Source organism: Rhodococcus koreensis (assembly GCF_900105905.1).
Taxonomy (GTDB): domain Bacteria; phylum Actinomycetota; class Actinomycetes; order Mycobacteriales; family Mycobacteriaceae; genus Rhodococcus_F; species Rhodococcus_F koreensis.
Genome location: NZ_FNSV01000005.1, coordinates 1 through 56,098, shown reverse-complemented (window position 1 = coordinate 56,098; position 56,098 = coordinate 1). Strand labels below are relative to the sequence as shown.

The window sequence follows — 56,098 nt, the reverse complement described above, 5'->3', positions numbered from 1 at the left end:
CCGGTGGCCGATAGAAGCCCGCAAACCGGTGCGAGCCGCGACCAGTACTGTGAGACCGCCGGGTTGGGGACGCCAGTGTGCGAGCGGTGCGCGATGACGTTCGTGGCGCACGCTGTTGCGTGCCGTGGATGCCGCGCGGCCTGTGATGTCCGAGCAGGATGCAACGACACGCTGAGTCGGATCCGTGCGAGCACTGTCACCGAACGACGAACGACGAGGGGTCGTTCGAATCTTGCAGATTAACTGATGACGCCCGGGTCCGGCCCGCGCCTGCCAGAAGACACAGTGGAAGCAGGGTCATCGCGAGTGGGTGATCATTTGTTGCCGCGACATTCTTCGCGCAAGGATGCGGATCTCCCGTTGATGGACTTCAGGGACGATATGCTCGGACGAAGGTGTCGACTCCCGCGGCGACGGCTTTACGCACGGCCGCATCCGATGCGGGTTTGGTGCCGAGTGAGGTGAGATCCGGCAATTCCACCTGCGTCAGTGCCATCAGTTGTTTGGCTGCCAGGACGGGGTCCTCGATCGACAGCATGCCGGTATTGCTCAGAATCGCCAATCTCCCCGCCAACGCTTCCACGATGGATTCGTAACCGGCTTCGCGCACAGCCGCGAAGACCGACGGATCGCGGCGAATCTCTGCGTTGACCAACCGAGAGAGGGCGCTCGCGCATTCGCTGCGCTGACAGGCGGTCAACGCGAATGCCGTCCTGACGAGACTGGCTCTCCAGTTCTTGGATCTGACGTCGAGCGAGTGCACCGCAGCGAGCGAGTCGGCGTTGAGCGAGCGCGCCGAGTCGGCGACCGACTCCCGGAACAGATCTTCCTTGCCGCCGAAGTAGCTGTAGATGGTGGGCTTGGACACTCCTGCCGCGGCAGCAATTGTCTCGATGCTGGCCCGCTCGTAACCGACGTCGCCGAAGACCGGCGCCGCAGCGTCGAGGATGCTTCTGCGCTTGTCGACGCTTCTGCGCCGGACGGTCGAATCGACAGTTCCGCTGGTAACCATCTTATGAATCTTAGAGTACTGCACCAAACTAAACCGTGTAGTAAAGTCCGACGCCATGACGGTAAACCAGGTTGCCGAGTCCGACCGCTCGACGCTCGATCGGCGAACACAGATTCTGATCACCGTGTTGGGGGCCGCCGCATTCGGGGCAGTGCTCGACGGGACTGCCGTGACCGCCTCACTCGGCACGCTGACCACGTCCTTCGACTCCACCTTGCCTGTGGTCGTGTGGGTCACGACCGGGTACCTCCTCGCGGCAGCATCCGTGCTTCCGCTCGTCGGGTGGGCAGTTTGACCGCTTCGGTGGCCGCGCGGTCTTCATCACGGGCCTGATCGCCTTCGTTGCCGGGTCGGTTCTCACCGGGTTCGCGTGGTCGGTGTCGACGTTGATCCTGTTCCGCGTCCTTCAAGGACTCGGCGGCGGACTCGTCGAACCTGCCGCAATCGCGGTGGCTGCAGCGGTGGCGCCTCGTGAACACGTCGGCCGCGTCATGGGACGGTTCTCGCTCATCATCAACATCGCGCCCGTCGTCGGTCCGCTGGTAGGGACCCTTCTCGCCGACAACGGACTGTGGCGGGCCATCTTCCTCATCAACCTGCCTCTCGGGGTGCTCATCGTGCTGGCCGCGCTTCGGTGGGTGCCGGCCACCCGAACGCTCGACAAGCCGCCGGCACCAGATTTCGTCGGAATGAGTTTGCTGTCACCGGGTTTCGTGTTCCTGCTCCTCACGATCAACCGGTGGGGTGCCGGTGCGGACGCCGCGCTCGTGGTGGCCCTCGCGGTGATCGGGGTTCTGCTGTTGACCGCCTATACAGTCCATGCGCTTCGAACCGCCAAGGCTCCGGTGCTCGATCTTCGGCTGCTCCGAATTCGAGCGTTCGCCGCTGCACTTCTCACCATGTGCGCGGTGGGGTTCATCATGTTTTCGCAGCTCAGCGTGCTACCGATGCTTGCGGAAGAGGTCTTCGGGCTGCATGGCATCGGTCGAGGGATTATCACGTCCGCACTCGGCCTCGGACTGCTGATCTCGATGGTCAACGCCGGGCGACTCAGCGACAAGGTCGGCCCGAGACCCCTCGTCGTCACCGGTTCGCTCGTGACGGCCGTCGGGCTCGGAACCGTGTCGCTGGTGTGGGAGTCGCTGCCGCTCGCCGCGCTCCTGGCGTTCTACGTGGTGATCGGACTCGGATTCGGCAGCGTCGCCGCGCCGAGCTTCGCCAGCGTGTACCGCACTCTCGCACCGGAATCCGCGGCACAGGGCACTACCGCCTTGTTCATCGTCGTTCAGCTGTTCGCGTCGATCGGCGTCACCGTGATGGGGTTGCTGCTCGATCGTGGAGGCGCCGACATCTACGGGACGGTGTTCCTGATACTCGCTGTGACGGCGTTGGTGGCGGCACTTGTCGGGACTCGACTACCCGGGCGCCCGTGACAAGAGGCTCGTGTGGGCCGGTCGTCGCGTTGGTTCGCACCGGTACCGGGTTGTAGCCTCGGTGGTGGCGTTGTGGGGCATGTGGGCGATCACCCCCAGGACCGGACCGGGAGCTCCGACCCAATATCGGCGTGGTGGGTGACGTGCGCACGCGACACGGAAACGCCGAGCCCTCTCGTCGCATCTGTAGAAAACGGACGAAGAAACATCAACCCGTACTACCTGCAGGATTCGATCGATGACCTGGTCGACAGACTCGTGCCGGCCGCGTGATCGACAACGGTTACGCCTGAACCGCTCGCTGCAGGGTGAACACCTGCCGGCGACACCCACGCCGCCCGAGCATTGTGGTGGCGGTGGCCACTGACGGCACCGCGTGCTCGGCGGTCACGCCGCTGTCGAGACCGCACGAACGATCGAACGTGTTGACAGATCGCTGATCCGGTGCCTGGCATCGGGTAGTCGATCGCCGACCGCAAGGTTTGGATCTACGAATCACACCAATACCCCCCCGCCATCCGTGAGTGAAGTAATTGGTGTCGGTTCCGGTTACCCGGAGCTCACCACGACTTTCGGTGGGCCCGCTTTGCCCGCTCTCCTGGCGTGGGTCCAGTCGTGACCGTCCCACAGGATCGTGTTGTGCGGCAGAATTTTCCCGAGCACGGCGAGGACGCTGGGCGTATCCGCCGTACTGTCGATCAGGTGAGTGCCGGCAGGGAAGTCGACGAGACCGTCGGCGGTCAGCAGGTCGCGTGCCGCGTACCGGGGGATCTCCGCAGCGGGTGACGCAGATTGCCCGCCGACGACGCGGTAGGAGTACCGGTGTCCGCGCAGTGCCTGACCGAGGTCGACGTCGGGGAGGCCGGGAGACCGCAGTGTCAGGTGGGACCGCCCGGCGCCGCCGCCGGACTCGACGAGCGTGTACTCGGGTCGATCGAGTCGATGCGACCGCATGGGCGTGGTCGTGGGCAGCGACAGGTAGTCCTCGACGGCGGGCACGTATGCTGTCGGAGCGCCGTCGACGCCCTCGGCCCAGTCGAGAAGGTTGCGTGGCGAGTGTAGCGGTGACCCGGTCAGCACCGACGGTAGCGCGGTGCCCGCCGCGCCACGGAAGCCGTACGCACGCTGCGGTATCGGTAGATCCGACACTGCCGCGGCGGCGAGCCGCACGATCATGTCGTGTCGTGGGGTGCGGGTGAGGAACTGCGCGAGGAATTTGCGGCGTGCGTCCTCGACATGGCGCAGGCCCTGCCGGTCGACCCGCAGCCGGGCCTGCTGCCAGTTGCGATACGGCAGCAGCGCGTCGCGTAGCAGCACCAGTTGATGGAGCCACTCGTTGTACAGCTGCATCACGACCGCGGCGTTCGGAGATCCGGTGAGGTGTTCGGCCACTGTCGGGGTCCACAGATGCCCCTGGCAGTTGCTGCGCAGCGGCACCGCACCCGCAGGAGTCGGGGCTTGTCGTGCGATCTCGGCGATGCCCGCGCCGAGCACGCGGGCCTGCCTCGCTATCTCTTTCCTGGAATCGTCGCCGGTGGCCTCGAACGTCTCGACCGCGAGGACGGACTCGCGCCCGGACGTCGCCAGTGACGCGGCCAGGCCGTCGAGCAGATCGCACCGGGCCTGCTCGCCCGGCACCCGCGCCAGCACCGCACCGAGCAGGTGGTTCGCGGTGTCGACGAACTCCGCCGCGGTGACCGCCGCACCGGCACCCCAGTTGTTCCATCCGGTCACGACGTGAACTCCGCTCCGTAGAAGATGGGCCGGCTCGACGCGTCCAGGGTGACGCCGTCGACGGACGCGGCCGTGCCGACGACGGCGGACTGCTCGAAGAGGGGTATCGCATGGCCCTGATCGAGCACCTCCCGGGTGGCCTCGTCGGTGAGACGTTGCCGTGCCGCGGGTTCGGTGGTGCGGCCCAGGTCGGCGAGCAGTTCGTCGATCCGGCCTGGCTCGGTGCGACGGTTGGGGTTGCCGGCACTGGTACTGGGGAACACGGTGCCGAGCACCTCCGGGTCGGGCCGCGTCACCGCCCAGCACACGAAGTCGTAGTCCCCGTTGTTCTGCGCATCGACGTTCGCACCCGGGTCGAGCGGTGCCAGGCGCAGGTCCACTCCGATCCGCGCGAGTTGTTGTTGCACGACCTCGTACACCTGCGAATGGGTATCCGTGGACGCGAACACCAGACGCAGCGTCAGCGGTAGGCCGCCGCGGACGCGGACACCGCCGGGACCGGGCAGCCAGCCGGCGGCATCGAGTTCGGTGGCGGCCCGGTCGGGATCGGAGGCGAGTTCGGCGGACAGGTCGAGGTAGCCGGGCGTCACCGCGGAGAGCGCGCTGGTGGCGAACCTCTCGTGGGGGGACAGCACCGCGGCCAGCTCCGGCCGGTCGATCGCGCGACTGATTGCCCGCCGCACTGAGGGATCGGACAGCGCGGCACTCTGCTCGTTGGCGAGCAGCGTGTAGACGAGGCCGGGGCGCGCACGGGCGATCACCGGGACGCCGGCGGCGGACAGCGGTGCCTCGTCCTGGGCCTGGACGTCGGTGTCGATGTCGATCTGGCCGGTCTGCAGCGCTCCTGATCGCACACTGGACTCGGTCATGACCACGAATTCAAGGTTCTCGATGGCGGCGGCGCCGGTGTGACTCGTGGTCGCGCCTGGCCAGGTGTAGTCGGCGCGCGCGGTCAGCGTCGTCGACGAGTTCGGTGTGTGGGTGTCCACCACGTACGGCCCCGACCCGGTCAGCTTCCCGGTGCACCGTTCCTCTGGGCTCGAGTCCAGGGTGGCCGGGGCGAGCAGTCCGGTGGTGACCATGGACGTGGCCTGCAGGAACTGGGCGCTCGGCATGTCGAACACGAACTCGACGGTCCGGGAATCGGGAGTGTCGATGGCCCGCAACCCCTTGGTGTACGAGTGTCCGAACGGGGACTTCGCGCCGAGGGCGCGCAGATCCTCGAAATTGGCCGCGACGGCTGCCGCGTCGATTCGGGTGCCGTCGTCGAAGGTGGCGTCGTCGCGGAGTGTGAACCGGAACCTGGTGGCGTCGTCGGAGACCGTCCAGTCGGTGGCGATCCAGGCGGCGATCTCACCCGTCCGCGGGTCTTGATCGGTGAGATTCGCCACGAACTGCCTGCCCACGTGCAGGGATTCGGTGTACGGGGCCTGATGCGGATCGAGACACAGCGGATCGGCGGACAACGCGATCCGCAGCGACCGTGGGCCAGGCGCGTCGAAGGTGCAGGCGGCGAGACCTGAGGTGGCGACTCCGGCGGCGAGCACGGCGCAGGTGGCGCGTCCGATTCGGGAAACAGACATGGATTTTTGAAACCTTCTGGAGTGGCGGAAACTCGGTGCGCCGAACTCTTCGCGCTCGGGGCCTGCCGGTCTACGGTTGGATTTCAGTGGTTGAAAACGAGTTGCCCACATCACGGAGGTCCAGCGCATGGCCGGCACCACCCGCACCGGCGTCGCGCGGCGCCTGTTCAGCGTTCTCGAGGTGTTCGAGGGCTCCTCGACACCGCTGCGGCTGAACGAGATCGCGGCGCGGTGCGGTTTGTCTGCGGCCACGACGCTGCGGATGATCCGCGAGCTTGTCGATTGGGGTGCACTTGACCGGCTCGAGGACGGGAGCTACCGCGTCGGCATGCGGATCTGGGCGATCGGTGCACACGCGCCCTGCGTCCAGCGCATTCAACGGGAAACCACCTGGCATCTCCGCGGTCTCGCCGCCGCGAGTGGGCGTACCGTGGTGCTCGCCGCGGCGGTCGGTGGGGCCGCGGTGATCGTCGACCGGGCGCTCGGCCCGCGGCGCGACGGCACCGTCGTCGAGATCGGTGACAGGTTCCCGCTGCACGCAACTGCCGTGGGCAAAGTGTTCCTCGCTGCGGGCGACCCACCGACCGCCGTCACCGAGCGATACACCCGGTACACCTTCGACACCGCGGCGCTTCCGGCCGATCTGACGCGGATCCGCCGCAGCGGCATCGCGCGGGAACGCGAGGAGTACCGGTACGGGCGTTACGGTGTCGCCGTCGGAATCCGCGGGCCCTCAGGTCGCATGTCCGCGGCGCTCGGCATCATCGGTGGTGGTGCACCGGACGCGCGGCAGTGGCAGGTCCTGCTGCGCCAGACAGAGGACGCGGTGGCTGAGAGCATCATGCGGCCGAGTGAGGCCGTGGCGGCAAGAACGGGCGCTCCTGTAGCAGCGGCAGTCCCGTGAGTCCCAACGCCACGCGGAACGAACCGACCCACTCCGAGCTTCGGGGCGATCACCGTGACGTGGCGAAAATCGACTTAATACTCACCCCGATGGTCAAGGACCATCCTCGCCGCGCGCTCACGCACCGCTCGGCCGAATAATGCCTGGGCATGATCTGCATCCCCCTTGGGAGGGAGGTGCATCAAAACCTGACACAGGTTCACCTTTCCACCGTGACACCAAGGGTGCGGCTGCGCCGGCCACTCACTGACAGAGTCCTTCTGACACAGCCGAAACGTGGGGATGGTGGGTGTCAGCCTCCTGATGTCGTGACCGCGCGGATCCAACGGAGGAAGGGCTCGAGTTCCGGGGGTCGCCTGAATGCCGATGTCGGTGAGTTCGTAGACCACCGATGGTGGCGAGGTGGGGAATGACGGTGCGTTCGACCTATCCGTCGGCGGCGAAGGGTCCGCAAAGTCTGGGTAAGCAATGTCGCTGACTTCGTCGATTCGCGCCTGGAGTTGATGGAAACGTTGAGGGCCGGGGTCCGAGGAGACCCCACCGTGCCACAAATCGCGCATGACCTATGACCCGGTGGGGCGACGACCAAAGTACCCGCTGAACGCGAAAGTTCGAGCCATCGAATTCAGTGTGCGACTTGTCTCACACGATACTCCCACTCTCGTCCAGGCGAGTTCCGTCGTCGGCCCAGCCAGCCTGCGCCTCGGAGCAGGTGTGCCACGCCGGGTCGGGAACACAACCGTTGCCGAGGTGAATCTCCGGATGACTTGTATCGAGAACACGACCTCCCCAGTGCGTGCGTCGACCCTGTGCTGGTGCCGGACCCGGCTCGCTGCGGTGCGCGTGTTGATCTGCCCATACTTTGGCTTGTCCGTCGGGCCTCGCTACTGTGGTCGTGTCCGCGACTGCTGATGTTCGGTCACCGGGTTGGCGTCTCGAACAACGTGTCGCTGATCGCCGCTGCGGTGACCCGCGCGAGATTGGCCAGGAACGGTATCCGCTCCGGAATCATCAATTGTGTGGTTCCGCGCATCCCAAGCGCGAAGCGTGCGTGTCCTTCCGGATCGAGTACCGGGACGGCAATGATCCTGAAGCCCCATTCGGTTTGCTCGTCGTTGATCGTGTATCCCGCGGATCTGGCGGCCTCGAGTTCCGCGGACAGTGATGCCGTGCTCTGAGGTGTGCGGTCGGTTCCCAGATGGTAGGGCAGAGTGTCCAGTTCGTCGCTGGTCGTCGGTGACCAGGCGAGGAGCGCCTTGCCGAGTGCACTTGCGTGTAGCGGGAATCTGACTTCGGAAAGGTTGTGGCCATGGGCTTCTCGCCAACGGGTGAAGGCGAGGTTGATCGCATCGGTGCCGCGGCGGGTGGCAATCGAGACCGCGGTGCCGGTTTCGATTGCGAGTTGTTCGATGTGGGGTTCGGCCAGGTAGATGAGGTGGCGTCGGTAGGACAGTTGACCGTACTCGGCGAGTGCGACTCCCAGCCTGTATCGGCCGGTCTTTTCGTCCTGCTCGACGAACTCGGACTCGAGGAGGGCCCGCAGCAGGCGGTGCGTCGTACTCATTGCCAGATTCTGAGCGCGTGCGATGTCGGTGACTCCCAGTTCGACGTCGCCTTGGAAACATCGCAGCACGGCGAGGGCGCGAGATACCGTTTGCAACCCTGAATTGTCTGCGGCCATAGGTGTTCCTTTCGGCGGTTCGCGGGTGGGCGGCGGAACACGCGGGAGAGCTCGGATTCCGGACAGCGGAATCCCACCCTGGCAGATAGTCGGCGCGGCCGCAATGACTGTAGTGATTTAACCGATATTTGGAGGTCAATGTCCGGAATGCACGGTTGTTCGTCCAAGTCAATGATTCCGATCTGTGGAATGTCATGTGTTGTTCGCTGGGGTGGCGATCCTTAGTGTCGGCAATGTTCGAATCTTCAGGTCCGTGACACGCGCCGAGGTGCGTCGCCGGAATCGATGTGAAAGAAGCCCATGACTGCATCCGTGACCAGTGTTACCCACCCGGCGTTTGTAGCGGGTCGTCCCGCTACGAATACCGCTCTCCAGGAGGGGTATCGGTCGGTGGGGCGTTCCGGTCTCGTGGTGTCCGAGGTGGGCATCGGGGCGAGCACCTTCGGTCGGAGTGGAATGGTCGCTGAGACCCAGGATGCAGCCGACCGTATCGTCGGTCGTGCGCTCGATCTGGGGATCACCTACTTCGACGTCGCCGACGTCTACGGCGATCACCCCGGGCAGAGTGAAATCATGCTGGGAAAGGCGTTGGGCGGCAACCGTGATCGCGTGGTCATCGGATCGAAGTTCGGAATTGGGCTGGGCGGTCTGAACGGACCCGATTGGGGTGTTCGCGGGTCGCGTCGCTATGTGCGGCTGGCGGTGGAGTCGTCGTTGCGCCGTCTGCGGACCGACTGGATCGACCTGTACCAGATCCATGCTCCCGACCCGATCACACCCATCGAGGAGACGCTGTCCGTGCTCGACGATCTGGTGGCCGAGGGGAAGGTCCGGTACATCGGAAGCTCGAACTTCGCGGGGTGGCAGGTAACGGACGCCGAGTACGTCGCCCGGATCAACGGCTTGACCCGGTTCGTCTCGGCCACCAACGAATACAATCTGCTCTGGCGGGAGCCGGAGAAGGAGCTGCTTCCGGCCCTGGCCGCATACGGGGTGGGATTCTTCCCGTACTTCCCGCTGCAGAACGGTTTGCTGACCGGGAAGTATCGGCGGGATTTCGCTCCCGTCGGCGCCAAGATTACGAACTTGAAAAAACATCTTCTCGATGCTGCGCCGTGGGATGCCCTCGAGCGTTACACGGAATTCGCGCGGGAACGCGGTGTGACGCCCACGGCGTTGGCGTTCGGTTGGCTTCTGGCGCACGAGTCGGTATCGAGCGTGATCGCGGGCGTGACGGCGCCGGAGCAACTCGACGACAACCTCGCCGCCTCACGGTGGCGGCCGACGCCAGAGGAATTCGCCGAACTCTCGGAACTCTTCACAGGTGATCTCAGTGGCGCGCCCGGGCAGGTCACCGGGTCCGCTTCCCGCGGCTGAGTGTCCACGACCTGTTCATCTCTATACCTCGAGGTAGACACATGACTCCTGACGCCGGACACAACCGGACCCTTCACCTCGGTTACATGTATTGGTCGAACGGCACCCATCCCGCGGGCTGGCGCCTGCCGCAGGCCGTCCACGACCGCGGCTTCGATGCCCGATACATCACGGAACTCGCCCGGCTCGCGGAGGCGGGGAAGTTCGACTTCTTCTTCTTCGGCGACCGCCTCGCGACCGGGCCGGAGTACCAGTTCACCAACACCTCGGTACTCGCCCGAATCGAACCGTTCACGGCAGCGGGTTACATTGCAACGTCGACCAGCCGAATCGGCATCGTGGTCACCGCGAACCCCACCTACTACGAGCCGTTCAATTTGGCTAGGCTCACCGCCTCACTCGATCATGTGTCGGGGGGACGGGCATCGTGGAACATCGTCACCGGCGCCGATGGCCGGGCTGCGGACAACTACACCCGGCCCGAGCACGGTGATGCGACCGCGCGCTACAACCGAGCAGACGAGTTCGTCGACGTCGTTCGCCGCCTGTGGGATAGCTGGGAGGATGACGCATTCATTCGCAATGCGGAGACCGGCGAGTTCGTCGACGGCGACAAGATTCACCCGCTCAATCACCGTGGTGAGACATTTCAGATCCGGGGACCGCTGAATGTTGCGCGCCCACCGCAGGGGCACCCGGTGGTTCTGCACGCGGGCACCTCCGATCGGTCGCGTGATCTGGGTGCACGCGAGGCGGATGTGCTGTTCGCCGCTGCCGCGACGATCGATCAAGGGAAAGAATACGCCGAGGACATCCGGCGTCGTGCCGTGGAATTTGGTCGGGACCCCTCCGAGATCGCGATCCTTCCCGGGCTGACGCCGCTCGTGGCGCGCACCCGACAGAACGCGCGTGAACTCTACGACCGGCTCAATGCCCTGATCGTCCTCGACGAGGACGTCCAGTTCGGTGGACGCAGCCCCTCAGATTGGCGTGCAGATTCGTTCGCGACGCCGCGCGAGGCACAAGGACAGGGGTTGCGGAACCTCGGTGCGTTGTCGCAGCGGGTGGGGGTGGACCTGACCGGGCTGGACCTCGAGGCCCCCGTCGATGCTCCCCTCGTCGAGCGGTTCAATTCGTTGGGACGGACACTGGTGGGCGCTGCCGGAGCCAGGACAGGACGTGTGGTGGGCGGCGACAGCCCGCTGACGGTCCGCGATCTCCTGTACGCGCACATCGTGGGCGGGCACGTGGTGGTCGGCGATCCCGACGATATCGCCGACTACATCCAGACCTGGTTCGAGGCAGGTGCATCTGACGGGTTCAACATCCAATCTGCCTTCCTCACCGAACAGCTGGAGACCTTTGTCGAGCTGGTCGTGCCCGAACTCCAACGCCGCGGACTGTTCCGCACCGATTACGAGGGCCGCACATTGCGCGAACACCTGGGGCTCGAGCGACCGGTGAACCGCTGGGCGCCCGCCGGCACTACAACAGGAGGACGGTGACCGATGTCCAATCCACAGCGAGAACTTCATTTCGGACTCATGTTCTGGGCGACCGGGACACACACGGCCGGATGGCGATACCCCGGAGCGAAGTCCGACGGCGCCTTCGATATCGGGTTCATCCAGGACGTCACCCGGCTGGTCGAAGACGCGAAATTCGACTTCCTGTTCCTGGGGGACCGGCTCGCGACAGATCCGAAGCTGGCCAAGACCAACCCCGCCCAGATGTCGAGGATGGAGCCATTCACGGTCGCGGGTGCGATCGCGGCCGCGACCTCGCACATCGGGATTGCGGTGACCGCGAATCCCACCTACTACGATCCATTCACGATCGCGCGTCTGACCGCCTCACTCGATCACCTGAGCGGAGGGCGCGCGGCGTGGAATCTCGTCACCGGAGCCGACGGCGCCGCGGCGTTCAATTTCAGTCGGGACGGCCACTGGGACACCGAGAAGCGGTACGACTGGGCCGACGAGTTCGTCGATGTGGTCCGCGCACTGTGGGACAGCTGGGACGATGATGCGTTTCTCCGTGACAAGGCCGGTGGCCGGTACATCGACGAGACCAAGCTTCATGCCATCGACCACGTGGGTGAACACTTCTCGGTCCGTGGACCACTCAATGTCGCCAGGCCACCTCAGGGGCAGGTAATTCTGCTCCATGCGGGCACGTCGGACCGTTCTCGCGAGCTGGGGGCACGAGAGGCCGACGTCATCTTCGCAGGCCAGCCCAACCTCGAGGCGGCGAAGGAGTACTACGCCGATGTGAAGGGGCGCGCTGCCAGGTACGGCCGCACCGAACACGAGATTCAGATTCTGCCGGGGCTCAGCGTGGTGGTGGCGCCCACCACCGAAGAAGCCGTGAAGATCTACGACCGTCTCAACGCACTGTTGCCGCTGGATCCCGAGAACGAGACCGTGGATTCGGTGCGATTCGGTGGCCTCGGCGAGGGCCTCAAGCGCAACCTTGCCTCGGTGTCGCAGGTCCTCGGCGTTGACGTGACCGGACACGGATACCACGATTCGGTCGCCCAGGAGGTGTTCGATCGGTCGGGATCGGAGGGACGAAAGATCTTCGAGGGGATCACCGAGACCACCCGTCGGACCGTGCAGGGTGCCGCGCCGATCACCTATTTCGACCTGATCAACGGCATCACGGTGGGTACGCGCACCGTCGTGGGGAATGCAACGGAGGTGGCGGATCACATCCAGTACTGGTTCGAGGAACGGGCCGCCGACGGCTTCAACATCTTCCCGGATTTCGTGCCCGGCTCCGTTCAGGCGTTCACCGAGTTGGTGGTGCCCGAACTACAACGACGCGGTTTGTACCGCACCGAGTATGGCGGCAAAACATTCCGCGACCATCTGGGCTTGGACCGGCCCGCCAACCGAAACCGTGGACTGAGCGCGTGAGGCGTGTCAGAGCAGAGCTGAAAGGAGCATGACGGTGGCCCTCAACCAAGCCGAGATCGTCGCCCGTCCGGTGGTGACGGCTTCACCCACACCAGCGGTTTCACGCGCCGGGCGGTGGCGTGCCGCCCTGTCCCGGAAGAATGTGGCCATCCTGGCCGGCCAGCTCGCAGTCGTGGTTGTCGTATTGGCAATATTGCAGTGGTTGGTCGATTCGGGACGGGTGGGTTCGATGTATATGGCCTCGCCCACCCAGATTCTGGGTGTATTTCCGCACTTGATCACCGAGGAACACCTCTTCGGCAATCTGCTGATCACCCTGTACGAAGCTGTGGTCGGCACCGTCCTGGCCTTCGTATTCGGTGTTGGGACAGGGATTTACATGGGATTGTCACGCACCGGCGAACGCTTCCTGAACCCCTTTGTCGGTGCGGCGATGGCGGTCCCGAAGGTCACGATCATTCCGTTGCTCACGCTGTACCTGGGTGTCGGTGTCAATCACAAGATCGTCATCGTGTTCCTCTTCGGCTATTTCATGTTCGTCTTCAACACCATTGCCGGGATCAAGCAGGTGCAGGAAAGCCACTTGAAGGTGGCCCGCGCCAACGGGGCTTCGCGGCTGCAGACCATCATCAAGGTGATTCTGCCCTCTGCGTCACCGAGCATCGTTGCTGCTCTGCGGATCGAGGCCGGAACGGCCCTGGTCGCGGCCCTGTTTGCGGAAATCATCGCCTCGAAAGCAGGGCTGGGCAACATGCTCAACCGGGCCATCGGCGTCTACGACACCGCGACCCTGTTCGCGCTGGTCCTGTCCATCACGGTGTTCTCCGTCCTCATCATCGCGGCCGTGAACCTGCTGGAGAAGAAGGTCCTTCTTCGATGGAAGTACGCCTGATCCACCCATTCGACCCGTTCACAGCTCATCGCCCAGCACAGAAGGAACAAGCGTGTTCACCAAGAGACCCCTAGCCATCCTCGTCGGCGCAGTTGCATTGGCACTGGCCGCGACCGGCTGCTCCGGCACCGTCGAATCCCTGGCAGGTGATGACACCTCGTCCGGTGAGGGCCGCAGCACCCTGACACTGCAGGACAGCACGTCCTACACCCAGCTCCCGATCCGATTCGGGGTCGAGAAGGGGTTCTTCGACGAAGAAGACCTCGACGTCAGATTCACCCAGGTTCAGGACGCGGTCACCGGCGTGGCCACTGGGGAACTGACCTTCGCTTTCGGTCCCACCAGTAACTACCTGCGTGCGGCCGAAAAGGGCTCACCCATCAAGATCGTCAGCTCCGCCTTCCGAAGCAAGGGACCGTTCTTCCTCGTGGCGCGCCCAGGCATCAATTCCGTCGCCGACCTCAAGGGTAAGACAGTCGGAATCGCTCAGGCCGGGTCAAGTATGGAGACCTACACCCGCAAGATTCTGAGCGACAACGGTGTCAATCCCGACGACGTCAGCTTCATCGCCAACGGTGTGAACGAACAGGCGTACGGCACACTCACCACCGGTCAGGTGGACGCGACAATCATCCATCAGCCGTTCCCGGCCTTGGGTGAACTCGACGGAAAGTCCGTGACCCTGGCCCGTGGGTGGGACTACCTCCCGACCTACCACACCGGAGTTCTCATCGCCGGCAACGACGTCATCAACGACGATCCCGAGCTGCTGCGTCGGGGCCTGAGCGCGTATTTCAAGTCCTACACGTACGCCAAGGAACACTACGACGAGTACCTGCCGTGGCTGCAGGCGAAGCTGGGCACCATCGACCCGAAGGCAGTGGAGCTGGCGCTTCAGCAGGAAGACGACATCTGGGACAACAATCCCGCCATCGACCCGGTCGCGATCGCTGACACGCAGGACGTTGAGATCGCCGTCGGCTTCCAGGACGCCCGGTACGACGCGGACAAGTACATCGATACGCAGTTCATCCCGCAGGAGTACGTGAAGGATTTCTCCTACCCGCAGCCTGCTCGCTGAACACAGAAAAAAAGCGGCGCAACAACGTCAGTGAGGTAAGTCCGTGGCAACCTTCGAAGTACGGGGACTGGGCAAGCAGTTCCCCACCAATCCGCCGGTGTACGCGCTCGACGGAATTGACCTGACCATCGAGGAGGGCGAGTTCGTCGTCCTCCTGGGCCCGAGCGGGTGTGGCAAGAGCACTCTCCTCGAGATCCTGGCCGGCCTGCAGGACAAGACCCAGGGCGAGGTGCTGTTCGAAGGAAAACCGGTACAGGGGACCGACGACCGGATCGGTGTGGTGTTCCAGGACGCCTCGCTGTACCCATGGCGAACCGTGCAGCGCAACGTCGAGATCGGGCTCGAGTTTCGTGGAGTGGCCAAGGGTGAACGACGTGAGGCGGCCGGAAAGTACCTTACCCAAGTCGGACTCGCGGGCTTCGAGAGGAAGTACCCGCACCAACTGTCCGGTGGAATGCGTCAGCGCGCGGGTATCGCGCGAGCGCTGGCCACCGAGCCGGACGTCCTGTTGATGGACGAACCGTTCGGAGCCGTGGACCACCTGACACGAATCCAACTGCAGCGGGATCTGCTGGCGCTGTGGGAGACCCACCGCAGAACAGTCGTCTTCGTCACGCACGACGTGGGGGAGGCGGTCTACCTGGCCGACCGCGTTCTGCTGCTCTCGCCGCGGCCGGGGCGAGTATTCAGGGAGTTCGTCATCGACGAGCCCCGACCACGCCGCCGGGGCGATATCAGCCTGCTTGCGCGCGAGAGCGAAATCTACGAGGCACTCACTCGCATCGAGGAGCAGGCCGACGCGGAGGAGGTTTCGCCGTGACCTTCACCGACCGAAGGGATCAGTTCTTCATCAGCGCGGAGGAACTCGCCATCCTCGATACCGTGCGGATTCTCGATGTCCGGTTCACCCCAGACCAGGGGGCGCAGGTAGCGGAATTCGAGCGCGAGCACATTCCCGGTGCTGTGTTCGTCGACCTTCCCTCGACACTCGCCGGAGTTCAGGACGGCACGAGCGGAAGGCTTCCGCTACCCGAGGTCGAGGTTCTTCGCCAGGCGCTCGAGGGGTGGGGCATCAGCGACGGTGACGGGATCGTCGTCTATGACGACCGGCACGGAATCACGGCTGCCCGAGCATGGTGGACACTCACCTGGGCGGGATTGCGCGGTGTGCGTGTTCTCGACGGCGGGTTCTCACACTGGAAGAGGCTGGGTCTGCCGGTGGAATCGGGCACGTCACCCACTGTGCCCCGAGGCACTGCCACGGTGACACCCGGCGCGCTCCGGCACCTGGACGCAGACGAGACGCAAGCGTTCCCTCCCCCAGGAGTGTTGGTCGATGCGCGTGGCCGGGACCAGTATGAAGGTGGACAAGGCGATGACGGGCGCCCGACCGGAGGTCACATACCGGGGGCAGTGAACCTACCGACGACATCGAATCTCGACGACAACGGCTTACTGAAGCCGGCCTCGGTTCTGTCCGAACAGTACGGTGCTCTGGGGATAGACGGTTCAGCCCCTGTGGCCACCTATTGCGGTGGCGGGATCGCCGCCTCACATCAGGCTCTGGTCTTGGCGACACTCGGAGTCGATGCCGCTCTGTTCGTCGGATCGTGGTCGGCGTGGACAGCCGATCCGAGTAGACCGGTGGCCACCGGCACCAAGCACCACACCCTGCGGGGCTGAAAACCGAAACACCCTCCCTCCGAGAACGATTAGAGAAAGTGATGCCCACGTGCCTCACCACGCAGACGAACAGCGCTACGAGAAAGCGGCATTCAGGAGGTCTGGACGTACCGGGCTCCAACTCTCCCGCTTCTCCTTCGGTTTGTGGCAGAAGTTCGGCGATCAGCATCCGTACTCAACGCAACGGGACATCGTCCTGCGAGCATTTGATCTAGGAATCATCTCGTTTGACCTCGCAAACCGCTACGGACCGCCCGCCCGGGCCGCGGAGAAGAATTTCGGCCGAATCCTGCGGGAAGACCTCGGGGCATACCGCGACGAAATCGTGATCGCCTCCAAAGCCGGCAATCCCATCGGCCCGAGCCCCTACCAGTCCGGCGGTTCGCGAAAAACCCTGTTGTCGTCCCTCGATGTCAGTCTGCGTGATCTGGGTGTGGACTACGTCGACATCTTCTACTCCCACAGCCCCGACCTGGACACACCGCTCGATGAGACGGTGGACGCCCTCGCCACAGCGGTCCGTCAGGGTAAAGCGCTCTACGTCGGTATATCCAACTATCGGGCCGACCGCGCGCACCAGGCGGCGAAGTTGCTCCAGGAAGCAAGGGTCCCGCTCGCAATCCACCAGACGCGATACTCGATCTTCGACCAGCGAGCGGACGCGGAAGGGCTGCTCGATCTCGCGACAGCGGACGGCACCGGGGTGATCGCCTTCTCCCCGCTGGCACAGGGGCTTCTCACCGACAAGTACCTCGATGGCACCATCCCCGAAGATTCGCGGGCTGCTGACAGCGCCTTCCTTTCACCGGATGCCATCACCGATGTGTACCGCGAGCGGGCCGCACGACTGAACGAAATCGCTATTGCGCGTGGCCAATCGCTGGCCCAACTAGCCCTTCAATGGGTGCTGCGTCGGTCGGAGGTGACGAGTGCACTCATCGGCGCGAGCTCCGTCGGGCAACTCGAGCACAACCTGCGAGCCCTCGAGGCGGCGGAGTTGACCGCAGATGAGATCGATGCGATCAACCGGCACGCCAGCATCGAACCCGTGAACGTGGCCCGCTGAATGCTCCGCGTTGTCAGTCAAAGGTCTGGTGGTCCAGCTACGACACCCCGATCGCGTATCGCCTCGTGACAGCGGCTCGGAGGGCAGAACTGCGCCCGCCTTCCGGTGCGGATAATAGAGGGGGCTTTCCCGCATCGGTCCCACCATCGGTGGGCGCTGTGCGCGCGCTGATGATTCGAGCGCACTGTGCTGTTCGGCGTTCAACGACGTCGCGGCAACTGCTCCTGCGCGTTTCCGACCGCTGACATGAGGTCGCGACCCAAGCGTTGGTAGGTGCGTAGCCATGCCGCGTCGACGGGCTCGTGGTGCAGGTGCGCCATCAGCGTTTCGCTGTTGTTGTCCGCATCCAGCCATCGGCGCATCTCGGTGGTGCGGTCCTGCACGGCGTGCAGCCATTGATTCTGAACGGTCGAGTTCGTCATCTGGCGTCATCCTCCCATGTTGCCCACGTCCGCCTTGTTGCTCATTGTGGATGGGTGCGTTGGCTGTCAGGCGTTTCGGTGTTGGCGGGCACCGTCAGGCGTATTCGAGTGAGTCGGCCTCGTCGAGCGAGTCCCAGGCGATCTCGTAGCGCTTGCAGGTCATGTCGTCGGCGTCGGTGAGGAGCGCCTCGAACAGCGACCGGGGGTCGGCGTGCCATGACCTGGCCAGGGCCTCGATCTCCTGCGGGGAGAAGAGGCCGGACCGGGTGGCGGCGGAAACCCAGTCGTCGAAGTCGCGCTCTCGGATCCGCTCGATGGCGTCGAGGTCGACCTTCCCGTCGTCGAGGTCGAACGAGAACCTTGCCGCGACAATGTCTCGGGGCGACTGGCTGGCGATATCGGCGGTGACCCGGCCCGCGACGATGGTGTTGCGGACCAGCTGTTCTGTGGTCATGGCGACCGCACCTCCTCGAGTGGGCGCGGGTTCCGACTCACTCTGTGTATCGATTCTTGGGGAAGCCTTATGGGGTGTGTGTTTCTCAGCAGGGTAAGGCATCTCCACAACCCAAGCTGTGGCTTGCGTCACATTACTGGGCGGTAGTGATCGAACCCGCAGGACGAGCCTGTCGGATGCGGCCATGGTCCCCCTGTTCAAGTGGTGGCCGGATGGCATGCGACCCAGTGGAACTGGTCGATCGACCTAAGTGAAACTGGACGATCGACCTAATGGTGTTTGCGCTCAACATATTCCACACTGTCCCCGGAGCCGACCCGGTTCCGGGGTGCTCGGGTAGTGGTGTCGGCACGAATATTCGGGCCGCCGATGGAGAGCAGGGGACGGCAGGATGCGGACACATCGACAGATGAGGTGGACGGCCGCGGCAGTGGGTGCGGGGCTGGCCGCAGGGATTCTTTCGGCGCCGGTCGCGGCGGCGGAGGAGGTTCCGGATCTGCCCGGGGCGATTTCGGTGTGGCAGGTCCCGGACCGGGTCGGTCCCGCCCAGAGCGCGCATCCCGATGCCGCCCGGTATGCGCGGCAGCACCCGGGATCGGTTCCGTTCGGTGTCAACGACTTCACCTGTACCCCCACCGCCGTGCATCCGAGGCCGGTGGTGTTGGTGCATGGCACGGACTCGAACGCGTACTCGGACTGGGCGTCGCTCGGTCCGCGACTGGCCGGGTCGGGGTACTGCGTGTTCGCGCTCAATTACGGCGGCGAGCCCGGGGGCGACAACTACGGAACCGAGGACATGACGGTCAGCGCCGGCCAGCTGGCACAGTTCGTGGACGAGGTCCGCGACGCGACCGCCGCTGCCGAGGTCGACATCGTCGGCTACTCGCAAGGGGCGACGGTGGCCCGGTATTACGTCAACCGGCTCGGTGGTGCGGCGGCGGTCGATCAGTGGATCGGTCTGGCCTCACCGACCTACGGGGGCACCCTGTTCGGTCTCGTTCCGGTCCTCGAGCAGACGCCCGGCGGCATGCAGTGGGCGCGTGAGGCGATTCCCCCGGACTTGGTGTCACCCGCGTTGGAGCAGCAGGCCCAGGGATCGTCGTTCCTCGACGACCTCAACGGCGGCGCAGACACCGTGCCGGGGACCCGGTACACGACGATCGGCTCGCGGCTCGACGAGGTCATTCAACCGGCCACCAATATCGCGTTGCGCGACGGGTCGGCGACGAACCTGATGATCGGGGACCTGTGCCCGTCCAATCAGTCCGGGCATTTCCGGATGCCCTACGACGAGTACACCGTGGAACTGGTGATGGGTGTGCTCGATCCCGCACAGGCGGGGGCACCGCCGTGCACCGTGGTCCCGGCGGGCACGGGGGTACTGGAGATGATCCTCACCGAGAAGTTCTGATGGGGACGGTGTCAGGGCTGACGGGTCGCGGCACCACGGCGGGCGCGACGGCGCCGCTGGTGAGCGCCGGCATGAAGCGGGATGCGGAAACCTGCACGCGGGTGGTCGCTACGGGACTGTCGCTGAGGCCGCCCGGGATCGGCGTAACGGTGCGGGTGCCCGCGCGGATACAGTCACCGTGTCCTGACGAGGGGGCGCAGAGGGAGCGGGACGTGGTGCGGCGCGGTGTGCGGGTCTTGATGGCGGCGGTGCTCGGTGTCCTCTTCCTCGCAATGATGGTTCCGGTGCCGGCGAGCGCGGAACCGCTGTACCCGTGGCCGGACCCGGACCCGTTCTACCTCGCTCCCGCCGATCTCGGGGCAACGGCGCCGGGTGATGTGGTGCGGACGCGGCGGATCGACACCTGGATGTACGCCAACTCCGACGGGTGGCAGGTCGCGTTCCGGTCGACGAACTCGGCCGGCAACCCCATTCTGGCGGTCACGACGGTGCTCCTACCTAGGGGTGTGGCGAATCCGCCGTTGGTGTCGTATCAGGCGATCGTGAACTCGTTGGGAACCAAGTGCGCGCCCTCGCGGGCGTTGTTCAACCTGGAGATGCAGGAATCGCCGGGAATGTTGCTGGGTCTGCAGCGGGGGTGGGCGGTCTCGGTGCCCGATCACCTCGGCCCGACCGGTGCGTACGGTGCCGCGAAGCTCGGCGGCATGATCACCCTGGACAGTGTCCGTGCGGTGCAGCGGGTGACCGAACTGGGCCTGGCGAACAGTCCCGTCGCCCTGGCGGGCTACTCGGGTGGGGGAATGGCCAGTGCGTGGGCGGCGGCGCTCGCGCCGACCTATGCGCCGGAGCTGAGGCTGGCGGCGGTGGTGCAGGGCGGGGTGCCGGCGGATCTCGAGCAGATGGCCGAGGGGTTGGGGTTCAATCCGCATCCGGGGTTCGGGCTGGCGTTCGCGGCGGCGATAGGTCTCGAGCGGGAGTACCCGGACCGGTTGCCGGTGTCCTCGCAACTCAATGAGACCGGTCTGTGGTTGCGGGACTGGATGAGCAACGAGTGCCGGCGGTTCCTGCTGTTCCACGGTGCGTTCCGCAACGCCGGGCAGTTGGCGGCGTCGAGGAGTCTGATGGCGAGTTCGGCGGCGCGTCAGGTGTTGCGGGAGAACAGTCTCCGCTATTTCGAGGGGGTGCCGACGGCGCCGGTGTATATGTGGCACGGCACGCTCGATGGGCTCACCCCGTTCGATTCGGTGGCGGAGGTGGCGCACCGGTACTGCGCTGCGGGTGCGAGGCTGACGTTCGTGCCCTATGACATCTCCGAGCACATGACCACCGCGGTGGTGGGCTTCCCGGATGCGTACGAGTTCATCGCGGCACGGTTCCGGGGTGAGCCCGCCCCGACACGGTGCTAACCGCCGGCCCCAGGCCGCGCCGAACTGAAAGGTGCATGACGCCCCGGTTTCCGGCTCGTCGCCTGCACAGTCAGCTCTGGGTGGCGTCAGGCGTCGTTGGCACGAATCTCGTTAGTAGCCGGGTGATTACGTGACTAGCACGGATTGGGTCCAGGAGGGAGCGTCGTAAACGACCGTCTCACCGCACGGGATCTTTCGGGGCAGGCTCGAGTTGTGCCGTGTTCGGCGCCTGAAGTATCGCGCACCGTGGGGTCCGTGTCGCTCGACAAAAGGGGTTTGAACTGCCGTTTCAGGCTTACCGTGGCGGTATGAGAGGTGAGGAGGCGCGCGTGGCCCGGGACTTCGCGGAGTGGTTGTCGTCTCAGGGCTGGACGGTGCGTACCGACGAGGATGTCGTCGACATCGTTGCCGAGAAGGACGGACGTCGGCTCTACGCCGAGGTCAAGGGTGCGTCCACCGCGCCGGGGTTGGACGTCGATACCGCCATCGGGCAGCTGGTGCGGCGGATGCCGAGCGAACCGGATCGCTCGGTGTCGTTTGCGCTGGTCGTGAGGGACGAGCCGCGTTCGGTAGAAGCTGCGGTGCGGGCACCTCAGCGGATTCTCGATCTGTTGGGGATGGCGCTGTATGCGGTCGATGACGACGGTGGCGTGCGGCAGCTCTTCGGCCGCGCATGAAGACTGTCCTTGGCACGGGCCACGGCCAGCAGGGTGGCCGGTAGCATCACCACGCCCCACGATGGTGGGGGTAGTGCGGTGATGGGGCGGTAGCTCAGTCGGTTAGAGCCGTGGACTCATAATCCATTGGTCGCGGGTTCGAGCCCCGCCCGCCCCACCGCGTTCGTCGCCGGCCCCCAACAGGCCGGTGGAGGGACGGGTCAGGCCGCCCGGATCGAGAGTGTGCGAGGCAGTGACATGGCCGTGGCGGATTCCCGGTCGGTAGGTGGTGAATCTTTCGAACACGGTGCTGCAGACCAGTGACCGTGCCGAGTGGTACCTACCCCAGGTACCGGGTGGGTGTTGTGCCCGGCGTCGGTCACCTGAGCCCGTATCAGGTGGCGCTGCGTTCGGCGGATCCCACCGCATCGAGCACGGCGGCACGCGTGGAGACGTCGGGGGTGAGAGCCGTCTCGACGGTTCCGATGGTGAGACGTTGCCGCCACCTGGCCTCGTCGAACGGCGATGGGCGCGTATCGGACAGGAACTCCTCGACGGTGTGGACAAAGCGCAGGGGGTCGTCCCGGAAGGGGAAGTGACCGGCGCCCGGGAAGATCTCCAGCCGCGAATCCGGCATTGCCGCGTGCGCGGTGTGGGCGTGGCTGACGGGGATGACCGTATCCCGATCTCCCCAGATGAGTTGAACAGGAAGACTTGCCGTCAGATAGCAGCGGTCGAGCATGGTCACCGTCTGTCCGCGCCAGTCGACCACCGCCCGCAGGGTGCGTAGGTAGGCCTCGTACGCGGTGGGGTCGGGAAGTTCGGTCAAGATACGCACCAGATCCGGTGTGTCGTGCAGCGCCGCACCGGGGCGCAGGGCAGTGCCGTGCAGCCGAGTCAACACCGTTCCCGCCCAGCGCACCGCGGGCACCGCTCCGGGCAGGCGCAGCAATTTCAGTGCCTCGTTGAGGATCGGCGTCGCCGCGAGCCGCAGGAGTGGATGAACGTCGGTGGTGATACCGCCGGCGGAAACCAGAATGAGCCGATCCACCATCTGCGGGAACTGGTAGGCGAACTGCATCGCGATGCCGCCGCCGAGCGAATGTCCGATCACGGTGGCGTGGTCGATTCCCAGGGTCGCGAGTAGGTCGCGCATGCCGTTGGCGTAGGCGGCGACGGAATAGTCGGCACGGGGCTTGTCGGAGCGACCGTGGCCGAGTAGATCGGGTGCGATCACCGTGTAGTTCTCGGCGAGGTGCGGGATGATCTCGGTCCAGGTCGCCGAGTTGTCGCCGATGCCGTGCAACAGCAGCAGCGCGGGACCGTCACCGGTCATGCGGAAGGCGCGCCGGTACCCGTGGATGGTGCGGAACAGCATTTGCGGGTCGGCGTCGGGCACCGGCCGGAGCCTGCGCATGCGACTGGGGTTCATCGCACCCTCCTCGACTGTCGCGTTCTACGTCGATTCTTCGCTGCGCACCGTCGACACCGGTGACGACACGCCCCACCCGAGGGTGTCGACATCAGGAGGGTTGTTGCCTCCTCCCGTGCCCCGTAGTAGGTGCGAGAACGTTCGCTGGTTATTCGCGGTGGAGGCCGCGGCGTTACACCCCGGTCGGCGCGATTCAGGTCGAGTGTTGTTTGCTCCCGGACGGGGACCGGATCAGTCCTTGTCTGTTGTGTGGATTGGCTACCGTGGGGGTTTGTGACAGCAGGTATTCCGGTGCCGTCGGACAAGATGACGCCGAGCCCCGAGGTTGCGCTCGACTTCGCCCGGGAATGGGTCGAGTTTATCGATCCCGACAACGCCGAGCATCTCATCGCCGCGGACATGACGTGGCTGCTCTCGCACTGGACTTGCGTGTTCGGCACCCCGGCCTGCCAGGGCATCATCGCGGGCCGTCCCGACGACGGCTGCTGCTCGCACGGCGCGTTCTTCTCCGATGAGGAGGATGTCGCGAGGTTGCACGAGTCCGTGAAGCTGCTCAGACCAGGGGACTGGCAGTTCATGAAGCAGGGTCTCGGGAAGAGGGGGTACATCGAGGAAGACGAGTTCGACGGCGAGCCCGCGCTGCGTACCCGCCGCTACCAGGGCGCGTGCATCTTCCTCAATCGTCCCGGATTCGAGGGTGGCATCGGGTGCGCGCTGCACTCGATGGCGCTCGAGCGCGGCATCGAGCCGCTCGAGGTGAAGCGGGACGTGTGCTGGCAGCTGCCGATCCGGCGCACCCAGGAATGGGTGGAGCGACCCGACGGTGAGCAGATCCTGAAGACGACGATCACCGAGTACGACCGCCGCGGCTGGGGTGAGGGCGGCGCGGACCTGGACTGGTACTGCTCCGGCTCGCCGGATGCGCGCGTCGGCGCCAAGGCGGTGTGGCAGTCGTATGCGCCGGAGCTGACCGAGTTGCTCGGTGAGGCCGCGTATCGGGAGCTGGCTCGGCTGTGCAGCGACGGCAGGGTCTCGGCCTGGTCGCCGTGCATCCGGCGACCGCGGTCGCCGAGAAGAATCCCCGGTAACGGAGTGGTCCCTACGACGTCGACCCCGGTGACAGCGGCATGGGCTTCGACGGCGCCCGAGGCGGTACGGAGGTAACGAGCTGGTGCTCGCCCGAGCGGTGGGCGCCACCGTTGGCGCAGGCGCAAGCACCGGAGGCCGGTCGGTTCGTCGTCGATCGCTAGCCCCCGGCGGCGTCGAGGATGAGGTTTCGTCGGCGAGGTGCTTATGATCCGGGCGTGTAGCCGACCGGAAGGCGCAGACCGATGCCCGAGAAGAAGGATCACAGTCCGAGACCCGAACCCGGTCCGCTCGGCGCGGGCGCGCGGGTGCTGGTGCGCCGGCCGTCCGGACCGGCGCAGACCGGTCGGATCATCGAGGACTACGCCGAGCTGACCGACACCGGGGAGCGTGGGCATGCGTGGGCTCCGGTGCATCGGTGGGCTGTCGCTCTCGACGACGGGCGGCTGGTGTTCGCCGACACCGACGACCTCACTGCCGACCCGAGCATGCCAGGATCCGCCGGGTAGACCTACCCTGGGGGTGGGAGAACCAGTCAGGGACCGCCCCGGAGGGGCGACCAAAGCTGGAGGGTTCTCCCACGGTGGCAGGACGGACCGGGTGTTGAACTGATCCGGCTCCCTGGCGGTACTGAGTCCAGGAGGGCGACGGGGGCGTTCGTCGCTGGCCCTGGGCGTTGAGGGTTGCCGAGGCTGGGGGGTGTGCACTCTGACATTGCCTGGGGATGGGTGTCGGCTTGTCGGTCGGGCGCCGAGTGGGGGCGGCTCACGGTCGCGGGCGGCGGCGGTCTGGTGAGTGACACCGTCGGCCGGGAGTCGTGGGCCCGGGGACATCGGTGGCAGCCAGTGGCGGCGTGGGTTGTGTTGGGGGACAGCCAAGCGCAGCCCCCGCCAACGATGAATATCAGCTGGCAGGGGCGCTACACGGTCAACCTGCACGTTGTGACGAGCGGCGCATGAGTGATCTTCGTGAGCGACGGTGGGGAAGTCCAGGGATTGTGATCCACACCATCACATTATTTTCGTAGCTGTTGATGTGGCGGCCCGATCTCGATTGCAGTGCTTCTGCCCGACCACGGAAAAGGCCGAGGCCGAACACATCGATTGACCTGCGAAGATGGCCTGGCCGCGGAAGGGGGTCACGCGTCTCGCCGTAAAGGCGGTTCCGCCGCCGATGAGGGTTTGTCGGGCCTACCGTGAGGGGACGGTGTCCGCGACCGGCGTGGGCCCACGCGGAGGAGGGGCGATGACTGCGAAGTTCGAGCTTTTCAAGGACGCCGCCGGGAAGTTCCGGTTTCACCTGAAGGCAGCCAACGGGGAGATCATCGCGGCGAGCCAGGGGTATACCTCGAAGGCGGCGGCCCAGAACGGGATTGCGTCGATCAAGGACAATGCCGCGTCCGCTCCCACCGAGGATTTAACCTGACCCGAGGGTGTGGCCGGGTGGCGACGAGGTGTGGCCGGCGGGTTTGCGGCTTGGTCGGTCGTCGTCGGGGCGAAAAGGGGTGGCCACACGATCACGGTGATTGCGGTCGGTGACCGAAAGGTTTTGATTGGCAGGCATTCCCGATTGCTTCCAGCTGACCTTGTGCGTCGAGCGGGGTCGGTGCCGCGGTATCTCTGGCTTCTAGGCCAGGTTGTGGTGGGAATGGGTGATCTCGGCTCTGCCGTCGAGACCGGGTAGGAGGTAGTGCGGGCAGGTGAGCAGCTGCCGTGGCACGGGTATCGGCTGCCGGTCGGTGTCGAGGTAGAGCCGGTAGGCGAGCTGCCCGCGCCGGTGGCCGCCGGTGTTCGGGTCGACGGCGCCGAGGAAGTAGCCGTGTACGGCGCCGGCGGTGGAGAAGATCGTCCGCGCCCACTCGGCAGGCTCGGCGGGCGGCAGATACCGCAGTCCGCCGGTCGTCGCGTCGACGGTGTGCACGATGACCGTCACAACGAAGCCGGCCGCAGCGGGGAACCACTGCTCGGCGGCGACGTCGAACCGGGTGAGGGAGGCGTGGATCCGCAGCTCGATGTCCGTTCCGGTACGGGCCGCCGCCGCGAGGATGTGGGGAGCCGGGGAGGCATCGTCGGTGGCCAGGGACGGCAGCGCAGCGTCGGTGCCGAGGTTGCTACCGGGACCGGCGGACATGGGGCACACAGTACGGGCCGCCGACACCCGGCCGGCAGGACGACCGGTGATCCGTCCCGTCGAGGACTGATTTGCAGGTGGGGCATCTGACCAGCGGTGACAGCATGTCTCCCCGAAGCGCAGTGTTGGACCACCACAAATGCCGTGCTGCCGGAGTTCTTCTCGGCGCCATCCGGGTGGCACGATTCTGATCGCTACCGGCTCGGGGCAGGATGGGTCTGTGAGCGACCACACCGCAGCCGACCTCGAACGTGAACTCGCCATGCTCACCTCCCTGCGCGACCGCCTCCGGGCATCGGAGGGCGCAGACTTCCGGATCCCCACCACCACCGCTGTCGATCAGGTGCTCGATGAGCTCAACGGTCTCGAACCTTCACCGTGGGATCCGACCTGATCCTTCCATGCGACCGGTGAGGGCCCGCAGCCCCGAGTAGCCCGGTGCCCGATTGGCGGATGTGGCGACCTTTACGGCCTGGAACCTGCGGGTACAAGATTGCTTATAGAGGGAGGTGTGGGTGATGACGATCATGATGGACCGGGACCGGTTGTTCTCCAGCATGGCCGAGAACCGGGCACGTGAGGTGGTCGCGCATATCGGATTCCTCCGTAACCTGCGGCAACTGTACGAGGGCGGGGTCACTCAGACCCGGCTGGCGCAGGTCAATGGCGTCAGCGAGCCGGCGATCAGCCAGATGCTCCTGCGCGCCTGGATCGAGGCACCGGATGTGCGGCCGGGCACCCACGGCGGCACCGCGTATGAGGTCGCCGCTCGGTGCGCGGCAGGCGAGATCGATCCGGCGACGATGCGCGCCGAGCTGATCGGCTGGGAGTACGACACGTCGATGGCGCCGACCGCCTACCCCGACGTCGACGACGTCCGCCCCCACGCCGAGGGCGGCTTCAACCACCAGGTCGGCCGCGCGCTCACCCATGGGTTCCTCACCAATCTGGATTACGACCTGATCCTCGACGCACTGGCCGACTGCCTGTGCCGACCCACGGACTAGAGCATCGTCGTGCCTTCCTCATCTCGCTGTCCACACCCGGTGGCCGGCTGACATCTGATGGCGAGTTCGGCGGCACGGCAGAGGTTGCGGGAGAACAGCCTCCAATATTTCGCGGGGGTGCCGACGGCGCCGGTGTATATGTGGCACGGCACGCTCGATGGGCTCACTCCGTTCGATTCGGTGGCGGAGGTGGCGCACCGGTACTGCACCGCGGGAGCGAAGCTGACGGTCGTGCCCTATGACATCTCCGAGCACATGACGTGGTGAGCTTCCCAGGTGCGTACGAATTCATCGCGGCACGATTTCCGGGGCGAGCCCACCCCAATACGGTGACCGTCGACCCAGCGGAAGGTGCAGGACTGCTCGGGCAGGTGGCCCGCAAAGTCGCAGCCCGCTTCCGGGTGGCGTCAAACATTCTGAGCGCGAATGTTATTAACTGTGAGTCGATTACAGGATCTCTCTGGATTGAGTTCGTAAGGATCGCACCGTGGACAGCCCATCTCACTGGCGTCTTGCGGCGCGCAGTGAGTTGAGTTCGTGCCCGCACCCCGGGTGTCGCGCACTCATGGGCTCGCGTCGCGGGAGAAATGCCGCTGAACTGAAGGTTCTGCCTTACCTTGGCGGTATGACAGGTGAGGAGGTGCGCGTGGTCCGGGACTTCGCGGGGTGGTTGTCGTCTCAGGGCTGGACAGTGCGTACCGATACGGAGTTTGTCGACATCGTTGCAGAGAAGGAGGGCCGTCGGCTCTACGTCGAGGTCAAGGCTGCGTCCGCCGCGCCGGGGTTGGATGTCGATACCGCCATCGGGCAGCTGGTGCGGCGGATGCCGAGCGAGCCGGATCAGTCGGTGTCGTTTGCGTTGGTCGTTTTCGACGAGCCGCGATCGGTGGACGCTGCGGTGCGGGCACCTCAACGGATTCTGGATCTGTTGGGGATGGCGCTGTATGCGGTCGATGAGGACGGTGAGGTACGGCAGCTCTTCGGCCGCGTGTAAGACCGTCCCCCCCCTGGCACGATCGGGACGGTCGGCGGTGTGGATACCATCGCCAGGTTCCGCGGGAGCGGTGATGGGGCGGTAGCTCAGTCGGTTAGAGCCGTGGACTCATAATCCATTGGTCGCGGGTTCGAGCCCCGCCCGCCCCACCAGGGGCCTCCCTGCGGAGCCGCAGGGAGGCCCGTGGAAAAGCGATGTCAGGGCTGCCGCTCCGCCGATCGAGGGTGGCGATGCAGTGACAGTGGCGGACTCCGCTCAACCTGGCGATGGGCCGAGTATCTCGAGTGCGCTGACGTTCTCAGGCGCAGTCGCGGCAGAGTTGTTGTGCCGTGTCGGCGAGGCGGCTGCGGTGGTGGACCAGGAAGCAACTGGTGCAGGTGAATTCGTCCGCCTGTTTGGGGATGACGCGGACAGAGAGTTCTTCACCGGACAGGTCCGCGCCGGGCAGTTCGAAGGACTCGGCGGTGTCGGTGTCTTCGACGTCGACGACGGGGGACTGGGTGTCTTTCCGGCTGGCGGTCAGCTGTTCGAGGGAGGTGTCCGGCTCGTCGGATTCGGTGACTCGTGGTGCGTCGTAGTCGGTGGCCATGGCTGATTTTTTCCTCATGCTTTGGGTGTTCGGATCCGCCAGGTTAGAGGGTCCGGCGACACGACACACTCGCGGGGTCGGGCAGGGCGGCGGGTGCGCCGGGCGTGGCGGGCGCGCTCGGTCTCGGACATGCCACCCCAGATGCCATAAGACTCGGTGGCGGTGAGTGCATGAGCGCGGCAGTTGTCGAGCACGGGACAGTCTTGGCAGATCTGTTTGGCGGCGCGCTCTCGCCGGGCGCGGACGTTGCCGCGTTCACCGTCGGGGGAGAAGAACAGGTCGGTGTCGGTGCCGCGGCATAAGGCGCGGTGCTGCCAGTCCCGGTCGAGGGGGCGGTGGAATTGATCAGGCACAGCAGATGGATCGCTTTCGCAGTGGAGCGGTGGGCGGCTCTTCGGTCAGGGCGGAGCGCGTGGGTGTGGCTGGCGGGCCTGGGCTTGTTGCCGCGGTCTGCCGGGCGGATCGGTGCGGGTTGGCGTGGCCTCCGGAAACAACCACGTTGTCGTTCATCCGAAGGTGTTGTGCGACATGACCCCTCGACACATCGCGGTGTCACCTTTGAGCCCCGGGGGGCGGCAGTCGGTAGCGGCAGCGACCAACCTGGATCCGGGACTGTGATCGGTGCAGCACCACGTCCGCAGGGCGCGTCGGTGCATTTGATGCCTGGGCTCGACATCGGTGAAACCGGGACGAACCCGGATGATCCACACTCTGTCACCTCTCATGAGGTGGTAAAGGGTGTGCAATTGATGGTAGCGACACGGCGAATGATACCGAAGGGTATCGCTCGAAAGTAACTGGCATCACATCCACCGTCACGTTCGCCAGCGTCGCCGACCACCGTGAGGGCCGGTGCCGGACCGTGCACGGCGGCCACGGATAGCGCCCCACGACCGGCAAGGGGAGCAGGTGCGCGGAAACAATCATCGCCCGAACGCGTACCTCGTCCGGCCGACGGCCCTCCGTGCGCGCGTGGGGTGCGCCGAACGCGCCCGGGTCCCGGGGTGCGGTCGCGGCGGCGAGCGGCGGATCGGCCGAACCGGCCGTAACGGGGTCGAGTTCGATCAACACGGTGTCCGTCAGCGGGTCGGGTCGGGTCGGCGCTGTCGCGGATGCATCACCTCTCGCGCCCGCTGAGTCCCGCTATGCCCTGTTCGGCGGTCTCGAGGGCCGCGCGTCCGGGGCGTTCGCGCTGCCGTCGGGACTGCCGCGTTCGTGTGTGTGCTGATCGTGATCCTGTCCCCGGTCGGTTTGGTGCTGGGCATCATCGGGTTGATCCTCTGCGGGCGGCCCGGAGGGTGGGGATCACCGGGAAGGGTGTGGCGATCGCCGGTCTGGTACTGAGCGGGTCGGCGATCGTCGTCTCGATCGCCTGCCGCCGGCGTCGTCACGGTCCTGAACAACGACTCGGCGGTGGAGAGGGTCGAGCAGGAAGTGAACAAGGTGCGCGACCAATTCCCACCAGTGTCGAGGTCCCGCAACCCTGACACCTGGCAGGGATGCCGTTCGGCGCCCGTCGACCGGAGGAGCGGGGCAGTCGATCAGGGACCAGCTGCGTGGGTTTCTCGTCAAGTTGCGAAGCGCCGCGCCGCAGGTTTGTCGTACGGCGTCGGGTGCAGGCGCAGCGTGCAGGATTATCTCCCCGCAGCCCGTCGGAATTGTCGATGTGGGTCGGCTCCGGGCCGGGGGTGTGAACGCGCTGTGATCGGGCGTTCTCGTGATCGACGATTGCGTTCTTCTATTGCAGATCGGAGCATGCGCAGTGCGGTGTGGTGCAGGGATCGGGCACCCCGAGGTGGGCGGTGATGTCACTTTGATTTGGTTGGCGGGCGGGGGTACGCGACCCGGCGCTTTAGTGGGGTTCTCTCGGTGGTATGTCGAATTGTTTCCACTCCTGTGCCCAGCGCCGCAACCGGTTTCGGGTGAATTGTCGGTGTGCGAGGGCCGTGGAGAGTAGGACGGCGCCGGCCGCGAGTGCCCACAGCCCGCAGGCGGCGGTCACGGCCAGGGCGGTGTTTTCCCGGGTGTCGGGGATGGGGCCGGTGAGGTTGCCGTCGGCGTCCACGTCGATGGTGATGGTCTGGCCGGCCTTCGCGGGGGTGTCGGTGGGCACGGCGGCGACGTGATCCCCGTGGGGTGTGGTCCAGCGGGCGCGGGCGGTGTTCTGGGCGCCGGCGGGGCGGATCGTGTACTCGGGGGAGTCTGGGGCGAGGTAGGTGTCCTCGAGCAACACTGCCGGTACGGGGTGCACGGCGGCCCGCAGCGCCTGGGCTTGCTGTTCCAACCGGGTGTGCGTGGTGGAGCCGAACGCGGCCGCGACGGGGATCAACAGCAGGACCACGGCCGCGGCGAGCATCACCAGGGTGGCCTCAATGCGGTCGCTGGCCCGCATCAGGTGGTTGCGGCTCCACGGGCGCAGTCGCCACCACCGGACCGGCGTGGCCACCGGTACTAGTGCCGGTTCCTCCCGACGCATGCTCACCTCCCGCAGGATCTCCGCTTCCCCTCCCTTCGATTGTGCAACGGAATCGAAGGGCGGGTTGTTTCCGCGCGTTGACCGGTAGGCCGGAAAACTCGCGGAGGTGTTCACGCGGAGTGCTCCTGGATGTATTCCTCGACTGCCTCGGGCATGAGTTCGCTGGGCTTGCGGTGCTGACGCTGCGCGAGTTCGTCGAGTTTGTTGCTCAGCGGCAGTGGAAGTCGAACTTGCCGCGCGTGCCGGGCGAAGCCTCAGCCACAGACGTGTGGTGCGGCGAGAAACAATCCACCACAGACGAAGGCGCGCGATAGCCTCCACTCGTTGTTGAAACGCACGAAGGGAATTGGTCCCACCGGGTAAGGGTCCATGCCTTCGATGTGGCCCTGCCCAATCGCGTTGACCATCTCTGGGCCGACGAGTTCCATGGCGGTGAACTGGAGGTATTGGGGTGAGGGTGGGGCACCCCAGGCCCGCGCGATCGGCAGGGTCTGGTCGCTGGGACCCTCCAGAAGTCGCGCCCGGTCCTCCTCGCGTATGGAGTAGTTGGTGGTGGCGTTGTACAGGGCGGTCAGTTGCTCGGCGGTGGGCACAAGATCGGTGATCGGCGCCGGCGACGGTGCGAACTGTGTGGATTGGACGAAGACGGCCGGTTCGCGCGATTCTGTGTCCTCGGGCGAGCAGGCGCAGCTCGCGGTTGCGATCGCGACAAGAGCGCTGGCACCTATTGCAGCTTTCCTCACCCGCATGATCTGGGTATCGCCCCAAGCCGACGCAACGTGACAAGCCGGTGCCACACCAACTCCCTGGTTGCATCTCCATCATCGATCGGATGCCGGTCATCGATCGGCGTCCGGTTCACCGACGCACCCCCGGACATGTCGCGGGCATGAAGGCGGTGAGCTCGAAAAAGGCTATGCCCGGGAGGGCACCAAAGACCCCTGTGGTTGCTCGCTGCCAAGGCGCACACCTATTACGGCGACCTGAAACAGGCCAGCTGAGTCAGACTGCTGCGGTGTCTATTTGCGACCTTGAGCGGGTCCCGTCCTCTGGTGAACGTCTCGCGGGTCATCTGACGCGGACCCGCTCGGCTTGCTTGTCCGGGAGGCGAGCTGCGATTCGCTGATTGGTCACTGATCTTGATTATTCTTTGCTCGCAATGGGGTGGGGCTGTCTGGATCGGGGTTCACTCGAGGAAACCCGCAGATGCGCATTCCTACGTGATAGACATACGATCGAGAATCGCTGATCCAGATCGGAGCGACTCGGCCTGATGGATACCGCCTGCCCTGTAGCGAAGATCCCAACGTTGCTCTATCGTGCTGCGGCAGCCAAAGTTATTGACTGCCAAACTGAGTCGCACTCTATCTGCCTGACGCCTAGGTGCGTCGCGAGTGGGGACTCCAGGAAGATCGTGTCGGCATGCCCAGATCGGCAATGGGTTGGGAACAATGAAATCTCAGCTCGGAAGAATTTCCTGATTACCGGGAGTACCCGCCTGCCGTTACTGTGTGCGTTCGACATTAACCCAGCGAAGAAGGAGACACATGGCGATATCACCGAGGAGTTCTGACAGTTCGACGAAGAAGACAACCAAAGAAATTCGCGAGTGGGCGATCGGGCAGGGCCGCGAGGTGTCCTTGCGCGGCCGGATCTCGGCCGAGATCGAGCAGGCCTTCTATGACGCTCAGCCGAAGACGGTTCAGGAAAAAGCGACGCCGGTAAAGAAGACGGCCGCGACAAAGACGGCTGTGAAGAAGCCGGTCGCGGCGACGACTTCGGGAAAGCGGGCGAAGGCTCCGGGGAAGGCGGCGACGGCGAGCACGGCTGCGGCGACGAAGACAGCCGCGAAGAAGACAGCTGAGAAGAAAAAGGCTACGACGAAAACGGCCACGGAGAAGACGGCTGTGAAGATGCCGGTCGCGGCGAAGGTGCTGGCGGCGGGGGAGGTGGTGAGTAAGGCTCCGGCGAAGAATTCGTCGAGGGAGATTCGTGAGTGGGCGATCGCCGCGGGTCATGTGGTGTCTTCGCGCGGCCGAATTCCGGCCGAAATTCAGCAGGCCTTCCATGACGCTCGGGCGAAGCAGGTTCAGCCAAAGGCGGCGCCGGTAAAGAAGGCAGCTGTCAGGAACACGGCCGCGGCGACGGCTCAGGCGAAGAATACTCAGGCTGTATCGGCTCCGGCGACGAAAACGGCCGCGAAGAAGACAGCCGTAAAGAAGGCGGTCGCCGCGAAGGTGCCGGCGACGAGGGAAGCGGTGAGTAAGGCTCCGGCGAAGAATTCGTCGAGAGAGATTCGTGAGTGGGCGATCGGCGCGGGTCATGAGGTGTCCTCGCGTGGCCGAATTCCGGTCGAGATTCAGCAGGCCTTCCATGACGCTCGGGCGGAGCAGGTCCAGGCAAAGGCGGCGCCGGTAAAGAAGGCAGCCGCGAAGAAGGCAGCCGCGAAGAAGACCGCCGCGAAGAAGACCGCCGCGAAGAAGACCGCCGCGACGGTTCCGGTGAAGCCGGCGACGGTGAGCACGGCTCCCACGACGAAGACGGCCGCGAAGAAGACAGCAGCGACCAAGACGCCAGAGAAGAAAAGAGGTGGGGAGAAGTCGGCCGGGAAGAAGCCGGTCGCGGCGAAAGTGCCGGCGGCGAGGGAAGTGGTGAGTAAGGCTCCGGCGGGTAAGCCGTCGTCGAGGGAGATTCGTGAGTGGGCGCTCGGGGCGGGTCATGAGGTGTCCTCGCGTGGCCGAATTCCGTCCGAGATCGAGCGTGCTTTCCGTGACGCTCAGGTGGAGAAGCCGGTCGCGTGAGTTTCCAACATCGCTCCGGTGCACACCGTGGACATCCTGTCGCGAAGGCCATGAGCCGGTGGGGGTCATGGCCTTCGGCGCCATGCGGTGGGCGATGGTCCGTGTCAGCGGTGCCGGGGTACGGGGCGGGGTAATCGCGCACGAGGATGGCGCCGGGTTCGCGGGGCGCGGACGAGGTGACCGTCGATCACACTGGCCCCCGTTTGGGCCGCTGGTCTCGGGCATCGACGGATCGACCGCTCGAAGGTACGATAGGTACGTAGTTGTGACGATCGTACCTGGGAGGGTTGGATGAGTGCCGAAGCGTTCTCCTCGGGACCTGTTCCTGCGATCGATCCGGTGGTGGTGGCGCGGATGTCCGAGTCGATCCGTGTCGAGGGGCTCGAGCGGGCGCTGGGTACGTATTTCGCGGAGTTCCGCCTCGCCCTGGTCCAGGCAAGCGAGAAGACGCCGGATCCCGGGCCCCGCCCAGGTCGGCGCGGTCACGGCCTGGCAGCACTGGGGGCAGAGGAGGCGGGCGGGGACGTGGTCACGGCGCTCACCCAGTTTTCCGCGGCCGCCCTGTCGCAGACGGAGCGGTTGCAGCTCGCGCAGTCGCTGATCGCGTCCGTCACCGACACCCATGACACTGGGCCGCGGGCCTCGGCCCGCCGGTCGGTCCTCGACGCCGTCGAGGTGATCGACTCCAAGGAGGTCGCGACGATCCTGGCGCCGACCAGTGAGCCGATCCGCAGCGTCGCACAGAAACGGCGGAAGGCGGGGGAGTTGATCGGGTTGCCGATCGGCACCCGCCCGGACTACCGGTACCCGCTGTTCCAGTTCGACCGGGCACGCCACCAGATTTATGACCAGGTGAAGTACGCGAACCGGCGGCTCGCGGTGGCTCAGGACCCGTATGGTGCGGCGTCGTGGTGGCTGACCGCCACCGAGATCCTCGACGGCCGCAGCCCCCTCGAGGACCTCGAGGCCGGCGAGCTGACCGAGATCGCGATCGACAATGTCCTCGACGTGGCACGCCGGGGCATGTGAGCGGGTGCGAACGTACAACGGCGCACCCGCGCACACCGACATCATTGGGGCCGGCACCGAGTTGTGGCGGATCCACCGCACCGACAGCGCCTTCCCGCCGAACAGCTTCAACTCCACCGCCATCGCCCCGCTCGAGAACGCGCTGGCGATCAACACCCGCACCACGCGGGTACCGCGGCAGGGCCGGTTCGACCCGGTCCACGACGACCGCGTTTGTCCCGGCGGCTCACTGCTGGGTGGCTACCTGTACGTCGGGTTGTCGGTGGGTGCGGTGGTCGCCGAGGGAATCCTGCGCGGCACCGACATCCCCAAGACCGGAATGCTCTCCGACACGGCCCTTGCCGAAGTGTCGCTCACCCGGATGATTGTGGGTGAGGACATCACGGTCGCGGTCCTCGACACCCAGGCCGGGTTGGCGGCGATCAACCAGGACGGCTCGCTCACTGGGTGCACGTGGCGGGACTACCGCGACTCCCGCATCACCTGCACGAACATCCTGATCGGCACCCCAACCGCGGCGGGGGTGCGGTATCGGTGCCGCCACGGCCAGGACGAACGCGCCGTGAATGCTGGTCGAACGGGGCACACCACCGGACATCAGCATCGACGCCACGGGTGATCTCGCCGACCGGGGATGGGCCCGGAATCGTGTCATCGACTCTCTCCGCGACGACTTCGGTCTCGTCGTAGATATTCGGTGACCGGCGTCCGCAACCCGAAGTCCTCGTCGCCGAGCCTGGTTTTCCTCAACGGCACAGCGGGACTGCGCAGTACAACTCGAAGGTCGGTGCAGCCGGCGGGAAGACGACCACGGCCCGTGATCGTCCGGGAGTCCCTTGTGCGACCTCGGCCCTGGATGGAACTGCCTCCTCGGACGGCGCATCGTCGGGGCCATTCGGCAGGGTCGATGAGTGGCGACCGTCCCCGGCGGGTACCCCGTAGATGGTGATTAAAATGACCTCCCACGACGCGATTCGGCGTTGGATCGCTGAACAGATGTGTCTCGACCTCGAGGTCGCCGATCCGGCCGTCCTGGCCTACCTCGACGAGGTGACGGCCGTGGCGGAAGCGGGATACGTGCGGTCCCTTCTCAAACTCGAGAGTTACCGTCCCCTGGTCGGTTGACCTTTGGGCAGGTCCCCGAGCGGATGATGTGTCGAGAAATCGAGCTCCTGGCGACGGATGATCCTGGCTTTCAGTGTGAGTGGTGCGGGGTGCAATCCGCCCCGTTCCCGCGCCATTGATCATCTGGTGGAGTTTGCCCCCGACCCGAACCATCCCGGGTGGGTGAGGGGCTGCGCCGGCGGAGAAGCGGCGCAGGTTTGGTTCAGACGATTGCGGTGTCGGGGTCCACGTCCCGGTGATCGGGCTCGGCGTCGGGCCGGTTGATGTGTTCGGCGCATCGCAGAGTGATAGACCAGAACTGGTCGAGGTCGGTAAGGTCGGCGATGGGGAAACCTTTCGCAGTGGATTGGTGGTCCTGACCGACGAGGTGGGCGAGTTCGGCGAACCCGTGGTGGTATTTGATCTTGTCGTACTGGTACCAGTTCCCGTAGGCCATCAGCTGCCCGGACTTGTTGATCCACAGTTGGATCGGCGCGTACCGCAGCCCGTAGGGGTGGAAGAAGACGCCACCGCCGGGTTTGTTGCCGTACCAGAGGTCGTCGTGGGTTCCGCGCCGGTCGTCGACCTGGTCGAGGAGCGCGAAGAGTTTCTCGGCGCTTGCGCGGTCGGTGTCGGAGCCGATGCTGTCGAGGAAGGTGTCCTTCGTCCACCGGGTGGTGGTGCCGGCCGCAGCGCGGGCCTTGGCTGCGGCGATCTCGCCGCCGTAGGTGGAGGGGATCAGGATCTCGAGGTCGCCGTGCCGGGCGTAGCTCAATTGTAGGGCGGTGACCGTGATGTCGTGGCGGGTGATCTGGTTGAGGTACTCGACGAGTCGCCGGAGGTCGGCGTCGATCTGGTCGACGGCGAGGCAGAGGTGGAGGCGGCCGGCGGCGATGTTGCGGCCCAGCTGCTCGTATCCGCCCTCACCCAGGGCGTGGAGGTCGTTGCCACCGCGCCGGGCCCACTGCTCGTGGAATGCGGTGTCGCCGTCGCGCCAGATCGCGGCCGCGTAGTCGAGGACCTGGCCGATCACCATGCGTCGGCGTTCGGAGTTCGAGGCGAGCTTGCATTCGACGATCGTCAGGGCGCCATCGGGACTGACGATGCACACGTCGGCGGGCCCGGCGGAGGTCGGCAATTCGCGGACCGCGATGGCGCCCTCGGGGACGCCGGGTACTCGGTCGGGGTCCTCGGCGATGATCCGCTGGAGATGGTCCTCGTTGACGTATGCGGTCATGTCCGGGGTGGTCCACGCGCTCGTGGATCCGACACGGCGCACCAGCACGCCCAGATCGGGATCGTGGGTCATCGGCTCTCCTCACTGTGGATCGTCCATTTTCGAGTATGCGCGGAGGGGTCCGGCCAGTACGACGGATCGCTGAACGCGGTGCCACTTCTCGCCACCGGACTGAAGGTCGGACAGTCGGCCTGTCGCGCGCATCGTAAGCGGTTGAGGTCAGCTAGAAACGAATCATGAACAGGCGTAAACCAACGATTCCCGAACGAGCGAAGCTCACGCGCGCTGCCGTCGAACACATTGAGCACTACACCACGAAGGAACCCGGCGCGAGCGCGTACGCGCTGGCCTTTCGGGGCCTGGGCAAGTTCGCGTGGTTGCATGCTCAAAGCCGTGACGGCATAGCGGCTTACGCCGCGACGTGTTAGACAGCGCGGCAGGAGCCTTATGCCGGCCAGAGCCAATTCGACCTCCATAATGCGGAGCTTGGTCGGCGAGCACCGTCACTGGCGTGCGTTCACGGGTGAGCGGCTCGTCGTTCCGGGCGCCTTGCGCTGCGCAGTGTCCCTCTCCGGTCGCAGGTCTCGCTGATCCGGCGCGTGACGACACGTCGTGCACCACAACAGTCCTGCTATAGCTACGGTTCAAAACGTCGGGTATGTGATCTCGGCCGTGATGAAGCAAATGTGGACGGGGTTGGCGACCCGGAAGGTGGCGGGGTCGTCGGTGTCCTGCGATCCGATGAAGAATGCCCAGGTCTTCGTAGGGTTGCCGGTGTGGTAGTCGCTTTTCGCTTCGGCTCGCGCGTCGCGTAGGTCGCGCCGAAGGGTTCGGATGCGGCTGTCGGTCCAGTCGGTGTGGTCGACGAGAATGCGGTAGGCGCGGGTGAGCCGATGATCGGCCGCGTCGCGTCGGCCGGCGTAGAGGGTGATGACGGTACGGTCCTCGGTTTCCTCGGTTTCGTTGGGTTGCTCGAAGATGCGCAACGGTGCGTAGAAGATGCGGCGGTTTCGCTCCCGGGTGAGAGGCTCGGTGGTGTCGCGTAGGCGTTTGAATGCGAACTGGTAGTGGGTGGTATCGATGTCGGGGATGTCGATGAGCATGTCTCGCCGGTGATCGGGGTGCGCGATAAAGGTCCGGCAGAGTGGGCGGATCGTGCGGGCGATTCCGCGGGTGTGATGGTCGACTGTGCCGGAGCCGTTTCCTCTGGTGCGGCGTGAGGTCGGTCCGCTGCGGATATGGTCGGCTGTGTCGTCGCTGGTGGGATCGGTGACGGTCCGCTCGGTGAGGGGCACGAGCCGGCTGGGGTACGAGTGTCGGCCGGTGAGCGGGTTCTCGGGATCGCCGCCGTTGCCAGTGGCTTCGACGACGACGTCGGCGTAGGGGCATTCGGGTTCGTGCACCGCGTCGGGGTGAGAGCGGAAGTGCGGTGTTCGGCGTTGCAGTGGTGGGCGACCGATGACTGCGACGACTCGGGCGTCGCAACCGTCGGTCTCGCAGACGAAATGGGTGCGGACCGATTCGACCCAGTCGCGGTCGAGGTTGACCAGGTCTTCGGCCATGATGAGGCCGAACTCAGGGCTGACGGTGATGCGTGCAGTGTCCATCAGGTGGCAGTGTATTGGGCTGGTCAGACACACCAGAGGTAATAGCCTTTCGATCTGGTCGCGCGGATGTCATGTGGAGGTCGTGTCCGATAGTGCAGTGGCGCATAGCCACCGGCAGCCCCGGCCAGGACCGTCGGGCGCCGCGCCCGCCTGCCCTGGCAAGGGAGCATCACAACCCTGTGAACTGATTCGAAACCCGCACGCGGACATTCACACAGGATGTCGAAAGGTCAACCAGGCTCGGGGCGGCTGTAGTTACACCGATGGGTATCCGCGCGCCCCTTCGGGTGGGCGACAGTGACCCTCGGGTGCCTGTCCCGACGTTTGTCGGGGCCGCAGGATAGGGCCTGTCATCCCATCCCGTACCCCCTGTCGGAGGCACTTTTATGGCTCGAAACACCGGCGCCCGCATCGCGATCGGCTCCCTCGCGGCGTTGTCAATTTCCCTGGCCGCGACGACTGCCATCGTCCTCGCGGACGACCTGCGCGGCATTGCGCTTCCCGGCCGGGAGCACGGCACCACTGTGCAGGTCGTTCCCGAAAGCGCCCCGCAGCCCGGCAGGGACATCGCGGACGCGCGGACGCAAATCCCCGGCGATGTTCCCGGAATCGTCGGGTCCGATGGTGGCGTGATTGTGGGAGGAGCCGTCGGGGGTGACCCGTCCGGTGATGCCGCCGCGAACCCCGGCCCAGCCGCCGCGATCCCGGGACCGATCGTCGGCCCGCCCCCTGCGAACCCCGGCCCGGCCCCTGTGAACCCGGGCCCGGTCGTCGGCCCGGCTCCCGCGGATCCCGGTTCGCCCCCGCCGCCGCCGGTCGCGGATCCGCCGCCGGTGGCCGATCCGCCGTTTGTGGAGCCACCCGTTGTCGATCCGCCGGTCGAAGAACCGCCGGTCGCCGACCCGCCGGTCGCCGACCCGCCGGTCGCCGACCCGCCGGTCGAAGAACCACCCGTTGTCGATCCGCCACCGGTCGCGGAGCCGCCGGTGGTCCGGGATCACCGTGATGAACCTGTCGTCCGGGATCACCGTGATGAACCTGTCGTCCGGGATCACCGTGATGAACCTGTCGTCCGGGACCATCGCAACTAACCGGAGGCGTCGATGTATCGCGGCCAGCCAGGGATACACCTCGAAGGCGGCGGCCCAGAACGGGATTGCGTCGATCAAGGACAATGCAGCCTCCGCTTCCAGCGAGGATTTGACCTGACCCGAGGGCGTGGCCGAGGGGCGATGTTTGGCCGGCGGGGGTGGGGAGGGGATGCGCTTCGGAGGTCGTCGTCGTGGTGAAAGGGTGGCCGCACGACAACCGTGATTGCAGTTCGTGATCCGAAACGTATTCGTTCGCAGGCTTTCCCGATGGCCCCTGGCCGACCTTGTGTGGCCGAGTTGTGTCGGCACCGCGGTATCTGGTTTCTGCCGTGGGATCAAGCCGTGGTGGGAATGGTGATCTCGGCTCTGCCGTCGAGGCCAGGTAGTAGGTAGTGCGGGCAGGTGACCAGCTGCCGCGGCACGGATATCGGCTGCCGGTCGGTGCCGAGGTAGAGCCGGTACGCGAGCTGCCCGCGCCGGTGGCCGCCGGTGTTCGGGTCGACGGCACCGAGGAAGTAGCCGTGCGCGGCGCCGGCGGTGGAGAAGATCGCCCGCGCCCACTCGGCAGGCTCGGCGGGCGGCAGATACCGTAGCCCACCCGTCGCCGCGTCGACGATGTACACGAGGACCGTCACAACGAAGCCGGCTACAGCGGGGAACCACTGCTCGGCGGCGACGTCGAACCGGGTGATGGATGTGTGAATCCGCAGCTCGATGTCCGTTCCGGTCCGGGCCGCCGCCGCGAGGATGTGGGGAGCTGCTGAGGTGTCGTCGGTGGCCAGGGACGGCAGCGCGGCGTCGGTGTTGAGGTTGCTGCCGGGGCGTGCGGACATGGAGCGAACAGTACGGGCCGCAGACATCCGGCCGGCCGGACGACCGGTGATCCGTCCGGTCGAGGACGGGTTCGCAGGATGGGGCATCTGACCTGCGGTGACAGCATGTCCCCAGAAGCAGAGTGCTCGCCGACGAAGGCCGTGCTGCCGGCGTTCTTCTCGACGCCACCGAGGCGGCACGATTCTGATCGCTACCGGCGCGGGGCAGGATGGGTTCGTGAGCGACCGCACCGCAGCCGACCTCGAACGTGAACTCGCCATGCTCGCCTCCGTACGCGACCGCCTCCGGGCGTCGGAGGGCGCAGACTTCCGGATCCCGACCACCGCGGTCGATCAGGTGCTCGATGAGCTCAACAGTCTCGAACCATCGCTGTGGGATCCGACCTGATTGCCTCCGTGCGGATTGGCGTGGGGCCGCCGCCCATGAGTCGTAGGGTGTCTGCTCGGCGGTGTGGCGGACTTTACGGCCTGGAACTGCGGGTATAAGATAGCTTATAGAGGGAGGTGTGGGTTATGTCCATCATGATGGACCGGGACCGGTTGTTCACCAGCATGGCCGAGAACCGGGCACGTGAGGTGGTCGCGCATATCGGATTCCTCCGCAACTTGCGGCAACTGTACGAGGGCGGGGTCACCCAGACCCGGCTGGCGCAGGTCAACGGCGTCAGCCAGCCCGCGATCAGCCAGATGCTCCAGCGGGCCCGCATCGAGGCCCCGGACGTCCGTCCCGGCACCCACGGCGGCACAGCCTACGAGATCGCCGCCCGGTGCGCGGCAGGCGAGATCGATCCGGCAACGATGCGCGCCGAGCTGATCGGCTGGGAGTACGACACGCCGACGGCGCCGACCGCCTACCCGGACGTCGACGACGTCCGCCCCCACGCCGAGGGCGGCTTCAACCACCAGGTCGGCCGCGCGCTCACCCACGGTTTCCTCACCGATGAGGACTACGACCTGATCCTCGACGCACTGGCCGACTGACCTGTGCCAACCGACGAATTCGAGGATCGCCGTGCCTTCCTCGCCTCGCTGTCCAGTCCGGGCGGCCCGCTGACGATCGACGCCCCCCACGCCACGATCAACGACCGCCGGTACTTCCGCCGAATCAAGGGTGAACCGATCCCCACCCGGGCACGGTTGCGGCTGCACGAGCGGATCCTCGTGGACTGGCGCAGCTCATGTACTCAGGTCCGCCGGGACCGGGTGTCCATCCTGATGGCCGGACCGCCCGGCGCCGGCAAATCCACCGCCCAAGCCCATCTGGTGGGGAAGAACCTGCAGTCGTGGCGGCATCTGGATGCGGACGAGTTCAAACTCCGCCTCGTCGCGGCGGCAGTAGAGGACGGCTCGCTGCAGCAAATGCTGCCCGAGGAGCTTCGGGCGGCGCCGGGGCAGCCGAGCCGGTTCTATCCGAACGAGCTGTGCGCGCTGGTGCACATGGAGTCGAATCTTCTGCTCGAAACGGCCGTGGCACAGTCGTTGTCGGTGGGGGAGAACGTGATCATCGACGGCACCATGGCCTGGAAGCCGTGGGCAACGGAGCTGGTGACCCGCCTCGAGCGGGAGCGCTACACGATCCACGTCGCCGACGTCGAAGCCTCTCGGGAGCTTGCTACCGCCCGGATCGTGCACCGGTGGCAGCAGGGCCTGACCGCCGCACTGACTGCATCCGGCGACGACCCGGCGTCCCGGATGGGTGGGCGGTGGCTCCCGCTCTCGGCCGTCGACCGTCTGTTCACCGATACGCGGTTGCCCGACGGCAAACCGCTGCACGGCAAATCGGTTAGTGAGGTCAATGCCCGTGAGGTCAGCGAGGAATCGGCGGCCGTCACCCGCTACGACCTGTACAGGACGTTTGCGGTGGACCGGGGTCCGGAGCACGTCGAACGCCGGGAACGCACCGCGGGTGGACAGCTGGAACGAACGTGGGCCGCAACGGACACCGAGGCAACGGACCGCGCACCGGAGCCCGAGATCGACCATCGGTGACAGACCACAGGGCGCGCGGGGCCACCGGTCGCTCAGCTCCATCACGCAGACCCCAGGACGCGATGTGAGTGAGGAGGCCTGCGTCGAACTCACCGTTTCGTGCGGCATGATGATCACATGGCCCGATCAACATCTCTCACCTCCGCCTTGGTCAGTGTCGGTTACGAAGGACGCAGCGCGAAGGAGTTGGTCGATCGGCTGAAGCTGGAGAACGTGCAGGTCTTGGTCGACGTGCGGCTGACCCCGTTGTCACGGAAGCCGGGACTATCGAAGACAAAACTCGCAGCAGCTCTTCGCGCGGTCGGCATCGAGTATGTCCATTACAAGGCGTTGGGTAACCCGAAGGACAATCGGGACGGATTCCGGCACGGTGCGCCGGAGAGCCGCGACCGGTTCCGGGAGGTGCTCGGTACCGCGGAAGCGACGGATGCGCTCCAACATGTGGTGGAGCTCCTCGATGGGGGAGTAGTGGCATTGCTGTGCTTCGAGCGAGACCATTCGACGTGTCACCGCAACCTCGTCGTCGACGCGCTGCGTGAAACGTGCCCGGACATCGCGGTCGTACACGTCTAGAAGAGCGTCGGCTCCTCTGGTCGTGCGTACCACGTACCGAGAACGGAAAAGGTTGTCCGCCTTTGGTGCTGATTCCCGATGTAGAAATGCGTGTCCCGCTCGGCGGCGCAGAGCTCATCTTCCCATTTGGACAGGACTCGTTTCGCGGCTTCCTTTTCTCCAACGTCCCGGATCCACCGCCTCCCTGCTTGTCCGAGTTCCCAGTCGATGACCTTCTGTTTATGTCCAGGGCAGCCGATTTCGGCGCATCGGTAGTGATACCGGACTCCGAGTGGGGCCGGTTCCAGGGGTGTGAGTTCGTCCCCCATCAGGGTCGGTTGGCTGGCGCGATCGACCTTCGCCTGCTGCTTGGGATTCCAGTCTTCGCCTTGGAGCAGTTCCACCCGGGTGACGATCGGCTTTACAAGCCCCAGCGACGGGGCCGCCTGGTCCATGGTGCTCATCCGGTTGGTGGCGATGAGTGCACACGTCGTGGTCTCACCGATCAGATCGCCCACCAGCACGCGTCGGCTTGCCCATGTATCACCGTCCGATTGGACGACGCCGAGCGACTCTATCGAGTCGGCATCCGGCCGATACGACTCGACGCGAGGGTCCTTTGAGCCATGCGCGACGATGTCGACGGAGATTCTCTCGTATTTCTTGAACTGATATCCGCCGTCGCTGTAGCGGAACCGGACGGGATAGAGACGGATCCATGACGGTGACGGGGTATCAGTACGCACTCCGGCGACGCAGACGGTTTCCCCGTATTTGTCAGACGGCGACGGATACGTCTTGACGGTGACCATCACCTCCGCACGTTCTCGTCCAAGCCGTGCCACGATGCGCGTCCTCCAACCGTTCTTCGCTGATAAATGAGTTCCGATCCGGCCTCCGAAAGCCAGGTCCCCCGACTCCAGATCAGTTAATAGATACAAAAGCAGCCTGTCCCTCCGATGGGCGGGAGGCTGGCCGTGTTTTCCCGAGGATCGCGGGATGCCGCCCACGCGGGCAGCCAACAACGCCCAGTGCTGCGTCTCCAGATCGAGTCGCCGCGTGCGTCTTTTTCGTCCCATCCACACACCCCGGAGTGTTGGACCAGCCGGGCGCCGGATCTTTGATGACCTGTGACACCCGCGATGTTCAGGGTCTCGGGTTGCCCTGCGGTTTCGCGTCGTCATGGTGCGTGTCGGTGGGGCGGATACAGTCGACATCTGCGATCCTTCGCTCGATTGGGTTTACGGCTGCGGTGTGGAGGTCTGCTGATGATTCTGCGGGGTGCGTCCGTCAAGGATTCGGTGGCCGCTAACTGGCTGGGCAAGATCGCTCCTGTGTGCCGGCAGGGGGAAGTGGTCACCCTGATCGCGCGGGTCAGCAGCTTGAAACCGCTGTGCGATGGGCTGGTGGTAACCAACGTGCGGGTCATGGCGGCCTTGGTTCAGGATCTGTCCAAGCGGGGGCCGAAGGTGGCACTCGATCTCGGCGACGTCGCCCGGATCGTTGTGGCGGCCCGGGCGAGCGGAGAGTTCCTTGTTCTCACCGACCGTGCCGGGCAGGAGCATTCGTTCGGGCGCTTCGCTCACGACAGTGACATCGACCTCGTCCGCCGGCACCTGGGCGCGATGGCGCCGTGGGCGCACCTGGTTGTCGAGACCCCCGCGCAGACGCCCACCGGGCCGCCCACCGAGACAACGGTACGTAGCTTCTTGGGAACGGTCACCACGACGACGGGGTTCGGGAGCGGTCCGGAGGCGGCGTTCAATGGCCGTGAGTCCCCGACGCAACCGTCGCCTCCGCGGGTGTCTGCCGCGTCCGCGGAGGAGCCGGCCGTGCCGCCGGAGGGGTTCGTTGCGTACGGAAGCCAGCCACCGCCGGATCTGCGGCCGCGGTTCGATGGTTCGCGGCCGCCGAAGCCGGGCGACCCGGTGCCGGCGGACTGCGTCTGGGCGACCCGGAAGCACCCGGGCCCGATGCCTGGCCGTGCGACCTTCGGCAACTTCGCCAAACGGATGCGCGTCATGGGCGATCCGACTGCTCGGACCGAGGCCGAGATCGTCGCGGCGCTCGGGCGCCCACAGAGCCGTAGTGTCATCGGCGCCGACGGCAGCTACCTGTTGCAGTGGCAGCACACCTCGAACTGGTCCTACAACTCCCACTTCGCGCTCCAGTTCGACCAATACGGGGTCTGCGCAGGGATCACGCATCAGTGGCAGTCACTCTGACGGCAGGCGTACATCGACCGACGGTGACACAGCGCGTTGCGTCTTGGATGTTCTGATTCCGATTTGGCACCCGACCTGATGGTGCTCGGCATCCGCCGGCGTGCCGGAGTTGACCTCGGAGACGTGTCACTTCCCTGCGCGGGTCGTGTGGTGATGCACCTATATTGTCCGAGACTTACCCTCAATCGCCCTCGGTGGCAGTGTCATTCAGGCGAATGACATGGCAGGAACCGGTGCTGTAGGTGTCCGGTTCGTCTGCTATCAATTGCCCCTATGACAACTCCCGCGTCCTGGCAGCCTGATCCGGAGGATCCCCAGAACTCGCTGCGCTACTGGGACGGTGCGCAGTGGACCGGGCACACCCAGCCCCGCGTCCCGACGAGCGATCAGACCGCGGTGCTTCAGGCGCCGGCCAGCAGCGGGCCGAAGCGGAAGAAGTGGCCGTGGGTCGCCGGCGCGGCCGTGGTAGGTGTGATCGCGGTTGGCGCGTTCACCAACAACACTGAGCAGGCAAAACCGGCACCGGCGAGTGTCGTCGCAACCAGCACGACCGCGGCGACCAGTACGACCCGGGTGACAACGTCAGTCTCGGCCTCGGCCTCGGCCTCGGCGGCGGCGGCGACGTCGTCGTCGGTGGCTCGTGCCCCCGCCCCGTCGACGACGCCGGTAGCGGTGACCACGCCGCCGGCTTACATCCCGCCGCCCGTCACGACCCCGGCGTACGTGCCGCCACCGGTGGTGACCACGCCCGCGTATGTACCGCCGCCGCCCGCGTACACCCCGCCGGCGTCCTCGGGGCCGGCGACGGTGCATCCCGGGGCGTTCTGTTCCGGCGGGACCGGCGTCTCCAGCACCGGCAAGCCGATGGTGTGCGCGACAGCAAAGGACGGCAAGATGCGCTGGCAATCCGCCAACTAGCGCCAGGTAGTGCCGCGCGGCACCTGGGCATTCCATGATGTTCGACGGAGTTACTGGCAAGGGAACGGAGGAGGGTGAACGGTGTCGAGATTGCTCAGGACGCAGCGGTCGGAACGACGGACATGTGTCCGATCCGTGGGGTTTGATCAGGACGTGACCGCACGAGAGAGCCCTGCCGGCTGGCGGATGCCTCGTGATCCGCACCGCGCCTACGATCTTCTGCGCGGGTGTCAGAAATGACGACTCCCGGACCCGGCTGGTACTGGGATCACAGCGTTCCGGGGATGTTGCGTTGGTGGGATGGACGCGTCTGGACGTCACACACCCAGTGGGTCGCACCCCAGCACACTCCGCCAGCGGATGTACATCCCGTGGCCGTGCCTCCGGCTCAACCACTCCCGGACGCTGCGCACAGGACTGACAACAATGCACCATCGGCCGGTCGTACCGAGCAGCCCCTGAACGTGGCTCCATTGCCTGCAACGGATACCGCACCACCTGCGGACCGGATTCGTCCCACAGCTCCACAAGCGCCGACCTCAAACGGCGGGGCGACGCCACCGGTCAAGAAGAAGACCCGCGTTGCGAAAAAGGAAAACAAGACGCGCGCCACAACAGAGGTTGCGGTGTCGATCGACGAACTCGCTCTCTCTGTCCGGGGATGGGAAGTGCAGGATGTTCGCGCACGGGTATCGACAGAGGACTACGGGAAGGGAAACCACTTCCACAAGCTCGCTGTGTCCGGGGTGCTCCGTTTCAACTCGGACGATTGGACCGACTGCTTCGGCCACAGCCGCGACTATCCGCCACCGGTGGTGATCGCGATCAGATCACCCAAGCTGTCCGAGCACGAAGCGACCTTCCGCCCGGTGTTCGTGTCCACGAAAGAAGCGACTCGCCCGGTTCGGTTCTCCGAGAATGACTGGTTCGTCCACACCTACGAGGCGATCGACCACGACGACCTCACCCTCACCGTCACTGCCTACGACGGTTACGAGGGGAACGGACACATGCCCTACATTCCCGTGGGAATCGAGCCGATCCCCCTCGAAGTCGTCGACGACACAACGCGCCCAGGCACCCAATTGGCAGTGAACCAGATCCACGTTTTCACCCATGCCGATGACAACGCGACCTACGGAGGAATCCAGGCCTCTGGGCGCGTGACCGTGGGAACCATCGACGAGTTGGCGACACAGCATCGCGAGGGAAAATCGTGGATCACAGCCGAAACCCCCCTGGCCGAATTGACCCCGTTCGAGTGCCCGGTTCCGCAACTATCATTCGACTTCCTCGACGAAACAGGATTTCTCCTCGAGCAGGTACGCGTGCGCCTCGGTATTGAGGTGCCAGTGTCGGAAGACGGTCGAACTCCGGGGCGGGTGGCCTCGTGGCGGATCGATGAGGACTTCAACCCGGATGACTTCTCCGAGCCCGCGGCGAAGGTGATCATGCGGATCGAGGACAACGCATGGAGTTAATCGACGCCGTCCTCGGGCTGCAGGATGACCTCGTCGCTGAGTACCGGCAGGCTGCCGGCATGTTCGGCGAACTGGCCAGGATCGAGGCACTGCTCGCGGAAACATACAGAGACCGCGTGCAGTACGAGCTGCTGCAGAACTCCGATGATGCCGGGTCCCGCTCCGTCGAGATCGAGGTGTCGTCGTCGGGACGCGTGGTCTGGCGCAACGACGGCCGCGCGATGACCGGAGACGATGCATCTGCTCTGTGCCGCAGCGCGAGTTCGACGAAAACCCGCGGCGACACGATCGGATACCGAGGCATCGGATTCAAGTCCCTCGCCGCCGTCGCCTCCCGAATCACCGTCGCCACAGCCGGATGCGCCTTCACCTTCGATCGGCAGGCCGCCGCAGAGCTACTCACCACCGCGGGCCACCACGCCGGAATTCACGACGTTCCACTGGTCCGACTCCCTACCGCCGTCACGCGCACCCCCAATCCGTTCGGGGCCGGTGTCACATTCACCATCGATCCTCACAGCCCCAACCTTCCGGTACTCGGGCCGATCGACCCGATCGCGCTGCTCTTCCTCCGCACCATCGAGTCGGTGACCATCCACACCGACGGCCGCACACACCAGTACCGCGCCGTGCGCAACGAACAACAACTCGAACTGCACTGGGACGACCGAGTCGCGCACTTCGTCGTCCTCACCGGCACCAGCGCGACGGTGGCGCTACCCCTGAACGCGCAGGCGGTGTCGCTGTGCACCGCCCGTGGACGACTGGCCTGCTTCCTCCCACTCAACGACCGGATCGGAGCCCCACTCGTGGTCTCCGGCGATCTCCTGACAGACCCCTCCCGCACCCACGCAACGGTCGCGGACCCGAGCACCACCGCAGTCTTGCAGGACGCCGCCGCCATCCTGGCCAACGAGCTTCGCAATCCGGCATCAGCCTGGTTCGACCGGGCGTGGGAACTCATGACCATCATGGAAGATCCGCGATCGCTGCTCGCAACCGGCGGCATCTCCGCAGAGCAGAGCTTCCTGACCGCACTGCGTGAGGAACTGCGCCACGCGTCCATCCCATTCGCGGTCGCACCCTTCGCAGTTCCGGACGAAGACCTGACCATCATCTTTCCGGCCGGAGCTCCGCGCGCACTGTACGACCAGACCAACATCGGCACCGCCCGCGCACTGCGTGTCGCGTTCGGGCTACCGAACCTCGACGTTGGACCCGTCCTCGGACAGGTGGTGACTTCACTGTCCCCGGCCACCCAGTCCGCTGCTGCCCAGTACGTCACCGAGCACCTTCGAGCCCTTGGACGGTCCGCAACTCCGGTCGAACAGATGGTGCTCGACACCATCCAGAATGCGGCCCCAGCCGAACTCGGGCACTGCGCCGCCGAGAGGGCCGAACCGGCGCCACCTCGGCAGGTCGCGCTGCGCGAAGGGTTTGCAGATGTCATGCAGCGGTGGCGCACCGCCGAGGTCGCGGTGATGGACTGGCTCAACGCCCGCGGCTGGGACCTGAAGGATGTCAGTAAACAGAACCTCGGCTACGACCTGGTTGGCGTTGACAACACCGGAATCGCCGTCATGCTCGAGGTGAAGAAGGTCGACCGACCCGACGCCAGGTTCTCGATGACCAACAACGAGATGGGCGCGATCGAGGCCGAGCCCGGCCAATACCTGCTCGCGATCGTCATCGGTGACGGCCGCTACGCACGGCTGATGCTCCTCGACCCGAAAGACCGCGCACTTCCAAGGGAACGGGTCTGTCGCGCCTGGGAATGGCAATTCACCGCCTGGGCGGAGTACGGCCAGTTCGTGGACGAATAATTGCCAGGCAGGCTGGCCTCACGGTAACGCGAGAGATTCGAGGCGCCGGGGAATCGACCAGAAGCGCTGTACGATCTGAGAGCCATGGACGAGTGCACCCGCGCCACAGTGCCATTCATTCGAGCACCGCGACTGGTTGTCTTGGTGCCGACAGGCGCGAGGGGTACGGGTGTAGAGCACCCCGCCCGAACCGGCGCTGCCGTGTTGGAATCTGGACCGTCGAGCGGAACGTGCGATCAGGGATCCCCCCACATTGCGCTGAGTGAGCCACATGGATGTCATCGTCCGGATCCGCGATGTCCGAATGTACGCGATCACTGGTCGCGCTGCCCACGACCAGCGGGAACGGGCACAGCGCAACGAGTTACTGCTCTAGCCCATTCACTGGTTGGCCTCGCGCCAGTAGCCAAAGCGATGGCTCGCGGAGCGTCCACGATAATCGGAACGGAATGGTGCTGAGCCATCGGAACGTGCCGGTGTCGTGTAGCTCTACTAGCCGTGGAATTCGCTTCCCATCACCGGTTTCGCACTGCGGCAGCGGCTCCGGACTGGGAGCCGCTGGCGTTGGAATTGATGCTGTTCACCCTACTGGTCGGGGGATAAATCGGTCGGCCAAGTCGGAACTCGGCGGAGCTAGGCTAGGTAGACCAGGATCTGACTGGACGCGAAGAGTCCCCAAGCAATCAGAATTAGGGCAAGTAGCCACCGTCCCCACCCAGTCATCTTAGTGCGCAAATAAGTTCCAACGGACATCGCGGCCGCAATCGTGATGCTCACGATCATGATAGTAAAACCGGGGGCCTTATCCACGTCGACCACTAAAAGCAACCCCAGCGGAACGAACTGGAGGATTGCAGCACCCACCTCGAACCACGGTGATCGCTGCCGGATCCACTCGACGGCAGCAGCGGAGCGTCCACGACTTGTGGCGCGCGTGAGTCGATCGATCTTGTCGACCTCGGCGCGGATCGCAGCATCAAGTTTCCGCACTTCGGTCGCCATATCCTCTGCTGCCTCCTCGATGAGGAGCGCGCGGATCTCGGCTAGCTCCCGCAGGTTCTCGTGCGGTGTCTTGCGTGCCGTGCGAACTGCGACCGTGCCGGCAATAACCGCTGCGAGAATGACCCCTGTAGGTACGGCGATCGATTGCCACCAGGGGGTGACGGCATCGGCGGTTTGGGCGATAGTCACGTGCGCATCATGTCAAACGTCGCCGCCGGCGATCGGGCATGGGGCGCTGAGTACCCGACCAGGATTGTGTCCGCTCGGTGCACGGCAGCGCTAATTGCTGGCCGCGGACCGTGACGGTGCGGCCCGTCTGGCCCTCCGCACTGTCGCGATCTAAGCTCGGGCGTCATCCTAGGGGCGTGCGAGCAGGCTCGCACCATCGCCGATCGCGAGACGAGATGGCCCGCAGTGGCGGCAGTCCGGTGATTTGGCTGGTTCGTGTTCGACTACCTCGTCGGTAAGTGGGTGGTGGGAGACCCAGTGGTCAGCGCTTATGGTCGGGTCTGCGAGGCCGCCGATGGTCATGAGCCAGTCGTCTACGGCGCGCGATGCTGCGACGGCGTTGAGTGTGATCACGCTCGGTGCGTGAACGTTCTCGTCGTCGACGTAACGTTGCCGGCGGCGCTGGATCGCGCTGGTCGCTTCCTCGGTGAGCCGCGACGCGGGGATCAAGCCGTTGCATTGCAGGCACCCGCTGCCCGGACTGCTCATTTTGGAGACGGAAAAGATGTCGGCAACCGCACTGTCGATGACAGTGACTTTGGAGCCGACCTGTGTGTTCGGAATGAGGTACTGGTGGGTGACGGAATTGACTAACCGGCGGGCGAGCGCGGAGTCAGCGGCGAGGAAGATGTGATCGCAGTCGGTCAGCAGTACGGCGACGTCGGCGTCGACTACTGAGCGCGGAACCGCGGTGATGCGCACCGTCTTGGAGGCCTGGCGTGCGACCCTCGCAGCGATCTTCACCTTGGGCGTTGCCAGGCGGGCACCGAGTCGTTGCATCCACCCTGGGCGGCCCTCGTCCTGGAGCAGTGACCAGGCGTCGGATCGGCGGGCACCGACGACGCGTGGCAGGTTCGTCGGGTCGATTCGATCGGGGTCGATGAACACGAGTTCTCCGACCCCGAGTCGGGCGAGGTACTCGGCGATGAGTGAGCCGATACCACCCAGGCCGACGACGGCGACCTTGGAGCCGGCCAGGATCGCCTGACCGCGATCACCGAAGATGCGGGCCTGACGGTCGTACGTCGGGTCCGCCGCTCGGGCAGGTACCGGTTCTGGGGTGAGGGTCAGCTGGGGCCGTCCTGCAACGCGCAGGTGTGTGATGGTGTGACGATTCCCGTCGCTGGTCCAGATATCGCCAGCGACAGCATTGCTCGCGAACACCAGAGCCCCAACGGGGACACCGTCGTTGATGTCCAGCAGGGCAGGGTATCCGCGTTCGTGGGAAGCCACGTCCGTTCGCGAAAAGCCGACGCGGTCCCGTCCGCCGTGATTGTGCACGGCGAGGTAAGCGAGGCCTTCCTCCGCGCACGTGTCAATGTTGTCGGCGACGAACCTAGCTGTCAGCTTTCGGTAGCCGCGGTTTCCCTCGATGTAGTCGATGCCATCGACCGCTGTCACTACATCGTGAACGAGGAGCCGTGTACCGCGGGAGCTTCGGGCGATTCCGCACCGCAAGATTGCGCCATGTTCGTCCCCGTCACCGGGGAACAGGTGCCCGTACAGGAGCGCCCACTGTTCCCCGGTGATCACGACCGACCATGTGCCGTTCACTGTTCGCTCAGCCATTTGAGTACCTTCAGGACCTTCGTCGTGGCCGTGTCAACTGCGGGATTGAGACGGTTACTGCGACGCGACAGCTGTGTCCCGGGTTCACCGCGCGGACCCCAGGTCACTGACTGGAAGCCTTCCCCGTGGCCGTCGCCGTCCTTGCGGCGCAGGTCGGGACGTACGAACAGCGGGTACACGTCGGCTTCCGGGTACGGGAAGGTGATCTGGAATGCGATCCAGGAGGTCTCCTGCTCGTAGACCGCCCCGAGCTGGATGGATTCGATGGTGACCCATGCTCCGCCTGCCCCGTCGCTTTCGAAAGTGACGGTGGCGTCCGCGAACGTCTGCTGGAGTTCCTCGATCGCTTCCGCGATGGCCTCGGTGGTCGTCGTGGTGGTCACGAGTTGTCGTCCCCATCGTTGGCGCGGAACTCGTCGTCGTTGCGGACACGAATGTGCTCGTCGTCGCCGACCGGCTTGAACTTCGGGCCGTTCTTGCGGGCGAGGAGGAAGTCGATCTGGATGGGTACGCCCTGATCGATCGCGGACTTCTTGATCGATGCGCCAGTCTGTCGGACGCCGTCGAGGACGACGGGACGGCGATTGACGGTGACGCGGATCTCCTTCTTGGGAAGGGGATTGGTGAAGAACCGGTCTCCGCTGATGATGGTGACGAGCTCGCCGGTGTCGATTGGATCGTCGAGGTCGTCCGGGATGTCCTTCCAGATCCCGTGGTCGTCGGGAATCGCGGGGGTGGGCAGGGCACGGAGTTGGGTCTCGGTGAGCACCGCCGTGCGAACTTCATAGGGAGCCTTGTCGATGTAGATGGTGCGGGGCCGGTCGGTGAAGAACCGCATGCCGGGCTCGATAGCCACCGTCTCTGTGGGTGCGATGGGATAGTCCTGCGCGTCGGCGACGTCGAGCCACAGGTTCTCGGGCGACGGGGCGATGAGCGTGCGCAGCTGGACGCCGTTGAGGCGCCGCTCCTTCACGTCGATCGGTTCACTGTCGATGTAGATTCGGGTGTTTTCTATAGGGGCCACGGTGGGCTCCTCTCTATCGCTTGTTGTCAGTTTCTGGTCTGCCCATTTGGACCGACCAGTATTGTTGCACTTGATTTCCCAGCTTCCGCACTCACGAGTCCGGAACTGGACCGGCGGGGTAGGCCGACAGCGCCGGCCTACCCACCCCGCCTGTCGTCAGCGGTTTCTCGGTGACGGTGTTCTTCGGGCTCCGCCGGGTGGCCTCTGCCGTGACATACCGTCCGCTGACGGCGCTGCGATGGTGTGTGCCGGTGTCGCGGTTGCTCGCCGACGACTCGTGAACCGAGGTCTTCGGGTGGCGGGCGGCGGATGCCTTGCTGAGGTACCGACCGGTGATCGCGCTGCGGTAGGGCATGATGCCTCCCTTGGTGATGGCCGATCCGGCGGATCGGCTTCACCAAGGTCTGACGTCACATCGCGAGAATTGTCCGGAGGGGACGGTTGAACCGGTCGGGCGCAGTCGCGACAGACGGCGCGATGGTGTGTGCCGGTGTCGCGGTTGGTCGCCGACGACTCGTGAACCGAGGTCTTCGGGTGGCGGGCGGCGGATGCCTTGCTGAGGTACCGACCGGTGATCGCGCTGCGGTAGGGCATGATGCCTCCCTTGGTGATGGCCGATCCGGCGGATCGGCTTCACCAAGGTCTGACGTCACATCGCGAGAATTGTCCGGAGGGGACGGTTGAACCGGTCAGGCGCAGTCGCGACAGACAGCGCTGCCCTCATCGAATCGAGAATGGTGCAGCTGGAGGAAACACGTCGGGCAAACCCGGTTCTTCGTAGTGCGGGCGACATCGCACCCGCAATGGCCGTTGCGGCATTGCGGTTCCTTGCAGAGCTGGCAGCGTTCGGTGATCGTGAAGAGATCGTCACACGTTTCGCAGGTCCACCAACGCCCGCCGCCACTTCGGGCTGTGCCGGGTCGGGGGAGCGCGAGGGGGGTCCAGGCTGCGTTGTCGGTCACAAGGATGGCGACCAGGTATTCGTCGTCGAACCACCTCGCTTGCCCGAAAACCGAGTCGCTGGTGCCGCCGTTCCGGTAAAGAACGTGGGTGTTGTCGCGGGTGGCACCGGCCCCGGGGTTCCGGAGTGCAGCGGCGATCAAGTCCGTCCGGGATTGATCGGATCCCTTCGCCGGCGGGATGAAACTCTTGGATGCGGCGAAAAGAACTGTGCCACTTCGGTCGAGGAGTACAACGGCACCAGAACCGTGAAGCTGCCTTGCAGCCCACACACAACACGCTTCTCGTGACGCTGAAGAGGACGACGTGAACAAGTCGACCACGTCCTGGGCGATCGGGCCCCGAGGGTTGATCTTGTGCAAGAGATCTACGTCCGGCAGGAGAACTTGGGCGGCGAAAGCGTCGCAGGCCTCCTCCTCGAAGCGGCCTGGGTCGCTGTGAAGGAAGACCGTGTTTCCCAGATCCAGTTCCGTTTGTTGAAGGTGATGACCGAGCTCGTGCAGGGCAGTGAACTTGCTGCGCCGATAGGACTTGGACTCGGTCACCACGAGCGTCGGGGGATTAGGCTGGTAGCTCCCGGCGACTGAGCATCCGTCAGCTCCCGGGGTCTCCTCGACGAGCATCACTGTGAGCTCATCCCATCGATCCAGTTCCGCGACCGAATCGGACCGTAGCCGCTCCAACGCACCGGGATGCATGCGCTCAACGACGTTCATCATCGCCCGAGCCTGCGTTTGAGCTTCGGAGATGTACATCCTCGGCATCAGGGATTCCCCTGCCTATTCTTAGAGGAGCGAAATTGCGCCAGACGGGCCGACCAGTCCGGCTTCTGAGAGCCTGTTTGTCGGGCTGCTAAGGCGAACATCTCGTAGCTCGCACGCAACCGCGCGGTCGATTCGTCGGTGTCGTCCTGCCGAGCTCGTTCTTGCCAGACGGTTCGCCATCGCGGATGGTCCACTTCGCTGACGAATTCGACAGGCAATGGTTGTACTGTCTCGGCAACCAGATCCCGATCGGCGCCAGTAACAGCGACTACCACATCCACCACCTCGGGGGTCATTGGTCTAGTGCCGCGCAGCAGGCTCATCACTTCAGGCTGCCCCAGGCCCAGAGGGCTCAATGCCGATAGCAGAGCTCCCAAGTGGGCGCCCTTCCCTAGGACGGCCGCCAAGGTCCGAACAGGTGCTTGCTCTTCCAC

The 56,098-nt window shown here is 65.4% G+C and carries 57 protein-coding genes, 2 tRNA genes and 5 pseudogenes; 38 read left to right on the top strand and 26 right to left on the bottom strand.

Translation table 11 applies throughout. From position 1 onward, the window contains the following. Positions 1-370: 370 nt before the first annotated feature. The gene (locus BLV94_RS04505; protein ID WP_072948178.1) at positions 371-1,012 is read right to left on the bottom strand and encodes a TetR/AcrR family transcriptional regulator; all 642 of its coding nucleotides are present in this window, start codon (positions 1,010-1,012) and stop codon (positions 371-373) included. 55 nt (positions 1,013-1,067) lie between these two features. On the opposite strand from BLV94_RS04505, the gene BLV94_RS47720 reads away from it, so the two are divergent. Continuing rightward, positions 1,068-1,307: a hypothetical protein gene (locus BLV94_RS47720; RefSeq protein WP_083395466.1), complete on the top strand. Its 240-nt coding sequence runs from the start codon at positions 1,068-1,070 to the stop codon at positions 1,305-1,307. Then, complete coding sequence (locus BLV94_RS04500) at positions 1,231-2,445, top strand: MFS transporter (RefSeq protein WP_083395465.1); 1,215 nt, start codon at positions 1,231-1,233, stop codon at positions 2,443-2,445. The genes BLV94_RS47720 and BLV94_RS04500 overlap by 77 nt, the downstream gene beginning before the upstream one ends. Before the next feature lie 549 nt (positions 2,446-2,994). Here BLV94_RS04500 and BLV94_RS04495 read toward each other — a convergent pair. Both BLV94_RS04495 and BLV94_RS04490 read right to left on the bottom strand, forming a co-directional pair. Continuing rightward, the gene (locus BLV94_RS04495) at positions 2,995-4,179 is read right to left on the bottom strand and encodes a hypothetical protein (RefSeq protein WP_072948180.1); all 1,185 of its coding nucleotides are present in this window, start codon (positions 4,177-4,179) and stop codon (positions 2,995-2,997) included. Continuing rightward, positions 4,176-5,762, bottom strand: coding sequence for an ABC transporter substrate-binding protein (locus tag BLV94_RS04490; protein WP_072948183.1), 1,587 nt, complete (start codon positions 5,760-5,762; stop codon positions 4,176-4,178). Before BLV94_RS04490 ends, BLV94_RS04495 begins: the two co-directional genes overlap by 4 nt. Before the next feature lie 127 nt (positions 5,763-5,889). Between BLV94_RS04490 and BLV94_RS04485 the strand changes: the two genes are divergently transcribed. Next, positions 5,890-6,666, top strand: a complete 777-nt coding sequence (locus BLV94_RS04485; protein WP_072948185.1) for an IclR family transcriptional regulator — start codon at positions 5,890-5,892, stop codon at positions 6,664-6,666. Positions 6,667-7,585: 919 nt separating this feature from the next. Here BLV94_RS04485 and BLV94_RS04480 read toward each other — a convergent pair. After that, positions 7,586-8,347: an IclR family transcriptional regulator gene (locus BLV94_RS04480; protein WP_072948187.1), complete on the bottom strand. Its 762-nt coding sequence runs from the start codon at positions 8,345-8,347 to the stop codon at positions 7,586-7,588. A 300-nt stretch (positions 8,348-8,647) separates the two neighbouring features. Here BLV94_RS04480 and BLV94_RS04475 point away from each other — a divergent pair, with 300 nt between their 5' ends. From BLV94_RS04475 to BLV94_RS04440, 8 genes are read left to right on the top strand one after another with little or no spacing between them, the layout of a single operon-like run. Beyond that, the gene (locus tag BLV94_RS04475; RefSeq protein WP_083395463.1) at positions 8,648-9,724 is read left to right on the top strand and encodes an aldo/keto reductase; all 1,077 of its coding nucleotides are present in this window, start codon (positions 8,648-8,650) and stop codon (positions 9,722-9,724) included. A 41-nt stretch (positions 9,725-9,765) separates the two neighbouring features. After that, positions 9,766-11,229 carry an NtaA/DmoA family FMN-dependent monooxygenase gene (locus BLV94_RS04470; RefSeq protein ID WP_072948192.1) on the top strand — a complete coding sequence of 488 codons (1,464 nt, stop codon included), beginning with the start codon at positions 9,766-9,768 and terminating at the stop codon, positions 11,227-11,229. A 3-nt stretch (positions 11,230-11,232) separates the two neighbouring features. Continuing rightward, positions 11,233-12,642: an NtaA/DmoA family FMN-dependent monooxygenase gene (locus BLV94_RS04465; protein ID WP_072948195.1), complete on the top strand. Its 1,410-nt coding sequence runs from the start codon at positions 11,233-11,235 to the stop codon at positions 12,640-12,642. Positions 12,643-12,676: 34 nt separating this feature from the next. After that, a complete protein-coding gene (locus BLV94_RS04460; protein ID WP_083395890.1) occupies positions 12,677-13,534 on the top strand; it encodes an ABC transporter permease in 858 nt (285 codons plus the stop codon). Positions 13,535-13,586: 52 nt separating this feature from the next. Then, entirely contained in the window at positions 13,587-14,615 is a 1,029-nt protein-coding gene (locus BLV94_RS04455; protein ID WP_167372121.1) for an ABC transporter substrate-binding protein, read from the top strand. Positions 14,616-14,658: 43 nt separating this feature from the next. Further along, positions 14,659-15,435: an ABC transporter ATP-binding protein gene (locus BLV94_RS04450; RefSeq protein WP_072948197.1), complete on the top strand. Its 777-nt coding sequence runs from the start codon at positions 14,659-14,661 to the stop codon at positions 15,433-15,435. Continuing rightward, positions 15,432-16,298: a sulfurtransferase gene (locus BLV94_RS04445; protein WP_072948198.1), complete on the top strand. Its 867-nt coding sequence runs from the start codon at positions 15,432-15,434 to the stop codon at positions 16,296-16,298. Before BLV94_RS04450 ends, BLV94_RS04445 begins: the two co-directional genes overlap by 4 nt. A gap of 28 nt (positions 16,299-16,326) precedes the next feature. After that, positions 16,327-17,364 carry an aldo/keto reductase gene (locus BLV94_RS04440; RefSeq protein WP_371851603.1) on the top strand — a complete coding sequence of 346 codons (1,038 nt, stop codon included), beginning with the start codon at positions 16,327-16,329 and terminating at the stop codon, positions 17,362-17,364. Positions 17,365-17,564: 200 nt separating this feature from the next. Here the strand turns inward: BLV94_RS04440 and BLV94_RS04435 are convergent, their stop codons facing one another. Together BLV94_RS04435 and BLV94_RS04430 are read right to left on the bottom strand one after the other, a co-directional pair. Next, a complete protein-coding gene (locus BLV94_RS04435) occupies positions 17,565-17,786 on the bottom strand; it encodes a hypothetical protein (protein WP_072948202.1) in 222 nt (73 codons plus the stop codon). A gap of 94 nt (positions 17,787-17,880) precedes the next feature. After that, positions 17,881-18,240: a hypothetical protein gene (locus tag BLV94_RS04430; protein WP_072948204.1), complete on the bottom strand. Its 360-nt coding sequence runs from the start codon at positions 18,238-18,240 to the stop codon at positions 17,881-17,883. Positions 18,241-18,649: 409 nt separating this feature from the next. Between BLV94_RS04430 and BLV94_RS04425 the strand changes: the two genes are divergently transcribed. The 4 genes from BLV94_RS04425 (at position 18,650) to BLV94_RS04410 (ending at position 21,891) form a co-directional block, all read left to right on the top strand. Then, the gene (locus tag BLV94_RS04425; protein ID WP_244163497.1) at positions 18,650-19,651 is read left to right on the top strand and encodes a lipase family alpha/beta hydrolase; all 1,002 of its coding nucleotides are present in this window, start codon (positions 18,650-18,652) and stop codon (positions 19,649-19,651) included. 239 nt (positions 19,652-19,890) lie between these two features. After that, positions 19,891-21,057 carry a lipase family protein gene (locus tag BLV94_RS04420; RefSeq protein ID WP_072948277.1) on the top strand — a complete coding sequence of 389 codons (1,167 nt, stop codon included), beginning with the start codon at positions 19,891-19,893 and terminating at the stop codon, positions 21,055-21,057. 329 nt (positions 21,058-21,386) lie between these two features. Beyond that, on the top strand, positions 21,387-21,734 hold the full coding sequence (locus BLV94_RS04415; protein WP_072948207.1) for a hypothetical protein: 348 nt from the start codon (positions 21,387-21,389) through the stop codon (positions 21,732-21,734). 83 nt (positions 21,735-21,817) lie between these two features. Then, positions 21,818-21,891, top strand: a tRNA-Ile gene (locus BLV94_RS04410). 216 nt (positions 21,892-22,107) lie between these two features. Here BLV94_RS04410 and BLV94_RS04405 read toward each other — a convergent pair. Next, complete coding sequence (locus tag BLV94_RS04405) at positions 22,108-23,145, bottom strand: alpha/beta fold hydrolase (RefSeq protein WP_072948209.1); 1,038 nt, start codon at positions 23,143-23,145, stop codon at positions 22,108-22,110. Positions 23,146-23,451: 306 nt separating this feature from the next. Between BLV94_RS04405 and BLV94_RS04400 the strand changes: the two are divergent. From BLV94_RS04400 to BLV94_RS04385, 3 genes and pseudogenes are all read left to right on the top strand, one after another. Next, positions 23,452-24,233: pseudogene (locus BLV94_RS04400) on the top strand (DUF3109 family protein). Positions 24,234-24,476: 243 nt separating this feature from the next. After that, a complete protein-coding gene (locus BLV94_RS04395; RefSeq protein WP_072948212.1) occupies positions 24,477-24,740 on the top strand; it encodes a hypothetical protein in 264 nt (87 codons plus the stop codon). 736 nt (positions 24,741-25,476) lie between these two features. Continuing rightward, on the top strand, positions 25,477-25,656 hold the full coding sequence (locus BLV94_RS04385) for a YegP family protein (RefSeq protein WP_072948217.1): 180 nt from the start codon (positions 25,477-25,479) through the stop codon (positions 25,654-25,656). A gap of 201 nt (positions 25,657-25,857) precedes the next feature. On the opposite strand, the gene BLV94_RS04380 is transcribed toward BLV94_RS04385, so the two are convergent. Next, the gene (locus tag BLV94_RS04380; protein WP_072948219.1) at positions 25,858-26,361 is read right to left on the bottom strand and encodes an N-formylglutamate amidohydrolase; all 504 of its coding nucleotides are present in this window, start codon (positions 26,359-26,361) and stop codon (positions 25,858-25,860) included. Positions 26,362-26,581: 220 nt separating this feature from the next. Here BLV94_RS04380 and BLV94_RS49310 point away from each other — a divergent pair, with 220 nt between their 5' ends. The 5 genes and pseudogenes from BLV94_RS49310 to BLV94_RS04360 all read left to right on the top strand — a co-directional run bounded on the left by BLV94_RS49310 (position 26,582) and on the right by BLV94_RS04360 (position 28,514). Continuing rightward, complete coding sequence (locus BLV94_RS49310; RefSeq protein WP_167372120.1) at positions 26,582-26,755, top strand: hypothetical protein; 174 nt, start codon at positions 26,582-26,584, stop codon at positions 26,753-26,755. 124 nt (positions 26,756-26,879) lie between these two features. Further along, entirely contained in the window at positions 26,880-27,368 is a 489-nt protein-coding gene (locus BLV94_RS04375) for a hypothetical protein (RefSeq protein ID WP_143051336.1), read from the top strand. 54 nt (positions 27,369-27,422) lie between these two features. Continuing rightward, positions 27,423-27,701, top strand: a pseudogene (locus tag BLV94_RS04370) (lipase family protein); the annotation flags it as partial. Positions 27,702-28,014: 313 nt separating this feature from the next. Next, complete coding sequence (locus tag BLV94_RS04365) at positions 28,015-28,362, top strand: hypothetical protein (RefSeq protein WP_072948279.1); 348 nt, start codon at positions 28,015-28,017, stop codon at positions 28,360-28,362. Between the two features lie 75 nt (positions 28,363-28,437). Beyond that, positions 28,438-28,514, top strand: a tRNA-Ile gene (locus tag BLV94_RS04360). Positions 28,515-28,660: 146 nt separating this feature from the next. On the opposite strand, the gene BLV94_RS04355 is transcribed toward BLV94_RS04360, so the two are convergent. Next, positions 28,661-28,951: a DUF4193 domain-containing protein gene (locus BLV94_RS04355; RefSeq protein WP_072948225.1), complete on the bottom strand. Its 291-nt coding sequence runs from the start codon at positions 28,949-28,951 to the stop codon at positions 28,661-28,663. A 14-nt stretch (positions 28,952-28,965) separates the two neighbouring features. Further along, complete coding sequence (locus BLV94_RS04350; protein WP_072948227.1) at positions 28,966-29,304, bottom strand: WhiB family transcriptional regulator; 339 nt, start codon at positions 29,302-29,304, stop codon at positions 28,966-28,968. An 841-nt stretch (positions 29,305-30,145) separates the two neighbouring features. On the opposite strand from BLV94_RS04350, the pseudogene BLV94_RS50440 reads away from it, so the two are divergent. Then, a pseudogene (locus BLV94_RS50440) lies at positions 30,146-30,438 on the top strand (DUF4190 domain-containing protein); the annotation flags it as partial. A gap of 365 nt (positions 30,439-30,803) precedes the next feature. On the opposite strand, the gene BLV94_RS04335 reads toward BLV94_RS50440, so the two are convergent. Next, positions 30,804-31,427 carry an Rv1733c family protein gene (locus BLV94_RS04335; protein ID WP_072948280.1) on the bottom strand — a complete coding sequence of 208 codons (624 nt, stop codon included), beginning with the start codon at positions 31,425-31,427 and terminating at the stop codon, positions 30,804-30,806. A gap of 254 nt (positions 31,428-31,681) precedes the next feature. After that, positions 31,682-32,224, bottom strand: a complete 543-nt coding sequence (locus BLV94_RS04330; protein ID WP_244163496.1) for an MTB12 C-terminal domain-containing protein — start codon at positions 32,222-32,224, stop codon at positions 31,682-31,684. Between the two features lie 750 nt (positions 32,225-32,974). Between BLV94_RS04330 and BLV94_RS04325 the strand changes: the two genes are divergently transcribed. The 4 genes from BLV94_RS04325 to BLV94_RS04310 all read left to right on the top strand — a co-directional run bounded on the left by BLV94_RS04325 (position 32,975) and on the right by BLV94_RS04310 (position 36,382). Next, the gene (locus BLV94_RS04325) at positions 32,975-34,228 is read left to right on the top strand and encodes an Lsr2 family DNA-binding protein (RefSeq protein WP_244163495.1); all 1,254 of its coding nucleotides are present in this window, start codon (positions 32,975-32,977) and stop codon (positions 34,226-34,228) included. Between the two features lie 291 nt (positions 34,229-34,519). Then, positions 34,520-35,257 (top strand): hypothetical protein, encoded by a 738-nt coding sequence (locus BLV94_RS04320; protein ID WP_072948232.1) that lies wholly within the window; start codon positions 34,520-34,522, stop codon positions 35,255-35,257. Beyond that, the gene (locus BLV94_RS04315; protein ID WP_244163494.1) at positions 35,226-35,876 is read left to right on the top strand and encodes a hypothetical protein; all 651 of its coding nucleotides are present in this window, start codon (positions 35,226-35,228) and stop codon (positions 35,874-35,876) included. Before BLV94_RS04320 ends, BLV94_RS04315 begins: the two co-directional genes overlap by 32 nt. 335 nt (positions 35,877-36,211) lie before the next feature. Further along, positions 36,212-36,382 (top strand): hypothetical protein, encoded by a 171-nt coding sequence (locus BLV94_RS04310; protein WP_244163493.1) that lies wholly within the window; start codon positions 36,212-36,214, stop codon positions 36,380-36,382. Between the two features lie 202 nt (positions 36,383-36,584). Here BLV94_RS04310 and BLV94_RS50435 read toward each other — a convergent pair whose 3' ends face one another. From BLV94_RS50435 to BLV94_RS49890, 3 genes are all read right to left on the bottom strand, one after another. Then, a complete protein-coding gene (locus tag BLV94_RS50435) occupies positions 36,585-37,670 on the bottom strand; it encodes a PDDEXK family nuclease (protein ID WP_244163492.1) in 1,086 nt (361 codons plus the stop codon). 572 nt (positions 37,671-38,242) lie between these two features. Further along, a complete protein-coding gene (locus tag BLV94_RS04300) occupies positions 38,243-39,205 on the bottom strand; it encodes a hypothetical protein (protein WP_244163491.1) in 963 nt (320 codons plus the stop codon). 437 nt (positions 39,206-39,642) lie between these two features. After that, on the bottom strand, positions 39,643-40,206 hold the full coding sequence (locus tag BLV94_RS49890; RefSeq protein ID WP_143051334.1) for a hypothetical protein: 564 nt from the start codon (positions 40,204-40,206) through the stop codon (positions 39,643-39,645). 4 nt (positions 40,207-40,210) lie between these two features. Here BLV94_RS49890 and BLV94_RS52005 point away from each other — a divergent pair, with 4 nt between their 5' ends. After that, complete coding sequence (locus BLV94_RS52005; RefSeq protein WP_425272488.1) at positions 40,211-40,414, top strand: YegP family protein; 204 nt, start codon at positions 40,211-40,213, stop codon at positions 40,412-40,414. 217 nt (positions 40,415-40,631) lie between these two features. Here the strand turns inward: BLV94_RS52005 and BLV94_RS04285 are convergent, their stop codons facing one another. Continuing rightward, on the bottom strand, positions 40,632-41,129 hold the full coding sequence (locus BLV94_RS04285; protein WP_072948240.1) for an N-formylglutamate amidohydrolase: 498 nt from the start codon (positions 41,127-41,129) through the stop codon (positions 40,632-40,634). Positions 41,130-41,346: 217 nt separating this feature from the next. Here BLV94_RS04285 and BLV94_RS49300 point away from each other — a divergent pair, with 217 nt between their 5' ends. The 4 genes from BLV94_RS49300 (at position 41,347) to BLV94_RS04270 (ending at position 43,691) form a co-directional block, all read left to right on the top strand. Continuing rightward, a complete protein-coding gene (locus BLV94_RS49300; protein ID WP_167372119.1) occupies positions 41,347-41,517 on the top strand; it encodes a hypothetical protein in 171 nt (56 codons plus the stop codon). A 125-nt stretch (positions 41,518-41,642) separates the two neighbouring features. Next, positions 41,643-42,110: a hypothetical protein gene (locus BLV94_RS04280; protein ID WP_072948241.1), complete on the top strand. Its 468-nt coding sequence runs from the start codon at positions 41,643-41,645 to the stop codon at positions 42,108-42,110. A 3-nt stretch (positions 42,111-42,113) separates the two neighbouring features. Beyond that, positions 42,114-43,118 carry a zeta toxin family protein gene (locus BLV94_RS04275; RefSeq protein ID WP_072948243.1) on the top strand — a complete coding sequence of 335 codons (1,005 nt, stop codon included), beginning with the start codon at positions 42,114-42,116 and terminating at the stop codon, positions 43,116-43,118. A 117-nt stretch (positions 43,119-43,235) separates the two neighbouring features. Further along, complete coding sequence (locus BLV94_RS04270; RefSeq protein ID WP_072948244.1) at positions 43,236-43,691, top strand: DUF488 domain-containing protein; 456 nt, start codon at positions 43,236-43,238, stop codon at positions 43,689-43,691. On the opposite strand, the gene BLV94_RS04265 is transcribed toward BLV94_RS04270, so the two are convergent. Then, positions 43,688-44,482: a hypothetical protein gene (locus BLV94_RS04265; protein WP_072948246.1), complete on the bottom strand. Its 795-nt coding sequence runs from the start codon at positions 44,480-44,482 to the stop codon at positions 43,688-43,690. The two genes, BLV94_RS04270 and BLV94_RS04265, sit on opposite strands and share 4 nt — an antisense overlap. 456 nt (positions 44,483-44,938) lie before the next feature. Between BLV94_RS04265 and BLV94_RS04260 the strand changes: the two genes are divergently transcribed. Beyond that, positions 44,939-45,895, top strand: coding sequence for a hypothetical protein (locus BLV94_RS04260; RefSeq protein WP_072948249.1), 957 nt, complete (start codon positions 44,939-44,941; stop codon positions 45,893-45,895). A 273-nt stretch (positions 45,896-46,168) separates the two neighbouring features. Further along, a pseudogene (locus tag BLV94_RS52000) lies at positions 46,169-46,267 on the top strand (DUF2510 domain-containing protein); the annotation flags it as partial. Between the two features lie 29 nt (positions 46,268-46,296). Here the strand turns inward: BLV94_RS52000 and BLV94_RS50430 are convergent. Both BLV94_RS50430 and BLV94_RS50425 read right to left on the bottom strand, forming a co-directional pair. Next, positions 46,297-46,575 (bottom strand): hypothetical protein, encoded by a 279-nt coding sequence (locus tag BLV94_RS50430; protein ID WP_176583105.1) that lies wholly within the window; start codon positions 46,573-46,575, stop codon positions 46,297-46,299. A 9-nt stretch (positions 46,576-46,584) separates the two neighbouring features. After that, the gene (locus tag BLV94_RS50425) at positions 46,585-46,788 is read right to left on the bottom strand and encodes a hypothetical protein (RefSeq protein ID WP_176583106.1); all 204 of its coding nucleotides are present in this window, start codon (positions 46,786-46,788) and stop codon (positions 46,585-46,587) included. A gap of 261 nt (positions 46,789-47,049) precedes the next feature. Between BLV94_RS50425 and BLV94_RS51460 the strand changes: the two are divergent. The 3 genes and pseudogenes from BLV94_RS51460 to BLV94_RS04245 all read left to right on the top strand — a co-directional run. Further along, a pseudogene (locus BLV94_RS51460) lies at positions 47,050-47,145 on the top strand (DUF2510 domain-containing protein); the annotation flags it as partial. A 141-nt stretch (positions 47,146-47,286) separates the two neighbouring features. Then, entirely contained in the window at positions 47,287-48,294 is a 1,008-nt protein-coding gene (locus BLV94_RS04250; protein WP_244163877.1) for a hypothetical protein, read from the top strand. Next, positions 48,285-50,117 carry a sacsin N-terminal ATP-binding-like domain-containing protein gene (locus BLV94_RS04245; protein WP_072948253.1) on the top strand — a complete coding sequence of 611 codons (1,833 nt, stop codon included), beginning with the start codon at positions 48,285-48,287 and terminating at the stop codon, positions 50,115-50,117. The genes BLV94_RS04250 and BLV94_RS04245 overlap by 10 nt, the downstream gene beginning before the upstream one ends. A gap of 633 nt (positions 50,118-50,750) precedes the next feature. On the opposite strand, the gene BLV94_RS04240 is transcribed toward BLV94_RS04245, so the two are convergent. The 7 genes from BLV94_RS04240 to BLV94_RS48400 all read right to left on the bottom strand — a co-directional run. Further along, positions 50,751-51,308, bottom strand: coding sequence for a hypothetical protein (locus BLV94_RS04240; protein ID WP_072948254.1), 558 nt, complete (start codon positions 51,306-51,308; stop codon positions 50,751-50,753). A gap of 168 nt (positions 51,309-51,476) precedes the next feature. Next, a complete protein-coding gene (locus tag BLV94_RS04235) occupies positions 51,477-52,916 on the bottom strand; it encodes a ThiF family adenylyltransferase (protein ID WP_072948256.1) in 1,440 nt (479 codons plus the stop codon). Beyond that, the gene (locus tag BLV94_RS04230) at positions 52,898-53,299 is read right to left on the bottom strand and encodes a hypothetical protein (RefSeq protein WP_083395460.1); all 402 of its coding nucleotides are present in this window, start codon (positions 53,297-53,299) and stop codon (positions 52,898-52,900) included. Before BLV94_RS04230 ends, BLV94_RS04235 begins: the two co-directional genes overlap by 19 nt. Further along, complete coding sequence (locus BLV94_RS04225; RefSeq protein WP_072948258.1) at positions 53,296-53,940, bottom strand: multiubiquitin domain-containing protein; 645 nt, start codon at positions 53,938-53,940, stop codon at positions 53,296-53,298. The genes BLV94_RS04230 and BLV94_RS04225 overlap by 4 nt, the downstream gene beginning before the upstream one ends. A gap of 91 nt (positions 53,941-54,031) precedes the next feature. Beyond that, positions 54,032-54,295, bottom strand: coding sequence for a hypothetical protein (locus BLV94_RS04220; RefSeq protein ID WP_072948260.1), 264 nt, complete (start codon positions 54,293-54,295; stop codon positions 54,032-54,034). A 334-nt stretch (positions 54,296-54,629) separates the two neighbouring features. Continuing rightward, complete coding sequence (locus BLV94_RS47715; RefSeq protein ID WP_167372118.1) at positions 54,630-55,619, bottom strand: ImmA/IrrE family metallo-endopeptidase; 990 nt, start codon at positions 55,617-55,619, stop codon at positions 54,630-54,632. A gap of 44 nt (positions 55,620-55,663) precedes the next feature. Further along, positions 55,664-56,098 (bottom strand): hypothetical protein (locus BLV94_RS48400; RefSeq protein ID WP_208613688.1); only part of this gene is annotated, 435 nt, incomplete at its 5' end.

Coding starts and splice junctions, on each gene's coding strand:
- BLV94_RS04430 (WP_072948204.1), bottom strand. CDS start 18,240: ATGACCACAGAACAGCTGGTCCGCAACACCATCGTCGCGGGCCGGGTC.
- BLV94_RS47720 (WP_083395466.1), top strand. CDS start 1,068: ATGACGGTAAACCAGGTTGCCGAGTCCGACCGCTCGACGCTCGATCGG.
- BLV94_RS04490 (WP_072948183.1), bottom strand. CDS start 5,762: ATGTCTGTTTCCCGAATCGGACGCGCCACCTGCGCCGTGCTCGCCGCC.
- BLV94_RS04465 (WP_072948195.1), top strand. CDS start 11,233: ATGTCCAATCCACAGCGAGAACTTCATTTCGGACTCATGTTCTGGGCG.
- BLV94_RS04320 (WP_072948232.1), top strand. CDS start 34,520: ATGAGTGCCGAAGCGTTCTCCTCGGGACCTGTTCCTGCGATCGATCCG.
- BLV94_RS04335 (WP_072948280.1), bottom strand. CDS start 31,427: ATGCGTCGGGAGGAACCGGCACTAGTACCGGTGGCCACGCCGGTCCGG.
- BLV94_RS04435 (WP_072948202.1), bottom strand. CDS start 17,786: ATGACGAACTCGACCGTTCAGAATCAATGGCTGCACGCCGTGCAGGAC.
- BLV94_RS04235 (WP_072948256.1), bottom strand. CDS start 52,916: ATGGCTGAGCGAACAGTGAACGGCACATGGTCGGTCGTGATCACCGGG.
- BLV94_RS50435 (WP_244163492.1), bottom strand. CDS start 37,670: ATGACCCACGATCCCGATCTGGGCGTGCTGGTGCGCCGTGTCGGATCC.
- BLV94_RS04505 (WP_072948178.1), bottom strand. CDS start 1,012: ATGGTTACCAGCGGAACTGTCGATTCGACCGTCCGGCGCAGAAGCGTC.
- BLV94_RS04385 (WP_072948217.1), top strand. CDS start 25,477: ATGACTGCGAAGTTCGAGCTTTTCAAGGACGCCGCCGGGAAGTTCCGG.
- BLV94_RS04315 (WP_244163494.1), top strand. CDS start 35,226: ATGTCCTCGACGTGGCACGCCGGGGCATGTGAGCGGGTGCGAACGTAC.
- BLV94_RS04270 (WP_072948244.1), top strand. CDS start 43,236: ATGGCCCGATCAACATCTCTCACCTCCGCCTTGGTCAGTGTCGGTTAC.
- BLV94_RS04280 (WP_072948241.1), top strand. CDS start 41,643: ATGTCCATCATGATGGACCGGGACCGGTTGTTCACCAGCATGGCCGAG.
- BLV94_RS04480 (WP_072948187.1), bottom strand. CDS start 8,347: ATGGCCGCAGACAATTCAGGGTTGCAAACGGTATCTCGCGCCCTCGCC.
- BLV94_RS04220 (WP_072948260.1), bottom strand. CDS start 54,295: ATGCCCTACCGCAGCGCGATCACCGGTCGGTACCTCAGCAAGGCATCC.
- BLV94_RS04395 (WP_072948212.1), top strand. CDS start 24,477: ATGCCCGAGAAGAAGGATCACAGTCCGAGACCCGAACCCGGTCCGCTC.
- BLV94_RS04260 (WP_072948249.1), top strand. CDS start 44,939: ATGATTCTGCGGGGTGCGTCCGTCAAGGATTCGGTGGCCGCTAACTGG.
- BLV94_RS04300 (WP_244163491.1), bottom strand. CDS start 39,205: ATGGACACTGCACGCATCACCGTCAGCCCTGAGTTCGGCCTCATCATG.
- BLV94_RS04355 (WP_072948225.1), bottom strand. CDS start 28,951: ATGGCCACCGACTACGACGCACCACGAGTCACCGAATCCGACGAGCCG.
- BLV94_RS04285 (WP_072948240.1), bottom strand. CDS start 41,129: ATGTCCGCACGCCCCGGCAGCAACCTCAACACCGACGCCGCGCTGCCG.
- BLV94_RS47715 (WP_167372118.1), bottom strand. CDS start 55,619: ATGATGAACGTCGTTGAGCGCATGCATCCCGGTGCGTTGGAGCGGCTA.
- BLV94_RS04475 (WP_083395463.1), top strand. CDS start 8,648: ATGACTGCATCCGTGACCAGTGTTACCCACCCGGCGTTTGTAGCGGGT.
- BLV94_RS04375 (WP_143051336.1), top strand. CDS start 26,880: ATGACGATCATGATGGACCGGGACCGGTTGTTCTCCAGCATGGCCGAG.
- BLV94_RS04425 (WP_244163497.1), top strand. CDS start 18,650: ATGAGGTGGACGGCCGCGGCAGTGGGTGCGGGGCTGGCCGCAGGGATT.
- BLV94_RS04265 (WP_072948246.1), bottom strand. CDS start 44,482: ATGGTCACCGTCAAGACGTATCCGTCGCCGTCTGACAAATACGGGGAA.
- BLV94_RS04405 (WP_072948209.1), bottom strand. CDS start 23,145: ATGAACCCCAGTCGCATGCGCAGGCTCCGGCCGGTGCCCGACGCCGAC.
- BLV94_RS04380 (WP_072948219.1), bottom strand. CDS start 26,361: ATGTCCGCCGGTCCCGGTAGCAACCTCGGCACCGACGCTGCGCTGCCG.
- BLV94_RS04485 (WP_072948185.1), top strand. CDS start 5,890: ATGGCCGGCACCACCCGCACCGGCGTCGCGCGGCGCCTGTTCAGCGTT.
- BLV94_RS04310 (WP_244163493.1), top strand. CDS start 36,212: ATGACCTCCCACGACGCGATTCGGCGTTGGATCGCTGAACAGATGTGT.
- BLV94_RS04325 (WP_244163495.1), top strand. CDS start 32,975: ATGGCGATATCACCGAGGAGTTCTGACAGTTCGACGAAGAAGACAACC.
- BLV94_RS04420 (WP_072948277.1), top strand. CDS start 19,891: ATGGCGGCGGTGCTCGGTGTCCTCTTCCTCGCAATGATGGTTCCGGTG.
- BLV94_RS04470 (WP_072948192.1), top strand. CDS start 9,766: ATGACTCCTGACGCCGGACACAACCGGACCCTTCACCTCGGTTACATG.
- BLV94_RS04245 (WP_072948253.1), top strand. CDS start 48,285: ATGGAGTTAATCGACGCCGTCCTCGGGCTGCAGGATGACCTCGTCGCT.
- BLV94_RS52005 (WP_425272488.1), top strand. CDS start 40,211: ATGAACCTGTCGTCCGGGATCACCGTGATGAACCTGTCGTCCGGGATC.